Source organism: Streptomyces sp. NPDC020597 (assembly GCF_044335095.1).
Taxonomy (GTDB): domain Bacteria; phylum Actinomycetota; class Actinomycetes; order Streptomycetales; family Streptomycetaceae; genus Streptomyces.
Genome location: NZ_JBIRUL010000011.1, coordinates 228,218 through 273,253 on the forward strand (window position 1 = coordinate 228,218; position 45,036 = coordinate 273,253).

Sequence of the window (45,036 nt, forward strand, 5' to 3'; positions counted from 1 at the left end):
TACGGCCCGTACCGCGACCCGGTCCGCAACGTGTGGGTGGTGGAGTTCGCGATGATCGCCTGCGCCGGGATCGTCCCGCTCGCGCTGATCTGCGGACCGATCCGGGGCATCCCCCTGTGGTGGAGCGTGATCGACATGTCCTTCGGCGTGTTCGGGGTCGTCCCGCTGTGGGTCGTGCGCCGGAAGATCCTGCGGCTGGCGGAGATCGGCCCGAACCCCTGGGCGGCGCCCGCGGTGTGAGCGCTCGGGGGAGAGGGCTCAGCCCTCCTTGCGCAGCGCGGCCAGGAGGTCGATGCGGTTCGTGGTGATCGAGTCGACGCCCAGGCCGATGAGCCGGCGCAGGGAACGGCGGGTGTCAGGGGTCCACACGGAGAGCAGGCGGCCGTCCCGGTGGACGCGCGCGGCGAGCTCCCGGTCCACCAGGGAGAAGCGGTAGTTGAGCCAGCGCGGACCCACCGCCGCGAGCAGCGCGGGGCGCGGGGGCGCCAGGCTCGTACAGGTGAGCGCGATCTCGGCGGACGGGTCGGCGGCGCGCACGGCGAGCATCGCGACGGGGCCCGCGCAGTAGTACACCCGGTCCGCGGCCCCTGCCTCGCGCACGGCGTCGACGATCCGCCGTGCGGCGCCGACTTCGCGGGTGCCGGGCAGGTCGAGCATCACCCGGCTGCCCTCGGTCGCCGCGAGCGCCTCCCCGAGGGTCGGCACCGCGCCGGCCGTGAGCCCGCGCACCTCGGCCGCCGACAGCGAGGCCAGTGGACGGTCCTGCGCCCACAGCCGCTTCAGCGTCGCGTCGTGCAGCAGCACGGGCACGCCGTCCCTGGTGAGCCGTACGTCGCACTCCACGGCGTCCGCGCCCAGGTCGAGCGCGGAGCGCAGCGAAGCGATCGTGTTCTCACGGAGCCGGTAGGGGTCGCCGCGATGGGCCACGGCGGTCACGTTCTGCATGGGTCCATTGTGGCCGGACCCGGACCCGGACCGGGGGCTGTGCGGGACCCGTGCGGGGCCCTGCGCGGGAGTCGGCCCCCGGCCCGGGCCCGCAGGGGCGTGGCGCTCCGGTCAGGGAGCGAGCCACCCGGCGGTGTACGCGTCGATCTCGGTCCGCAGCCGGGCCTTCCCGGCCTCGTCCAGGAAGGCCGCCTCGACGGCGTTCCTCGCGAGATCGGCGACGCCCCGCTCGTCGAGGTCGAGCAGCCGGGCGGCCACCGCGTACTCGTTGTTCAGGTCGGTGCCGAACATCGGCGGGTCGTCGGAGTTGACCGTGACCAGGACGCCGGCCCGCACGAACTCCTTGATCGGGTGCTCGTCGAGGGTGCGGACCGCCCGCGTGGCGATGTTCGAGGTCGGGCACACCTCCAGGGCGATGCGGTGTTCGGCGAGGTGCGCGAGCAGCTTCTCGTCCTGCGCGGAGCTGGTGCCGTGCCCGATGCGCTCGGCGCGCAGATGCGTCAGCGCGTCCCACACCGTCTGCGGCCCGGTGGTCTCGCCGGCGTGCGGCGCGGACCGCAGCCCGGCGGCGATCGCCCGGTCGAAGTACGGCTTGAACTGCGGACGTTCCACACCTACCTCGGGCCCGCCGAGCCCGAAGGAGACCAGCCCCTCGGGGCGGATCCGGTCGTCGGTGGCGAGCCGCGCCGTCTCCTCGGCGGCCTCGAGACCCGCCTCGCCCGGGATGTCGAAGCACCAGCGCAGCACGGTCCCGAACTCCGCCTCCGCCGCCTTGCGGGCGTCCTCGATGGCGTCCATGAAGGCGCGTTCGTCGATGCCGCGCCGGGTCGAGGAGAAGGGGGTGACGGTCAGTTCGGCGTACCGCACCCGCTGACGGGCCAGGTCCCGGGCGACCTCGTAGGTGAGCAGCCGGACGTCCTCGGGGGTGCGGATGAGGTCGACGACGGACAGGTAGACCTCGATGAAGTGGGCGAAGTCCGTGAACGTGAAGTAGTCGGCGAGAGCCTCGGGGTCGGTGGGCACCTTGGAATCGGGGTGCCGGGCGGCCAGCTCTGAGACGATGCGGGGAGACGCGGAGCCGACGTGGTGGACGTGCAGCTCGGCCTTGGGCAGCCCGGCGACGAAGGCGTGCAGATCGCGGGCGCCGGTCGCCGCCGCGGCGGTGGGCCCTGCGGGCGCGCCGGAGGCCGGGGAGCCGGGAGCGGCTGCCGAGTGTGCGTCGAGGCGGTCGGTCATGGGGTCCTCCCCGGGACGGCGCCCCGGGCCCTGCATGGCCGGACGGGACGCGGGTGATCGGCTGATCGATGAGTCCCGGTCATCGTAGGGGGCGGCGCGGCGGCGCGAGGCGCGGAGGTGCGCGGGCGGGAGGTGCGGCCGCACGAGGCGCGGAGGTCGCGCCGGCGCGGGGATTCGGCGGCGCGGAGGTACGGAGGTTGCGGCGGCGTGGAGTGGTGCGAGGCGGCCTTCGGTCCCGCCGCGGGGTGCGGCCCGCTGCCGTCCCCGGCGGCCACGGGCCGTAGCATGACGGAACGTACGCAGGGTGGAACGGCGTACAGGTGACGGAACGCAGGGGCGGCCGCCCGGTCGGGCGGCGACAGAGGGGATCCACGCATGTCCGACGACGCGCCGACTCCGGCCGGTGACGACGCCCGCGACCCGTGGCCCGCCCCAGCCTCCGGCCCGACGGACGAACCGCGGGACGCGGAGCCCGGGGCGACGCCACGGGTGCCGTTGGGCAAAGCCGCCCCGGCCGGCGGTGCTCAGGGCGCTGCCGCGCCGCCCCCGCCGAACCCGTGGGCGGCGCCCGGCGGCGCGGCGCAGAGCGGCCCCGGCCACACCGTCGCCGCGAACGAACCGCAGGTCTCCGGCGCCGGCCCCGCCGGGCAGGGCCAGGCGCCGCCCTCTGTCCACGACCAGCGGACGATGACCTCGCTGCCCGGCGTGACGCCGCAGCCCTGGGCCGATCCCTTCGGGAGGCCGCAGCCGCACGGCACGCTCGGCGGCTTCCCGCCGCCGGATCCCGCCACGGCCGCGGGCGGCCCGCCTCCCGGCCACTACGCCCCTGCGGTCCAGGGCGGCCCGGTGCCTCCGCCGCCCATCGCCCCCGACGGGCCGGGGCAGATCCCGTACGGCTACCCCGGCGGCTACGGCTATCCGTCCCACCCGCACTACGGCGGAGTGCCCGGCCTCTACGGCTGGGCCGGCGGCGGGGTCGGGGACAACAACGGCACGGGCGTGGCCGGACTGGTGCTCGGAATCCTCGCCGCCGTCGTCTTCTGTCTGTGGCCGCTGGCCATCGTCTTCGGCATCCTGGGCATCGTGTTCGGCGCGATCGGGCGCGGGAAGGCCCGCCGGGGTGAGGCCTCGAACCCCGGTCAGGCGCTGGCCGGGATCATCTGCGGCGTGGTGGGCACGGTGCTGGCGATCGGCGTCGGCATCCTGGCGATCGTGGCCCCCTAGAACCCGCGGCAGAACACGCGGTGGAACACGCGGCCGGACCGGTGGACGTCCCCCGCCCGGCCCCGGCGCATTCCGGCCCGGCCCCGACGCCCCCGGTCCGGCGCCGGATTCCGGGCCACGCGTCTGCCGCGCCCTCCCCGGTGTCTCAGGCCCGGGTCAGCAGCCGCTCCCTGGCCTGCATCAGGGCGAAGCCCAGCAGGTTCAGGCCGCGCCAGCGCTCGGGGTCCGACGCGGCCGCGTCGCCCGCGGCCAGGCCGATGCCCCACACCCGGTCCATCGGGCTCGCTTCGACCAGCACCCTCGAGTGGGTGCCCAGCAGGAACGAGCTCAGCGCCGGGTCCGAGGCGAACTTGTGGACGCTGCCCTCGACGACGATCCGGAACCGCTCCCGCTCCCATGTCGCCTCGTCGAAGCCGCGGACCAGCCGCCCCTCCTTCTTCGCCTCGGCGGGCGACGTGGCGGCCAGCACCCGCTCCTTTGCCTCCCGGTCCTCGAAGAGCCGCGCTTTCGCGGCCATCATCCAGTGCTCCGCGGTCGCATAGCCGACGCCGTCGACCACGAACGGTGACGGCCACCACTGGCTGAGGCAGCTCGCGCCGATCCCACCGTCCGGTCGCGGCCGGTGGCCCCAGAAGTGCAGGTACTTGACTCCCACCCCCGACCGGACCGCCCTGACCAGCGACTCCCGGCTGTCGATCATCTCCATGCACCTGAGGATGGCACGCGCCACTGACAGAGCGTCCCGCCTTTTCCGGCGCGACTCGACACCTGGTCTACGCCCCGTCGACAGATTCCGTCGCGTAACCAAAAGGCAACAACGGAATCACTTGTTGGAGTGCCCTTGCTCTGTCAGGATCGGCAATCAAATCAGCCTGGAGCTACGCCACCCGCCCCCGCGCACAGCGGGGCGAAGGCGGAGGAGAGCGACATGCAGGACCGGTTCCCCGCACAGCAGCTGTTCGCGGAGGGCGCCCAGTACATCGACGGCCGCCTCGCCGGCGGCGACTCGGGGCGCGCCCACGCCGTGATCGACCCCGCCACCGGCGAGGAGGTCTACACCTACCACCTTGCGGGCACGGACACCGTCGACGCGGCCGTCGCCGCGGCCCGCGCCGCGTTTCCCAGCTGGGCGGGCGTCACGCCGGGCGAGCGTTCCGACGCGCTGCACCGTCTCGCCGCGGTGCTCGCCGACCGCGCCGACGACTTCGCCCGCGCCGAGTCCCTGCAGTGCGGCAAGCCGCTGAAGCTGACCCGGCAGTTCGACGTCCCCGGAACGATCGACAACACCGCCTTCTTCGCCGGCGCCGCCCGGCATCTCGCGGGCCAGTCCGCCGGCGAGTACTCGGGCGACCACACCTCGTACGTCCGCCGGGAACCCATCGGCGTCGTCGGCTCCATCGCGCCCTGGAACTACCCCCTCCAGATGGCGGCCTGGAAGATCCTCCCGGCGATCGCCGCGGGCAACACGATCGTGCTCAAGCCCGCCGAGCTCACCCCGCTCACCTCGCTGCTGTTCGCCGCGGCGGCGTCGGAGGCCGGAATCCCCGACGGCGTGATCAACATCGTCAACGGGACCGGACGGGAGGCGGGCGAGCGCCTCGTCGGCCACCCCGACGTCGTCATGACCTCCTTCACCGGCTCCACCGCCGTGGGCAGGCGGGTCGCGGAACTCGCCACCGCGACCGTCAAGCGGCTCCACCTGGAGCTCGGCGGCAAGGCGCCCTTCGTCGTCTTCGAGGACGCCGACCTGGAGGCCGCCGTCCACGGCGCGGTCGCCGGCTCGCTCATCAACACCGGGCAGGACTGCACGGCCGCCACGCGCGCGTACGTGCAGCGGCCTCTCTACGAGGCCTTCGTCGAGCGGACGGCCGCCCTGATGGAGACCGTGCGGGTCGGCGACCCGTTCGCCGCGGGCACCGACCTCGGCCCCCTCGTGTCGCACGCCCAGCGCGACCGGGTCGCCGCATTCGTCGACCGGGCGCGCGGCTACGCGCGCGTGGTGACGGGCGGCGAGGCGCCCCAGGGCGAGCTCAAGAACGGCGCCTACTATCTGCCCACCCTGATCGCGGACGCCGCCCAGGACAGCGAGGCGGTCCAGTCGGAGATCTTCGGGCCGGTGCTGGTCGTCCTGCCGTTCGACACCGACGAGGAGGGCATCCGGCTCGCCAACGACACCCCCTACGGGCTCGCGGCCTCCGCGTGGACCCGGGACGTCTTCCGGGCCAACCGTGCGACACGCGAGATCAAGGCCGGATGCGTGTGGATCAACGACCACATCCCGATCATCAGCGAGATGCCGCACGGCGGTTACAAGGCATCCGGCTTCGGCAAGGACATGTCAGCGTACTCGTTCGAGGAGTACACGCAGCTAAAGCACGTTATGTTCGATAACACGGCGGTGGCCCGCAAGCCCTGGCACCGCACGGTCTTCGGGGACTCATAAGCGACGACGAACGGCCGCAGACCACGGCCGGACCTCCCGAAAGGGCACCACGCGCATGCAGCAGTACGAGCCCGACCGCCCGAGCCCGGCCGAAACGGCCGCCGTGCGGCGCAGTCTCCGCAACGGCAGGGCGGCCATGACCCGCCGGTCGGTGTTGCGCACCTCCGCCGGCGGCGCGCTCGCCCTGGGCGGCCTCGGAGCGCTGGCCGGCTGCGGGATCCCCGCGGCTGGCAAGTCACAGGGCGGCGTCTCCGCCGACGACCACTCGGCGAAGGAGAAGGTAGTCAACTTCTCCAACTGGCCGGAGTACATCGACGTCGACGACAGCGGGAAGAACCGCCCCACGCTGGACGCGTTCCGCAAGCGGACCGGCATCACGGTCAAGTACACCGAGGACATCAACGACAACGACGAGTTCTTCGGCAAGATCCAGCCGCAGCTCGCCGCCGGCCAGGACACCGGCCGCGACCTCATCGTCCTCACCGACTGGCTGGCCGCCCGCATGATCAGGCTCGGCTACGTCCAGAAGCTGGACGCGTCGAACCTGCCGCACGCCTTCGCCAACCTGTCGGAGCAGTTCCGCAGCCCCGACTGGGACCCGGGCCGCGCCTACTCGTACCCCTGGCAGGGCATCTCGACGGTCGTCGCCTACAACAAGAAGGCGCTCGACGGCGTCGAGGTGAAGTCGGTCTCCGACCTGCTCGACACCCCGGCGCTCAAGGGCCGCGTCGGCCTGCTGACCGAGATGCGCGACACCGTCGGGATGACCATGCTCGACATGGGCAAGGACCCGGGGAAGTTCACCGACGACGACTACGACGCGGTCATCGCCCGCCTCCAGAAGGCGGTGGACAAGGGACAGATCCGGCGCTTCACCGGCAACGACTACACGTCCGACCTCAGCAAGGGCGACCTCGCAGCCTGCGTGGCCTGGGGCGGCGACATCGTGCAGCTCCAGGCGGACAACCCCGACGTCGCCTACATCATCCCGGACAGCGGCTACATGACGTCGACCGACAACCTGCTGATCCCCAACAAGGCGCGCCACAAGACGAACGCCGAGCGGCTGATCGACTACTACTACGAGCCCGAGCCGGCCGCCGAACTCGCCGCGTACATCAACTACGTGAGTCCGGTCGCGGACGTGAAACCGTACCTCGCCAAGATCGACAAGTCGGCGGCGGACAACCCGCTGATCCTTCCCGACAAGGCCATGCAGGCGAAGTCCCACGCCTTCCGCTCCCTGAGCTCGAAGGAAGAGGCCGCCTACCAGGCCAAGTTCGCAAAGCTCACTGGGGCGTGACGACGATGAAGACGACCGACAGCGGCAGCGGCGACGTCCGCCTCACCGGCATCAGCAAGACCTACGGCTCCTTCACCGCCGTGCACCCGCTGGACCTGACCGTCCCGCAGGGCTCCTTCTTCGCCCTGCTCGGTGCGTCCGGCTGCGGCAAGACCACCACCCTGCGCATGATCGCCGGCCTGGAGGAACCGTCCACCGGGACCGTCCACCTCGGCGACCACGACGTCACGGCGCTCCCGCCCTACAAGCGGCCCGTGAACACCGTGTTCCAGTCCTACGCCCTCTTCCCGCACCTCGACATCTTCGAGAACGTCGCCTTCGGCCTGCGCCGGCGCGGCATCAAGAGCGTGAAGAAGCAGGTCGAGGACATGCTGGAGCTCGTCCAGCTCGGGGAGCAGGCCCGCAAGAAGCCCCACCAGCTCTCCGGCGGCCAGCAGCAGCGCGTCGCGGTCGCCCGCGCCCTGATCAACCACCCCAAGGTGCTGCTGCTCGACGAGCCGCTCGGCGCCCTCGACCTCAAGCTGCGCCGCCAGATGCAGCTGGAGCTCAAGCGCATCCAGACCGAGGTCGGCATCACCTTCGTGCACGTCACGCACGACCAGGAGGAGGCCATGACGATGGCCGACACGGTCGCGGTGATGAACGGGGGCCGCGTCGAACAGCTCGGCTCCCCGGCCGACCTCTACGAGAACCCGCACACCACGTTCGTCGCCAACTTCCTCGGCACCTCCAACCTGATCGAGGCCGAGGTGGACTCCAGGGCCGGTGACGACATCGTGCTCAAGGCGGGCGACGGCAAGCTCGTGCTGCCCGTGGCGCGCTGCTCCGCACCCACCGCGAACGGCGGCCGGGTACTGGTCGGCGTACGCCCCGAGAAGATCTCCCTGACCCACGCCGACGACGCCGGCGAGATCCCCGAGGGCCGCAACCGGATCACCGGGAAGATCGCCGACTCCTCCTTCATCGGCGTGTCCACCCAGTACGTGATCGACAGCTCGGTCTGTCCGGAGTTCGAGGTCTACGCCCAGAACGTCGACCGCGACGCCCGGCTCGTCCCCGGCGCCGACGTGGTCCTGCACTGGAGCCCGGTCCACACCTTCGGCCTGGACGCCGCGCAGGACATCGAGGCCGGCATCCAGGAAGAGACGGCGGTCTGAGATGGCGACGCTCACCGGGGCGCCCCCGCCTCTCTCCCCGACCGCGCCGACGAAGAAGCCGCCCCGCAGACGCGGCCGTCTGACGCCGTACTGGCTGCTGCTGCCCGGCCTGCTCTGGCTGGTCGTGTTCTTCGCCCTGCCGATGATCTACCAGGCCTCCACGTCCGTGCAGACGGGCTCCCTGGAGGAGGGCTACAAGGTCACCTGGCACTTCGCGACCTACTGGGACGCCCTCGGCGCGTACTGGCCGCAGTTCCTGCGCTCGGTCCTCTACGCGGGCGCCGCCACGATCCTGTGCCTGGCGCTCGGCTACCCGCTGGCCTACCTGATCGCCTTCCGGGCCGGCCGCTGGCGCAACCTGATCATGATCCTGGTGATCGCGCCGTTCTTCACCAGCTTCCTGATCCGCACCCTCGCCTGGAAGACCATCCTCGCGGACGGCGGCCCCGTCGTCGGCGCCCTGAACACACTGCACGTCCTCGACGTCACCAGCTGGCTCGGCTGGACGTCGGGCGACCGCGTCCTCGCCACGCCCCTCGCGGTGGTCTGCGGTCTGACGTACAACTTCCTGCCGTTCATGATCCTTCCGCTGTACTCCTCGCTGGAGCGCATCGACGGACGGCTGCACGAGGCGGCGGGCGACCTGTACGCCCGGCCGGCCACCGTCTTCCGCAAGGTCACCTTCCCGCTGTCGATGCCGGGCGTGGTCTCCGGCACCCTGCTCACCTTCATCCCGGCGGCCGGCGACTACGTCAACGCGGAACTCCTCGGCTCGACCGACACCCGCATGATCGGAAACGTCATCCAGACGCAGTTCCTGCGCGTGCTGGACTATCCGACGGCGGCGGCCCTCTCCTTCATCCTCATGGCCGCGATCCTCTTCATGGTCACCTTCTACATCCGCAGGTCGGGGACGGAGGATCTGGTCTAAATGCCCCTCGTCAACTGGCTCAAGCGCCATTTCGTGGTCATCGCGGGACTCCTCACGCTCGGCTATCTCCTCCTGCCGAACGTCGTCGTCACCGTGTTCTCCTTCAACAAGCCGAAAGGCCGCTTCAACTACGAGTGGCAGCAGTTCTCCACCGACGCCTGGCAGGACCCCTGCGGGGTCGCGGGCCTGTGCGGCTCACTGTCGCTCAGCCTCCAGATCGCGATCTGGGCGACCCTCGGCGCCACCCTTCTCGGCACGATGATCGCCTTCGCGCTGGTCCGCTACCGCTTCCGCGCGCGGGGCGCCGTGAACTCGCTGATCTTCCTGCCGATGGCGATGCCCGAGGTCGTCATGGCCGCCTCGCTGCTCACCCTCTTCCTCAACCTGGGCGCGCAGCTGGGGTTCTGGACGATCCTCATCGCGCACATCATGTTCTGCCTGAGCTTCGTCGTGACGGCGGTCAAGGCGCGCGTCATGTCGATGGACCCCCGGCTGGAACAGGCCGCCCAGGACCTCTACGCCGGGCCGGCGCAGACGTTCCTGCGCGTCACCCTGCCCATCGCGGCCCCCGGGATCGCCGCGGGCGCGCTGCTCGCCTTCGCGCTCTCCTTCGACGACTTCATCATCACCAACTTCAACGCGGGCTCGACCGTCACCTTCCCCATGTTCGTGTGGGGCTCGGCGCAGCGCGGAACGCCCGTCCAGATCAACGTCATCGGCACGGCCATGTTCCTGGTCGCCGTCCTGTTGGTGCTGACGTCGATGATCGTCGGCAGCCGCCGCAACAAGCAGAAGGCATAAGGCACAGAGCCCGAAGCCGCCAGGCCCGTAGGGAGTTGACATCATGGCCGCAGGCGCCATGAACCGGTGGATCACTTCTCTTTCCGACGCACAGCCGGTCCCGTACTGGCTGGAAGACCCGGGCAGGCCCCGTCCCGAACCCGCGCTCACCGGCCCCGAGACCTGCGATCTGCTGGTCGTCGGGGGCGGGTACAGCGGACTGTGGACCGCTCTCGTCGCCAAGGAGCGCGACCCGCAGCGGGACGTGGTGCTGCTGGAGGGCCGCGAGGTGGGCTGGGCCGCCTCGGGCCGCAACGGAGGGTTCTGCGCGGCCTCCCTCACCCACGGGCTGCCCAACGGGCTGGCCCGCTGGCCGGACGAGATCCACCGGCTGGAGGACCTGGGGATGCGCAACCTCGACGCGATCGAGACGGCGATCGCCCGGCACGGGATCGACTGCGACTTCGAGCGCACCGGCGAGATCGACGTCGCCACCGAGGAGTACCAGGCCCGGGAACTGCGCGACTGGTACGGGGAACTCGAGAGCAGGGGCCTCGCCGACGGCATCGAGTTCCTCGACGCGGACGCGGTGCGCGAGCAGGTCGCCTCGCCCACCTTCCTCGCGGGCCTGCACGACCGGCGGGGCGTGGCCATGCTGCACCCCGCCAAGCTCGTCTGGGGCCTGAAGCAGGCGTGCGCGCGCCTCGGCGTGCGGGTGTACGAGCACACGCCCGCGCTGGACCTGAAGCCGTACGGGGCGGGGACGGCCGTCCGCACGCCGTACGGCCAGGTCCGCGCCCGGCAGGTGGCCCTGGGCACGAACATCTTCCCGAACCTGGTCAGGCGCGTGCGGGCGTACACCGTCCCGGTCTACGACTACGCGCTGATGACCGAACCGCTGACCCCGGCGCAGCTCGACTCGATCGGCTGGAAGAACCGGCAGGGACTCGGGGACAGCGCCAACCAGTTCCACTACTTCCGGCTGTCCGCCGACAACCGGATCCTGTGGGGCGGGTACGACGCCGTCTACCCCTACGGGGGCCGGGTGCGGGCGGAGTACGACGACCGGCCCGAGACGTACGCCAAGCTCGCCGGGCACTTCTTCACCTGCTTCCCGCAGCTGGAGGGCGTCCGCTTCACCCACGCGTGGGGCGGGGCGATCGACACGTGCTCGCGCTTCTCGGCGTTCTTCGGCACCGCGCACCAGGGGAAGGTGGCCTATGCGGCCGGCTACACCGGCCTGGGCGTCGGCGCGACCCGGTTCGGCGCGGAGGTGATGCTCGACCTGCTGGCGGGGGAGAGCACCGAGCGGACACGGCTGGAGATGGTCCGCAGGAAACCGCTGCCCTTCCCGCCCGAGCCCTTCGCCTGGACCGGCATCGCGCTCACCAAGTGGTCCCTGGCCCGCGCCGACGCGCACGGCGGCCGGCGCAATCTGTGGCTGAGGACCATGGACCGACTGGGCCTCGGCTTCGACAGCTGAGCCTCTCCGTCGCGGCCCGCGGGGGCCGGTTCGCGGGGTGTGGGCCGGTTCACTCGAACGAGTGGTCCGAACCCGCGTAATGCTCGGTGCCGACCCCCCTCTCCCCCTTGTGGACGCGACCGCGTTCCACGAGCGAAAGGGAGGTCCTCACATGGCTGGGGCGAAGACGGCGGTCGACTGGCTGGCATCCGTCGCACCGGATCCCGAGGCATGTCGCTGGGAATGGGAGCGCAACCCGCTCGGGGTGGCGCTGCTGCCCGCGGGCCGGGCCTGGGACGTGCTCATCCTGCCGGGCACGCTCGGCTATCCCACCCTCGACGTGCTGACCCGCATCCTCGACCGGCCGGGCCCGGTGCTCGTCGACTTCGGCGACGACCGCATGGGGTTCTTCGTCGCGCCGGGGACGGCGGCGCGCTGGCTCGGCACCGGCATCCGCACCGCGGGCGCCGGCACCTGGATCGTCGTGCCGCATCCGGGCCGCTCCGCCAGGGGAGTCCGCTGGCTGGTGACGCCGGACGGCTCCGGCACGCTGACCGACGCGGCGCTCCTGGAACTGGCGATGCACGAGGCGGCGGCGGGACTGGCCGCCGGAGAGGACGGCTGACCGGCCGGCCGCCCGGGGGCAGCGCCGCGGCGCACGGGGCCGGGAGCGGCGTCGCCCGCGGCGGAGCGTTCAGTCCGTCGACGTCGCCTTCAGGGCCAGCCACAGCTCCATCCGGACGTCCGGGTCGTCCAGGGAGCGGCCGAGGATCTCCTCCACCCGGCGCATGCGGTAGCGCAGGGTGTGGCGGTGGACGCCCAGGTCGGCCGCCGCCGCGTCCCACTGTCCGTGGCGGGAGAGCCAGGCCCGCAGGGAGGCCACCAGATCGCCGCGGCCGGTCGCGTCGTGCTCGTGCAGGGCGCGCAGCAGACTGTCCGCGAACGCCTTCACCGCGTCGTCCGCGAGCAGCGGCAGCACCGAACCCGCCGCCAGCCGCTCGTGCTCCACGAACACCCGGCCCCGGCGACGCGCCACGGACAGGGCCTGTTCCGACTGTCTGTAGGCGGCCGCCGCCGCGATCGGTCCGGCCGGCGCCGACAGGCCCACCACGAGCTCGCCCCCCGGGCCGGCCTCGGCACCGCCGCCCCCCTCCGCCCGGGCGGCCTCCAGCGCCGTCGCGTACCGCGCGCACGCCGACACGGCCGCGCCGCCGTCCGTGACCAGCGCCACCAGCCGCTCGCCCTCGGGCACCACGAGCACCGCCTCACCGGCCCGGGCGGCCGCCGACTCGAGGGCCTCGACAAGACCGCCGAACGGCTCCCCGGCCGTGTCGGACGCGGCCGGCGACCGGGCAGCGAGCGGGCCGTGCCCCGGCCCCTCCGGATGCGTCCGCGCCACGGGGGCCGGCGCCGACTCGGCGACGATCACGCGGAAGGGGACGTCGAGCAGATCGCCGTACAGGTGCCCGGCGACGGCCCGCGCGTGGTCCGGTTCGCCCGCCAGCAGCATCCGCAGCACCGCCGCGCCGATCCGCTGCTGCGCCGTGTACAGCGAGCGCGAGCGTTCCGTGGTGAGGGTCAGCAGCGCGATGGCCGAGTGGACGGCGTACCGCTCGGCGGTCCCGAGGGCCGCGGCGGTGCCGACGGCGAGCGCCGCGCGAGGGCGGCGCCCGGTGCCCAGCGAGTGCAGTTCGACCCGGTCGTCGAGGCGGCCCCCGGACTCGGCCTGCTCCGGGCCGCCGCCGCCCACCACCGCCGAGGCCGGGGCCGGCCGCTCCCGCAGCCGCTCCACCTCCGCCGTGAGCCGGGCGGCCCGCCGGGCGGCCCACTCGGGTGCGGCCGCCACCACGGCGCCCGACGCGTCGTACAGCGCCGCCCATCCGTCGACCTGGGCGGCGAGCGCGCGGAGCAGTCCCTCGGCGCCGTCCGAGAGGGCCTGCTTCGTCAGCTCGCGCTGAGCCGCGAACCCGGCGGTCACCGCCCGGTACTGGTCGGCCGCGATCGCCGCCGACACCGCCTTGCTGATGGCGAGGAAGGGCGTGCGGCGCGGCACCTCCAGCAGCGGCAGGTTCTCCTCCGTCGCCGCGTCCACCAGCGCCTGCGGGATCTCGTCGTAGTTGACGCCGACGGCGAAGCCGAGCCCGACCACGCCCGCCTTCGACAGCCGCCGCACATAGCGCCGCATCGCCTCCGGGTCCGCCGCGTCCAGCTTGAGCGCGGTGATCAGCAGCAGTTCCCCGCCCTCCATGTACGGCACGGGGTCGGCGAGCTCGCTGACGTGCGCCCAGCGCACCGGCACGTCCAGACGGTCCTCGCCCGCCCGCACGGTGAGCTTCAGCGCGGAATGGTGGACGAGCGACGCGAGGGTGGGAGGCATGGGGCCTTCAGATCGGGGGAGAGGGGCAGCGTTGGCCGCTTCGTATGAAGGATCTGTGTCGATTCTGCCTCACCGTACGGTCCCGGGCCGCCGCTTCAGCCCCGCAGGTCGACCAACAGGGGCGGCGCGTGCTCGCCGTCCGTGCTCGTCAGCGACAGCACCGCGTGGCCCGGCGGGATCTCGTGCGCCAGCTGGGACGCCGACCACCGCTCCCGCTCCACCTGCCGCACGGTCACCGCGTCGGTGGTCACCGCCCTGCCGGTCACCAGCTTGCGCAGGGCGTGGATGGCGCGGGTCATCGGCTGGTCGGCGAAGACGGTGTGCTTGGCGACCTCCGTGGTCTCCACCCACTCGGTGCCCCAGGTCTGCGCGAACCGGTTGCCGTCCCAGGTGGTGATGCCCGAGAACGCCATCCGGCAGCCGACCGCGCCGTACAGCGGCCCGTGCAGCGCCTCGGGGACGTCGCCGACGCTGCGCAGGGCGAGCACCACGCCCGCGTTCTGCGAGCGCAGCCGCTGGAGCCGGCGCACCGACCCCTCGGTGACGGTCCCCGTGGCGTCGTCGAGGACGAGGCACGCGAAGTGGTCGTGCCGCTCGCGCACGACCGTCTGGAACTGGGCGAGGACCAGCCGGGTGATCAGCCGGCCCGCCTCCTCGTGTCCCCGGTCGGGCAGGTCGACGCGGACGCGCAGCGGATGGTGGGCGACGGCGCGCAGCGAGAACGCCCGGTGCGCGTCGCTCGCGCCGCCGAAGAACTCCGCGAACACCGGCCGGTTCAGCAGCGCCAGCCGGTCGGCGAGGGCACGGCCCGCGTCGCCCGGCGTCCCCGTCTGGCGGAGCCGGGCCTCCAGCTCACGGCGCATCACCTCGTCGCCGGCCACCGCCGCGCGCAGCGCGGACACCGCCCCCGGCTCGCCCTCCAGCAGTTCGAGCAGTTCGGGGAGGGAGGGGAAGCGCCCGTGGGCGGCCCGGTAGGGGCCGAGCAACTGGGCCAGCGCCGTCGTCGCGCTCTGGCCGCTCACCGCGTCGAGGTCGCCGGCCAGCGCCTCGGCGAGGATCCCGGCCGCCTCGTCCGGGTCGTCGGAGCCCGCGTACGGGTCCAGATCGTGCACGGACGACGGGTCGCCGATCCGGACGATCACGTCGAACGCCGCGTCCGGGCCGAGCGGTCCGCCGCCCGGCGACGACACGGCGACCACGGCGCACGTCCCGGTGAGCGCCTGCAGCGCGAGCGCCTCGGTCAGCGGTTCGAGCAGGGTCCGCGTCTTGCCGGACCCGGACGGACCGACGGCGAGCAGCGAGGTGCCCAGCACGTCCGGGCCGAGCGCGGCGCCCGCCTCCCGGTAGCCGGCGGGCGTGCGCTCGCCGTCCGCCCAGCGGCCGATGCGCACCTGCCCGGCGAGCAGGTCGTGGCGCGCGGCGCGCCGGGGCAGGTCGCGGGCGCCCGAGGGGTGGGTCCAGGCGGCGCCGCCCTGCCGCAGCACGGTCTCCCGGAAGTCCCCGAGTCCGGCGGTCCACGCCCGCCGCACGCGCACGCAGTCCACGTCGTTCATCCGGCCCGCGGCGACCTCGCCGGTCAGCAGGTCGGCCGCTTCGTACTGCCCGGCGTCCCGCAGCTCGGGCCACTGGGAACGGGGCCGCTCCGCCGCGGGCGCGGCCTGGCCCGGATCGGCCCGGCGGGCGGCGAGCAGCTGCTTCGCGTACGGCCACCAGCCGCCGAGCCGGGCGAACGGCCACGCCACCAGCAGCGTGATGGCGGCGTACAGGGCGTTCGTGAACAGGGGGGAGGCGAACAGCTCGTAACCGCCGGAGACGAGCACGATGAGCGAGAACAGCGGGTCGACGACCGGCAGCGCGTCCCAGCCGACGCCGAAGGCGCCGGGGAAGACGAAGCTCAGCGCGGCGAGCGCGCCGAGCAGGGCGATCAGGGCCCGCCCGGGCTGCGGCCGGCGGCCGACGAAGTGCCGCGCCGCGTGCGGCCAGCTGCCCAGCCGTCCCATGGCGTAGACGAGCACGGCGAAGAAGACGCCGTCGTAGACGACCCGGGCCTCGGCGCCGTCCATGTTCTTGGGGGAGGCGATCGTGCCGCCCCACCACCAGTCGTCCGGGGTGAACAGCCGCAGCAGGGTGAACTGGTAGGGCATGGCGCCCCGCCGCCACAGCGACCACAGGACCAGCGCGATCACCAGCGGCACCAGCATGCCGACGACGGTCACCGGCGCGAGCCGCTCCGGCGTCCGCGCCGTCCTCGGCGGCCGGTGACCGTGCCGCCAGACGCCCGGCCGGGTCGCGGGGCGCGCCTCGTCGAGCCAGTCGGCCACGGCGGACGCGGCCCGCGGGGAGTGCTCGGAGGCGGGCGGCACGCCCGGCGCACGGTCCGGCCGCGGAGGCGCGGCGGGCGTCCGCGGCGGTGTGGCGGGCGGCCGCGGAGGCCCCGCCGGGCGCGGCACAGGATTCGCCTGCGCACGCCGCGCGTCCTGCGTCCCGTCGCTGTCCATCGCCCCTGCCCCCTGACCAGCCGTTCCGTCTGCCATCAGCGAGTCAATCTAACGCGCCCGCAAGGGGAGTTCACCGCTTACGCGGCCGGGCCTGCGACGTTCCCCGCCCGTGTGCACTGTCCACGACGGACAAGCCGCCCCGCCGACACCGCCCACATGGAGCATGCCGACCCCTCGCTCCCCGTCCTAGCCTGCGAGAAAGGAACGGAAAGCGTCCGCAGAACCCCAGGAGCCCCTCATGACCGCCCTTCCGCAGGAGCGCCGCGTCGTCACCGCCATCCCCGGCCCCAAGTCGCAGGAACTCCAGGCCCGCCGGACCGCCGCGGTCGCGGCCGGGGTGGGCTCGGTGCTGCCCGTGTTCACCGCGCGCGCGGGCGGCGGCATCATCGAGGACGTCGACGGCAACCGCCTGATCGACTTCGGCTCCGGCATCGCGGTCACCTCCGTCGGCGCGTCCGCCGAGGCCGTGGTGCGCCGGGCCTCCGCCCAGCTCGCCGACTTCACCCACACCTGCTTCATGGTCACCCCCTACGAGGGCTACGTGGAGGTCGCCGAGGCGCTCGCCGAGCTGACCCCGGGCGACCACGCCAAGAAGTCCGCGCTGTTCAACTCCGGCGCCGAGGCCGTCGAGAACGCCGTCAAGATCGCGCGGGCGTACACCAAGCGCCAGGCCGTCGTCGTCTTCGACCACGGCTACCACGGCCGGACCAACCTCACCATGGCGCTGACGGCGAAGAACATGCCGTACAAGCACGGCTTCGGGCCGTTCGCGCCCGAGGTCTACCGGGTGCCGGTCGCCTACGGCTACCGCTGGCCGACGGGCGCCGAGAACGCCGGTCCCGAGGCCGCCGCCCAGGCCGTCGACCAGATCAGCAAGCAGGTCGGCGCGGAGAACGTCGCCGCGATCATCATCGAGCCGGTGCTGGGCGAGGGCGGCTTCATCGAGCCCGCCGCGGGCTTCCTGCCGGCCATCCGCAAGTTCGCGTCCGACAACGGCATCGTCTTCGTCGCCGACGAGATCCAGTCCGGCTTCTGCCGCACCGGCCAGTGGTTCGCCTGCGAGGACGAGGGGATCGTCCCTGACCTGATCACCACCGCCAAGGGCATCGCCGGCGGTCTGCCGTTGGCCGCCGTCACCGGCCGCGCCGAGATCATGGACGCGGCGCACCCGGGCGGCCTGGGCGGCACCTACGGCGGCAACCCGGTCGCCTGCGCGGGCGCGCTCGGCTCCATCGAGACGATGAAGGAGCTGGACCTCAACGCCCGGGCGAAGAACATCGAGGCGATCATGAAGGGCCGCCTCACCGCCATGGCCGAGAAGTTCGACATCATCGGCGACGTCCGCGGACGCGGCGCGATGATCGCCATCGAGCTGGTCAAGGACCGCACGACGAAGGAGCCGGACGCCGAGGCGACCGCCGCGCTCGCGAAGGCCTGCCACCAGGAGGGTCTGCTGGTGCTCACCTGCGGCACCTACGGCAACGTCCTGCGCTTCCTGCCCCCGCTGGTCATCGGCGAGGACCTGCTCGGCGAGGGTCTCGACATCATCGAGCAGGCGTTCGCGCGCATCTGAAGCGGTCGCCGCACAGGTGATCGCCCTTGCCCGCACAGCGTGTGAAGAAGGTGTGCGAGGAGGATGGCGGGACGGCAGACGGTCTGTCGTACCGCCCCGGCCCTGTCGTAGGTTCTACCCGGATGAGAGATACACCCCGTCCACGGGAGACCGTGGACGGATTCCAGGCCGGGGCCTCCCCAGCTTCGACCTGGTCGTGCCCTCGCGCACACAACCGGAGCTCCGGCTTCGGATCTCCACCGATCGGACGGTCGCCCGCCCCAAACCCCCCGGGGCGGCCGGCGTCTCCGGTCCGGACGGCCACCCCGGAACAATCCCCCCTGTTCCGGGGCGGCCGACCTCCTTCTTCAGGCGCCGACCACGCGGAAAGACCCCGGATGCGCTCCGGGGTCTTTTTTTCGGTCTTTCTCCGGCCCGCGGCCGCTCCGACAAGCTGACAAGCTGTGGCTCATGTCGTCCCGTCCGAGCCGCGCCCTCCTCGGCCCCCTCGCCGGCCCTCTTCCCGCCCTTCTGCTCGGCCTGCCCGCCGTCCTGTTCGCGCTGATCACCTGGCAGGTCGCCGTCGGCGGACCGCTGCTGCGCGCGGACGCGCGCCTCAGCCGTGCCCTCGTCCACCCCGACCGGGCCTCCGAGCTGCTGGCCGACCTCGGCGAGGTGCAGATCGCGGTGCCCGTGCTGGTGCTGGCCGCCGGGTACGCGGCCTGGCGGGGCAGCACGGCGGGTGCGGCGCGGTGGTGGGCGCCGCCGGCCGCGGCGCTCGGCCCGATGCTGCTGGTGCCGCTGATCGTCGTCCCCCTCAAGGAGTGGACCGACCGGCCCGGAACGCCCGCCGTGCCGCCCGCCACCGGTTACTTCCCCTCCGGGCACACGGCGACGGCGGCCGTCGCCTACGGCTCCGCGGTGCTGGTCCTGCTGCCGTGGCTGCGGACGGCGCTCGCGCGGCGGACGGCCGTGGCCACGAGCGTCCTCCTCGTCCTCGGCGTCTCCTTCGGACTGGTCCGACGCGGCTACCACTGGCCGCTGGACGTGGTGGCCAGCTGGTGTCTGTGCACGGTGCTGCTCGGGGCGCTGTGGCTCCTGTCGGCTCGGGAACGCGACCCGGCACGGGAACGCGGCTTGCCGCAGGAGCGCGACCCGGCGCGGGAACGCGGCCCGGCAGGGGAGCGCGGCCGATCACGCCAAACCGTCGCGTCCGAGCCGCCCACCCGTACGACTCGGACAAGCGCCCCCTCGGCCTCGCGCCCCTACCGTGGACCACGAAAACCACAGGACACCCCCTAAGCGGAAGGGCCGGGACTCGACCATGCCCCAGGAAACGAACGTGGGGGCCACCCACGCCTTCTGGCTCGCCGGACGCCAGGTCACCGGCGAGGACGCGTTCGACGTGGCCTCCCCGTGGGACGGCCGGCTCGTCGGCAGGGTCAGCGTGCCGACGGACGCACAGGTCGAGGAGGCCGTCGCCGCCGCCCACGCCGTGCGGGACGAGTTCGCCGGCACTCCGGCCCACGTGCGCGCCGCCGCCCTCGACCACGTCAGCAAGCGGCTCGCCGAGCGCACCGAGGAGATCGCCCGGCTGATCTCCGCCGAGAACGGCAAGCCGGTCAAGTGGGCGCGCGGCGAGGTCGGCCGCGCCGTGTCCGTCTTCCGCTTCGCGGCCGAGGAGGCCCGGCGGTTCAACGGCGGCGAGGCCCAGCGGCTCGACACCGACGCCGGCGGCCAGGGGCGGCTCGCGCTGACCCGGCGCTTCCCCAAGGGCGTGGTGCTGGGCATCGCGCCGTTCAACTTCCCGCTGAACCTGTGCGCGCACAAGGTCGCCCCGGCGATCGCGGCGGGCGCGCCGATCATCCTCAAGCCCGCCCCGGCGACCCCGCTGTCCGGTCTGGTCATCGGCGAGCTGCTCGCCGAGACCGAGCTGCCGGCCGGCTCCTGGTCGATCCTGCCGGTCTCCAACGACCGCATGCCGGCCCTCGTGCAGGACGAGCGGCTGCCCGTGATCTCCTTCACCGGCTCCGAGAAGGTCGGCTACGCGATCATGGACTCGGTGCCGCGCAAGCACTGCACCCTGGAGCTGGGCGGCAACGGCGCGGCCGTCGTCCTCGGCGACTACGCGAGCGACGCGGACCTCGACTGGGCCGCCACCCGCATCGCGACCTTCTCCAACTACCAGGGCGGTCAGTCCTGCATCTCGGTGCAGCGGGTCATCGCGGACGCCTCCGTGTACGACCGGCTGCTGCCGCGCATCGTCGCCGCCGTCGAGGCGCAGGTCACCGGTGACCCGTCGGACGCCGCGACCGACGTCGGCCCGCTGGTCAGCGAGGACGCGGCCCGGCGGGTCGAGACGTGGGTCGACGAGGCGGTGGCGGCCGGCGCGAAGCTCCTGACCGGCGGCGAGCGCGACGGCGCGACCTATGCGCCGACCGTCCTCGTCGACGTCCCGGCCGACACCGAGGTCGCGTGCGAGGAGATCTTCGGACCGGTCCTCACCGTGCAGCGCACCGAGGGCGAGGCCGAGGCCTTCGCCGCCGTCAACGCCTCCAAGTACGGCCTGCAGGCGGGCGTGTTCACGCACGACGTGCAGGCGGCCTTCCGTGCCCACCGCGCGCTCGAGGTCGGCGGCGTCGTCATCGGCGACGTGCCCTCCTACCGTGCGGACCAGATGCCGTACGGCGGCGTCAAGCAGTCCGGCGTGGGCCGCGAGGGCGTCCGGTTCGCGATGGAGGACTACACCTACGAGCGGGTGCTGGTGCTCACGGGGCTCGCGCTCTGAGCCGGCCGGCCCCCGAACGGTTCGGGGGCCTCTGGCTAATGGGAACCATTTTCATATAGTCTTCGGATCGGCGCTCACGCGCCGTCCTCGAAGGGGCCCGGCGCCGATGCCTTCCGGCGCCGGGCCCCTTCTCGGTGTCGGCCTCGTCCGGACCCTCAACCGGAGAAGCCGACATGCGCGAGCCGCAGCGGGCCGCGCAGTCCGAGGCGCAGGTCGTGCACGCCGTCCGCCGCGAAGGGCGCGTCCACGGTGACGTAGGAGTACGGGCCCGGCGTGGGCGTTTCGAGGGTCACCGTGGCCAGCACCGGACCGCCGTCCAGGGAGAGTTCCACCGAGCCCTCGCCGGACGCCGTCACCGTCACGGCCGTCACCCCCGGTGCGCCGCCGCCCGAGCCCGATCCCGCGCCCGTCTCCGTGCTCGCGCCGAAGTCGCAGGCGCGGTAGAGCAGTTCGCCCGTCCCGCCGCCGGCCGGCGTCACCGCGTCGCCGGACTCCTTCGCACGGTCGACGATCTCGGTCCCGCCCTGCTCGTCGAAGTCGGCCGCCCGGAGTCCGTCCGCGCGCACCGCGCGCGGCGCCGACGGCTCGCCGTCGAGGACGGCGGTGGTGCGCAGGCGGACGTCCTCGCTGGACGCGCCGACCAGGAACTCGTACGGGCCGGGCTCCAGTCGCCGTCGGCCCCGCGCCACGTCCCAGAACGCGAAGGCGGACAGCGGCGCCTCGAAGGCGACGTCCGCGCACGCGCCGGGCGCCAGGGTGATCCGGCGGCAGTCGAGCAGCTCCCGGCGAGGGCGGACGACCGACGGGTCCGCGGCGCGGGTGTACAGCTGGACGACCTCGTCGGCCGTCGTGTCGCCGGTGTTGGTCACCGTGCAGGCGACGTGCGCCCTGCCGTCCGTCACGCGTACCGAGAGACCGGCGTACGAGAACGACGCGTAGGACAGGCCGTGCCCGAACGGGAACAGCGCGGCGCCCTCGAAGTAGAGGTAGGTCTGCCGGGCGCCGATCACGTCGTAGTCCAGCAGGTCGGGCAGGTCCGCGTCGTCGGCGTACCAGGTCTGCGGCAGGCGGCCGGCGGGGGAGACGTCGCCGGCCAGGACGCGCGCCAGGGCGGCTCCCGCGGCCTGGCCGCCGTGTGCCGTCCACAGCGCCGCGGACAGCGGGTCCGGGTCGAACGCGTACGGGTACGCCGACACCAGCACCAGCACCGTGCGCGCGCCCGCCGCCCGGGCGGCCGCCAGCAGCCTCTCCTGGTGGGCCGGCAGGCGCAGCGTGGTGCGGTCCTCGGTCTCCCGGCCGTTGATGTGCGGGTCGTTGCCGGCCACCACCACGACCACGTCCGCCCCGGCAGTGACCCGGGTCACTGCGCTCTCGCCGGATTCGACGACGATGAGCTCGAAGACCTCGGGACTCCCCCCGGTCTCCGCGTCGGGCCCGGCAACCCGCACACCGTCGGCGGCGACACACACGTGACGACCCGTGCCCAGGTGCAGCAGGAGGTGACCGTTCCCGTGGGGTTCGAGGCGGAACGTCTCCTGCACGATCCATCCGCCCGGCTGGTCGGCGGAGGCGCGCAGCAGACCGTCCTCGGCGACCGAGAGGTAGCGCCCGTCGGGGGCGCGCAGCGTCAGCACGTCCCCGCCCCAGTCCACCAGCGCCAGCTCGGTGCCCTCGGCGTCCGCGGTCAGCGGCGGCAGGTCGGTGCGGCCGGCCAGCAGCGCAGGGTCGAGGGCGCCCTCGGCGCCGCGCACCTCGTCGCGGGCCTCGGGCGCGGCGGGGACCTTCAGGAAGGTCCCCGCAGAGGTCCTCAGCAGGACCCGGTCCACGCCCTCGGCGAACTCGACCCGTTCGGCGCCGAACCGCTCGTACAGCCCTTCCAGCGGGGTGCAGCGGTGGATCGGCGTGCCGCTGTACCAGTCCGTCTTGCTCTCGTCGGCGAGCAGTCCGACCACCGCGATCCGGGTGTCGGCGGCCAGCGGCAGCACGCCGTCGTTGCGCAGCAGCACGACCGCCTGCTCGGCCGCCTCGGCGGCGAGCGCGCGGTGCCGCGGGGTGTCGAACTCGCCGGTTTGGGCGTGCGGGTCGTCCTGCGGGTCGAACTCGCCGAGCCGGAAGCGGACCGAAAGCTGGCGGCGGACCGCCGCGTCGACGTCGGCCTCCGTCAGCAGGCCCTGCTCCAGGGCGCCCCGGAGCCGGGCGACGATCTTCGAGCCGTCGGCGCCGTGGTCGGTGAAGCTGTCCACGCCGGCGAGCAGCGAGGCCGCCGTCGCCTCCTCGTGGGTGTCGAAGTAGTGCTCGGAGTCGACCAGGTTGGACGGCGCGCCCGCATCCGAGCAGACCATCAGCTCCTCGTCGGTCCAGGTCCGCAGTTGCTCGCGCAGATACGGCGAGACGTGGTTGGGACGGCCGTTGACCAGGTTGTACGCGGGCATCACGCCCGCCACCGCGCCCGCCTCCACGGTGTCGCGGAAAGCGCGCAGATCGTACTCGTGCAGCACCCGGGGGCGGACCGAGGAGGAGGTGACGTCCCGGCCCGTCTCGTTGTTGTGCGCCAGCCAGTGCTTGAGGACGGGAGCCGTGCGCCAGTACGTCGGGTGGTCCCCGCGCAGGCCGTGCGTGTAGGCGGTGGCGATGGCCGAGGTCAGCTTCGGATCCTCCGAGTAGCCCTCCTCGTTACGGCCCCACAGCGGGTGGCGCAGCAGGTTGACGGTGGGGGCCCAGACGTTCAGGCCGACGCGCTCGTCGAGGGCGCGCATCGCCCGGACCTCCTTGGACACCGCCTCGCCGACCCGGCGCACCAGGTCGGTGTTCCAGGTCGCGCCCAACCCCACGGCCTGCGGGAACACCGTCGCCGGCCCCATCCACGCGACGCCGTGCAGCGCCTCCTGGCCGGTGCGGAACGCCTCGACGCCGAGCCGCTCGACGGCCGGGGCGAACTGGTGCAGGAAGGAGACCTTCTCGTCCAGGGTCAGCCGGGACAACAGGTCGTCGATGCGCTTCGCGAACGGCAGCTGCGGATCGCGGAAAGGCGGCGTGGGCGGCGTGTGTGCGGTCACGTGGGGTTCCCTTTGCGGTGGACCGAGCTGGCTCTTTCGAAGCGCTTCGATGCTCTTTGGACGCACCGGTGGGTGTCAAGGGGACCTCACGCTTATTTCAAGCGGGGCATACGAACAGGTCACCCCGGATGTCGCTGAGGAAACTTGGGGACGACCCTTGTGCACCCCCGGGTGTTCACTTAACCTCGCAGCAACATCGAAGCGCTTCGACTGGAAAGGTCCAGCACAGGGGGCCGCCGGAACCGCTTCGGCTCAGTCAGTTCCACTCGAGACACCGCAGCCGCCGGCCACCGCCGGGTGTCCTGGTGCGCCATGAAGGGTTGACGCAATGACGCCGAACGCCGCTTCCGCCTCCTCCGGGCCGAGTCGGAGAAGCTTCCTCGCCTCCACGGCGGTCGCCACCGCAGCCGTGGCCGGCGGGATGCCGCTGCTAGCCGGCTGCGGAGGGTCGGACGGCGGGTCGCGTGACGGGACGACGTCCGGAAAGGACGCCGAGAAGATCCTTCCCGCCTTCGTGGCCAGCAACGTGGTGACGCCGGACATCCCGGCCAAGAACGGCTCGGCGATGGGGTTCACCGGCAAGCTGGACCTGGCGACGCTGAAGGACTCGGTGCCCAAGAAGCTGGGCAAGGGCGGCAAGGTCACGATCATGTCGCCGTTCTGGGGCTCCCCGCCCAAGGGCACGAACGCCTACTACAAGGGGATGAACGACCTCATCGGCGTCGACGTCGTCTGGCAGAACCAGGACGGCAACACCTACGACCAGAAGCTCGGCGCGGTCCTCGCCTCCAGCGAGGTGCCGGACGTGGTGGTCGTCCCCGGCTGGAACATGGGCGGCAAGATACCCAGCGCCATCCTCAGCAAGTTCGCCGACCTCGGCCCCTACCTGTCCGGCGACAAGGTCAAGGAGTACCCGAACCTCGCGGCGATCCCGACGGACGCCTGGCGGCGCTCCATCTTCGGCGGCAAGCTGCGCGGCCTGCCGATGCCCGCACCGTACGTCCCCAGCATCGTGCCCCTCTACCGCAAGGACATCTTCGACAAGGAGGGCTACGAAATCCCGCGCTCGGCGGACGAGTTCATGGCCCTGGCCAAGGAGATCACCAACGCCAAGGCCAAGCGGTGGGCCTGCCTGGACATGAAGTGGACCGCCTGGCAGATGTTCGGAGTGCTCTCCGGCAGCGAGAAGCCGCTCGGCTGGAACCTCGTCGACGGCAAGCTCGTCAACCGCATCGAGACCGACGAGTACCTCGAGGCGCTGGAGTGGACCCGCAAGCTGTTCGCCGCCAAAGTGGTGCACCCCGACGGCGAACTGGGCAAGACGGCCCCCGACCCCGGCCCCAAGTTCGCGGCGGGCGAGTTCCTGATCTACTCCAACAACATCAGCCAGTGGTGGGGCCGCACCGCCGAACAGGCCACCCAGAACCCCCGGTTCAAGATCTGGGGGATGGACGTCTACGGACACGACGGCGGCGACCCCAGCCTCTGGGCCGAACAGCCGGCCGGCATCTTCGCCTTCGTCAACAAGAAGGCGTCCGAGTCGGTCGTCCGTGACGTCCTGGCCGTGGCCAACGTCACCGCCGCGCCGTACGGCACCAAGGAGTACATGATGACCAACTACGGCGTGGAGGGAACCCACTACACCGTCAAGGACGGCGTCCCGGTCAAGACCGACCAGGGCAACAACGAGGTGTCGAACGCGTACGTCATGGTCGCGAGCCCCGCCGCCACCATCGCGCACCCCGACTTCCCCGAGGTCGCCAAGGCGCAGGTCGAGTGGCAGCAGCGCGCGGGCGGCTTCACCAGGAAGTCCTCCTTCTACGGCATGCAGATCACCGAGCCGGCCCGTTACACCAACCTCTCCAACGACTTCGAGCAGCTGGAGGACGACATCACCCGCGGCCGCAAGAAGATCAGCGACATGCAGCAGGCCGTCTCCGACTGGAAGAGCAAGGGCGGCGACAAGCTGCGCGACTGGTACCAGAAGCTGCTCGACGACAACGGTCCGGCGGCGAGCTGACCGGCAGCGAGGCGAGGAGAACGGCCGTGTCCCACAGCACGGTGCCTCGACGCGGGGCCAAGACGACGACAGCCCGACCGCCGCAGATCCCGGCGCCGGCCGGCGGCGACACCGGTGCGCGCAAGGACGGACCCACCGGGAAGCAGAGCCTGCGGCTGCGGTTCCGCCGCGACCGGACCCTGCTCCTCATGACCCTGCCGGCACTGGTGCTGCTCCTGGTCTTCAACTACCTGCCGATCCTGGGCAACATCGTCGCGTTCCAGGACTACGACCCGTACATCAGCGACAACGGCATCGTCTCGATGCTGCACAGTCCCTGGGTGGGCCTGGAGAACTTCCAGCGCATCTTCGAGGACTCGGCGTTCTGGAACGCCGTGCAGAACACGCTCGTTCTGTTCTTCCTCCAGCTCGTGCTGTACTTCCCCATCCCCATCGTCCTCGCCCTGGTGATCAACAGCGTGGTCAGGCCGAGGGTGCGGGCGCTCTCGCAGGCGATCCTCTACCTGCCGCACTTCTTCTCCTGGGTGCTGGTCATCGCGGTGTTCCAGCAGCTGTTCGGCGGCGCCGGCATCCTGTCGCAGCTCCTGCGCCAGCACGGCTACGACGGCCTCGACATCATGACCGACCCGGACACCTTCAAGTTCCTCGTCACGGCGGAGAGCGTGTGGAAGGACGCGGGCTGGGGGATCATCGTCTTCCTCGCCGCGCTCTCCTCCGTCCCGACGGACCTGTACGAGGCCGCCGCGATGGACGGCGCCGGGCGCTGGCGCCGTGTCTGGCACGTGACGCTCCCCGCGCTGCGGCCGGTGATCGCGCTGCTCCTGGTGCTGCGGGTGGGAGACGCGCTGACGGTCGGCTTCGAACAGATCCTGCTGCAACGTGACGCGGTCGGACCAGGGGCCTCGGAGGTGCTCGACACCTTCGTCTGGTGGAACGGCGTACGCAACCAGGACTTCGGATACGCGGCCGCCGCAGGGCTGATCAAGGGCGTCGTCAGTCTCGGACTGGTCCTCGCCGCGAACAAGGCGGCCCATCTCATGGGCGAGCAGGGGGTGTACAAGAAATGAGCACGGTCCTCGACAAGACGGCGGCGGTCCTCGACAGGGCGACGGCGGAACGGCCCGGCCGGTGGGCGGCCCCGCCCCGTCCGGCCTGGGAGGAGGAGCCCGGCAAGGCGGGCCTCGCGGGCAAGGGAATCGTCCTCGCGCTCGCCTGCTTCGGCATCGTCTTCCCCATCTGGATCGTCGTCGTCACCAGCCTCTCCTCCCGCAGGACGATCGACGAGGCCGGCGGTCTGGTGATGATCCCCAAGGGCATCACCTTCGTCGCCTACCAGGAGCTGCTCAGCGGCGGACAGGTGACGAGGGCGGCGGTGATCAGCGTGCTGATCACCCTCGTCGGCACCCTCTTCTCGATGAGCGTCTCCGTGCTGTGCGCCTACGGGCTCTCCCGCTCGGGCTCGCTCGCCCACCGCTGGATCCTGATGATCCTGCTGGCGACGATGTTCTTCAGCGCCGGCCTGATCCCGACCTACCTGCTGGTGCAGTCGCTCGGCCTGACGGACACCTATCTCGCGCTGATCCTGCCGAGCGCGCTCAGCGTGTTCAACATCCTGGTCCTGCGGGGCTTCTTCACGGGAATCTCGCAGGAACTCATCGACAGCGCGCGGATCGACGGGGCCGGGGACTTCCGGATCCTGTGGCAGATCGTCATGCCTCTGTCGAGGGCCGTGCTGGCGGTGATCACGCTCTTCTACGCCGTCGGCTACTGGAGCGCCTGGTTCAACGCGTCGCTGTACCTCAACGACCAGGACATGATGCCGCTGCAGAACGTCATGATCCAGCTGGTCCAGAAGCAGGAGGCGCCGGTCGGCCTCGGCCAGGCCATCAAGACCGGTCAGCTGTCGGGTCTCGCCGTGCAGATGGCGGTCATGGTGATGGCGCTGCTGCCGGTCGCCGTGCTGTCCCCGTTCGTCCAGAAGCACTTCAAGAAGGGCATGCTCACCGGCGCGGTGAAGGGGTGACCCGCGCCTGATCGCCGGGGCCTTCGACCGTCACGGCGGCTGCCGGTCCGTCGGGGCCCCCCGCGCAGTTCCCCGCGCCCCCGAAGGGCGTTCACCATTCCCTTAGCGCAGAGCGAGGTCTGTCATGCTGACGTCCGGGCCCAGCCGTCGTGCCGTTCTCGCAGCGACCGCGGCCGCCGCCGCGATCACCGCCGTTGCGTCCTTCCCGGGCGCCGCCGAGGCCGCCGCCTCCGCCGCCCCCTCCTACCGCTGGCGCCAAGCCGTCATCGGCGGCACCGGGTTCGTCACCGGCGTCCTCTTCCATCCCGCCGTCCGCGGACTCGCCTACGCCCGCACCGACATCGGCGGCGCCTACCGCTGGGACGACCGGACCGCCCGCTGGACGCCCCTCACCGACCACCTCGGCTGGGACGACTGGAACCTGCTCGGCGTGGAGGCCCTCGCCGTCGACCCCGCGCACCCCGACCGTGTCTACCTGGCCCTCGGCACCTACACCCAGGCCTGGGCCGGCAACGGCGCCGTCCTGCGCTCCGAGGACCGCGGCGCCACCTGGGCCCGCACCGACCTGACCGTGAAGCTCGGCGGAAACGAGGACGGCCGGGGCGCCGGCGAGCGGCTGCTGGTCGATCCGCGCGACAGCGACACCCTGTGGCTGGGCACCCGCCACGACGGCCTGCTGAAGTCGACCGACCGGGGCGCGACCTGGGCGGCCGCGGCCGGCTTCCCCGCGACGCCGTCCGCCGCCGGGCAGGGCGTCACGCTCCTCGTCGCCGCCGGGCGGGTCGTCTACGCCGGCTGGGGCGACTCCGACGGGACCGCCCCCAACCTGTATCGCACCGCGGACGGCGCCACCTGGGAGGCCGTCCCCGGCCAGCCCTCCGGCACCAGCGCCAGGGTGCCGATCCGGGCCGCGTACGACCGCCACACCCGTCAGCTGTACGTGACGTACGCCGACGCGCCCGGACCCAACGGGCAGTCCGACGGCAGCGTGCACAAGCTCGCCACGGCGAACGGCAGATGGACCGACGTCACCCCGGTCCGCCCCGCGAGCGGCGACGCCTTCGGCTACGGCGGGGCCGCCGTCGACGCGCGCCGACCCGGCACGGTCGTCGTCTCCACGAACAACCGCTGGTCGGCCGTGGACACCCTGTACCGGACCACGAACGGCGGCCGTACCTGGACCTCCCTCAAGGACTCCGCGGTCCTCGACGTGTCCGAGACCCCCTTCCTCACCTTCGGCGCCGGCGAGCCCAAGTTCGGCTGGTGGATCCAGGCCGTCGCCGTCGACCCGTACGACTCGCGGCACGTCGTGTACGGCACCGGCGCCACCCTCTACGGCACCCGGGACCTGAAGCACTGGGCCCCGCAGGTCCGGGGCCTGGAGGAGACCTCCGTACGCCTGCTGATCTCGCCCCCGACCGGCCGGGCGCACCTGATCAGCGGCCTCGGGGACGTCGGAGTGATGTACCACGAGCGGCTCACGGCCTCACCCTCCCGCGGCATGGCGGCCGACCCCGTGTTCGGCACGGCGACCGGACTCGCCCAGGCCGCGGCGAAGCCCTCGTACGTCGTGCGCACCGGCTGGGGCGACCACGGCAACGGCGCGTACTCCGACGACGGCGGGAAGACCTGGGCGCCCTTCGCGGCCCAGCCCGCGATCGCCAAGGACGCCCCGGGGCCCATCGCGACCAACAGCGACGGCAGCGTGCTGCTGTGGTCCTTCGTGCACTGGGACGGGACCAGGTACCCCGCGCAGCGCTCCGCCGACAACGGCGCGACCTGGTCCGAGGTCGCCTCCTTCCCCAAGGGCGCCACCCCGCTCGCCGACCCGGCCGACCCCACGCGCTTCTACGCCTACGACACCGACACCGGCACCCTGTTCGCCAGCACGGACCGCGGCCTCACCTTCACCGGGCGGGCGGGCGGACTGCCCTCCGGGGACACCCAGTTCCAGCTGGCCGCGGCCCCGGGCCGGTCCGGCGACCTGTGGCTGAGCACCAAGTGGAACGGGCTCTACCGGTCCACCGACGGCGGGGCCGCCTTCACCAAGCTGACCAGCTGCTGGGCCTCCTACACCGTGGCCTTCGGCAAGGCCGCCGCCGGCGCCGCCTACCCTGCCGTCTACCAGGTCGGCTCCACGGATACGATCACCGCCGTGTACCGCTCCGACGACGGCGCGCGGACCTGGGCGCGCATCAACGACGACCGGCGCCAGTGGGGCTGGATCGGCGCGACCATCGCCGCCGACCCGCGCGTGTACGGCCGCGTCTACATCGCCACCAACGGCCGCGGCATCCAGTACGGGGAGCCCGTCTGATGCCGAACCTGGGCGACGCCACCCGCGGCCGGATCCTCTTCGGCGGCGACTACAACCCCGAACAGTGGCCCGAGAAGACCTGGCACGAGGACGTCCGGCTCATGCGGGACGCCGGCGTCAACTCCGTCACGCTCGGCGTCTTCTCCTGGTCGCGACTCGAACCCGAGCCCGGGGCGAGGGAGTTCGGCTGGCTCGACACCCTGATGGACCTGATGCACACGGCCGGCGTCGGCGTCGTCCTGGCCACCCCGACCTCCTCGCCCCCGCCCTGGATGGGCCGGCTGCACCCGGAGACCCTGCCCCGCACCGAGGACGGCCGAGTCGAGTGGTGGGGCGGCCGCCAGCACTTCTCGCACTCCAGCGCCGCCTACCGCCGCTACGCCGCCGCCATCACCGAGGACCTGGCCGCCCGCTACGCCGACCACCCCGCCCTCACCATGTGGCACATCAACAACGAGTACTGCACCTTCGACCACGGCGACGAGGCCGCCGCCGCCTTCCGGCGCTGGCTGCGCGAGAAGTACCGCACCCTGGACGCCCTCAACACCGCCTGGGGCACCGCGTTCTGGTCCCAGGGCTACGACACCTGGGACGGCATCCTCCCCCCGCGCACCCCGCACTACCTGAAGAACCCGACCCAGGTGCTGGACTTCCGGCGCTTCACCTCCGACATGCTCCTGGAGTGCTACCGGGCCGAACGCGACATCGTCGCCCGGCACACCCCCCACCTGCCGGTCACCACCAACTTCATGCCGCTGTGGATCGGCCAGGACGCCTGGCGGTGGGCCGAGGAGGAGGACGTCGTCTCCGTCGACCTGTACCCCGACCCCCGCGACCCCTCGGCCGCCCAGTACGCCGCCATGGTCCAGGACCTGACCCGCTCCCAGGCGCGCGGACCCTGGATGCTGATGGAGCAGGCGGCCGGCCCGGTCAACTGGCGCGGCGTCAACCACCCCAAGCCGCGCGGCATGAACCGGCTGTGGTCCCTGCAGGCGGTCGCCCGCGGCGCGGACGCCGTCTGCTTCTTCCAGTGGCGGCAGTCCCGGCAGGGCGCGGAGAAGTTCCATTCCGGAATGGTCAGCCACGCCGGCGAGGAAGGCCGCACCTTCCAGGAGGTCAAGCAGCTCGGCGCCGACCTCGCGGCCCTCGGCCCGCACACGGCGGACCGGCGCATCGTCGCCGACGTCGCCGTACTGCACGACTGGCACTCCTGGTGGGCCGGCGCCCAGGACGCCCGTCCGTCCACCGAGGTCGACCTGCCGGCCGTCCTCACCGCCTGGCACCGCGCCCTCTGGGAGAACGGCCTCACCACCGACTTCGCCCACCCCGAGCACGACCTGTCCGGCTACCGGATGATCCTCGTCCCGCAGCTGTACGCCCTCACGGACGCCGCGATCGACAACCTCCTGCGGTACGTCCGCGCCGGCGGAGTCCTGGTCTGCGGGTTCCTCACCGGCGTCGCCGACGAGGACGACCGGGTACGGGACGGCGGCATGGACGCCCGGCTGCGAGAGCTGTTCGGCATCCGCGTCCTGCACGAGTGGTGGCCGCTGGACGCGGGGGAGACGGTGGCGGCCGACGGCTTCCACGGCGCCCTGTGGTCCGAGGAGCTGGAGCCGGCCGCGGACGCCCGCGTCGAAGCGGTCTACCGGCAGGGCGAGCTCGAGGGGATGCCCGCCGTCCTGCGCCGGGACCGCGCCTGGTACCTGTCCACCCTCCCCGAGCCCGACGCCTTCCGCACGCTCATCGCCCGGATCGCCGCCGAGGCGGGCGTCCGGCCCGTCGTCGAGGGCCTGCCGCCCGGCGTCGAGGCCGTGCGCCGGGGCGACCTGCTCTTCCTCCTCCACCACGGCCGCGAACCCGTGACCGTCGCCCTCGCGGGCTCGCACCGCGACCTGCTGACCGGCGCGAGGGTCACGGACGAGATCGAGCTGGGTCGCTACGGCGTGGCGGTGCTGCGCCCATGACCCGCCCGCCCGCCCCGCCCGCCCTCGGCGGCGCCGACGGCCCGGTCCACGGAACGTGGGAGCGCCGGGCCGCGGCCCGCTGGGAGGACGCGTTCCTCACCGGCAACGGCCGGCACGGCGCCCTCGTGTTCGGCGACCCCCACGACGAACACGTCGTCGTCACCCATCACCGCCTGGTCCGCCCCAACGGCTCCGAACACGCAAGGCCCCCCGAGCTGGCCGACGGACTCCGGGCGCTGCAGGACAGGCTGCTCGCCGGTGAGACCACAGCCGCCGAGAGCTACACCGACCACCGCCCGCTGCAATGGGTCCAGCCCTTCCACCCGGCCTTCCGGATGGACGTGCGCCGCACGCCCTCGGACGAGCCGCGCCGCGACGGCCGGCACCTGCGGTCGGTCGACTTCACCACCGGCGAGACCGTCGCGACCCGTGCGGGCGCCGCCGGCCGGGTGTTCGTCTCCCGCGCCGACGACGTGATCGTCCACCAGGTCACCGGACTCGACCTGGACATCGCCCTGGACCACCGGCTCCCCGGCGTCCCCGCCGGCCTCGCCGTCGGACACGGCGCCGTGCGCACGACGACCGGCGCCTGGCTCACGCTGCGCGCCCGCTACCCGGACAGCGACCGCGCGTACACCGGCGTGACCCTCGTCGTGGCCGCCGGCGGCCGCACCGAGCTCACCCTTCCCGGGGTGCGGGTCACCGGCGCGGCGACGGTGCTGCTGCTGACCCGGGTGCTCCGGCACACCGGCGAACCGGACGTCTTCGCGGAGCAGCGCGCCCTGGCCGGGCTGCCGCACTCCTACGACGAGCTGCTCGAGCGACACCTCGCCCTGCACCGCACCGCCTACCGCCGCGTCACCCTCGACCTGCGCGCCGACCCCGCCGAGCGCGCCCTGACCGGGTCCGACCTGCTCCGCCGCCCGCACAGCACAGCCCTCCTCGAGCGCCTGTTCGCCGCGGGCCGCTACCACCTCCTGTCCTCCTCCGGTCTGAACCCGCCGCGCCTGCCGGGCCTGTGGACCGGCGACTGGGACACCGCGTGGTCCGGTGCGTTCACCAACGACGCCAACGTCAACCTCCAGACCGCCTCGGCCGCGGCCGCCGCGCTGCCCGAAGTCACCGAAGCGCTCGCCTCGCTGATCGACCGTCAGCTCGACGACTGGAGGGCGAACGCCCGCGCGGTGTTCGGCGCCCGGGGCGTGGTCGCGCCCGCACACACCGACGGCGAGTCCGGGCTGGCGTACCACTTCGACCGCGAATACCCGCTCCACCTGTGGACCGCAGGCGCCGACTGGCTGCTCAAGCCCCTCGTCGACCACGACGAGACCCGCGGCGCCCGCGACCCGCGCACCGCCGCCGCCCTCGCCGAGGTCGCCCGGTTCTACGAGGACTTCCTCACCCGCACCGGCCCGGACGGCCGCCTCGTCGTCGTCCCCTCGTACTCGCCGGAGAACCGGCCCGCGGGCGGCAGCTGGGGCGCGCTGAACGCGGCCATGGACCTCTCCGCCGCCCGGCACGCGCTGCTCACCGCGGCCGACTACCACCCGCACGCCCCGGAGGCGGCCGCCCGCTGGCGCGCCCTCGCCGACCGCCTCCCGCCTCACCGCACCAACGCCGACGGAGCACTCGCCGAATGGGCCTGGCCCGGCCTCGACGACTCCTACGACCACCGCCACCTCAGCCATCTGTACGGCGTCTGGCCCCTCGACGAGATCAACCCCTACGACACCCCGCGCACGGCCGCCGCCGCCCACCGAGCCCTGGAGCTGCGCGGCGCCGAGAACGACTCCGCGCACGGCCACCTGCACCACGCGCTGATCGCCGCCCGCCTCCGGGACGGCCGAAGGGTCGCGAACGCCCTGGGGGCGGTCCTCGACGGCGACTTCTTCCACGACTCCCTGATGAGCGCCCACTACCCCCGCCGCGACGTCTACAACGCCGACGCCGCGCACACCCTGCCCGCCGTGCTGATCGAGGCGCTCGTCCAGTCCACCCCCGAGCGGCTGGTGCTGCTGCCCGCGGTGCCCACCGCGCTCCCCGCGGGCCGACTGCGCGGCGTGCGCACCCGGTTCGGCGCCGAGATCGACCTGACCTGGGGCCCCGAGGGCGCCCGGGCGGTCGTCACACCGCACCGCACGCACCGTGTCGAAGTCCGGACTTCCACCGGCGATCCCCGAACGCTGGACCTGGTCGCCGGAGAAGACCACGTCCTCACCCTGAGGACGTGGTGACTCCCCCCTGAAGAACCGCAGTTCCCCCCACCCATGGAAGGGACACCATGGCAATACGGACCCGAACCCCCCGCAGGGTCGTCCAGGCCCTCCTCGCTCCCGCCCTCGCGCTCGGCGCCACCGTGGGCCTCGCCTCCGCCCCCGCCTCGGCCGCCGTCTGGAACTCCTGCGACCAGTGGGGCAACACCAGCCTCAACGGCTACACGCTCTACAACAACATCTGGGGCTCCGGCGCGGGCAGCCAGTGCGTCTGGGCCAATTCCGGCACCAACTGGGGCGTCTGGGCCAACCACCCCAACACCGGCGGCATCAAGTCGTACCCCGACTCCAAGAAGGTGATCAACAAGTCGATCACCTCGCTGGGCTCGCTCTCCAGCACCTACAACGTCACCGTCCCGTCGTCCGGCGCGTACAACACGTCGTACGACATCTGGGACACCGCGCACCGCTACGAGATCATGCTCTGGGTCAACAGGACCGGACCCGTCGGCCCCCTCGGATCCTCGCAGGGCAACGTCACGCTCGGCGGTCACTCCTGGACCGTCTACAAGGGCAGCAACGGCTCCAATGCGGTGTTCTCCTTCATCCGCACCTCCAACTCGACGTCCGGCACCGTGAACATCCTGCCGATCCTCAAGTGGATCAAGGACACCAAGGGCTGGTTCGGCAACGAGACCATCGGCGACCTCCAGTTCGGCTACGAGATCACCTCGTCCTCCGGCGGCCTGAACTTCACCACCAACAACCTGACCGTCAGCAGCAGCTGACCGGCTTGCGGGGCCGGCTCCGCGCACTCCGCGGGGCCGGTCCCCGCCGTGCGTCAGGCCCGGTCGACGGCGGCGCGCAGCGCGTCGTAGTCGGCGAACGCGGCGTCGACGTCGGCCCGGGTGAGACCGTAACGGGCCAGGTCGTAACTGTGCGGCCGGCTGCCCTTGGGGCGGGCGGCGATCCGGGGGAGGCGTGCGGCGTCGGCGTCGGTCCAGCGGGCGCCCACGGCGTCGTAGAGCTTGGGCGCTCCGGTGGCCGGGTCGGAGCCCAGCCAGGAGTACGGGACGTCCACCAGGGCCTCGCGCGGGACGGCGGCACGGGACGCGAGACCGCGGTCCACGGACCGGCTCAGCAGCCCGAGCCAGGTGGCGCCCAGCTCGTGCAGGTCGAGCGGGCGCGCGGTGATCGCCATGCCGTGCTCGATCAGACTGCAGAACGAGGCCACGACGGCGGCCGGATCCCGGTGCGTCCACACCAGCGTGGCGTCGGGGAAGACGGAGAGCAGCGCGTCGAGGTTCCCGGTGTGCAGGGGTGACTTCAGCACCCAGCGGCGGCGGGGGCGGCCGTACTGGAGCACCTGGTAGACCTGCTTGAGGTAGGCGTAGTCGGGGGCGAAGTCCCGCTCCTCCAGCGCCGCCCGGTAGGCGGGGACACGGGCCTGGGACAGCGGCATGACGGTGTGCGGGAGGGCGAACGTGCACTCCTCGGGCCCCTCGGCCTCCAGCGGGTGGATGTCGCGGTAGCGCGGCGCGAACAGATCGAAGGCGCCGACCATGAGGCGCGCCGCGGTGACCGCCCTGCGGCGCGTGCGGGGGGAGCCCTCCAGGTCCGGTGTCAGCAGCTCCCACAGCAGGGGACATCGGTGCTGCCCGGACAGGGAGAGCACACCGTGGGTGAGCGTCGTCGCGGTGCGCGGCAGGCCCACCACGAACACCGGCCGCTCGATCGGCTCCCGCTCGATCGCGGGGTGCTCGGCGATCAGCCTCCGGATGCGGGCGCGGTTGGCCAGATGCCGCCGGACGTGGCCCTGCGCCGACCACCAGCCCACCGGCGTGAGGTTCTCGTCCTCGGCCCAGTGGCGCAGCAGGAGCCGGAACTCCTCCGTGAACTCCTCGTCCCCGTCCGCCGGGCGGGCCGTGCCCGAGAGCCGGTCGAAGACACGGTCGGGCGTGCGACGGGAGGCGAAGCCGGGCCGCAACAGCAGGTCGGCCACCGTGAGGGCGAGCGGGGATGAGGACACGGGGGAACACCCTTTCGTGGGGCAGCGGGAGGCGCGGGGCAGCGGACGCCAGCCCCCTACCCCACCAACCTCCTTTTGCCACAAGGGAGTTCGGACGTACCGGTGCTACTCGGCCACCGGCAGCCGGGCCCCGTCCCGCAGAAACAGGGGGAGGCGGTCCAGCGGGGCGTCGACCGTCACCGTCGCCCCGCCCTCGTACGTCCCGCCCGTCCACGCGTCCGTCCAGACCGCGCCGGCCGGGAGGTGGACCGTGCGGGTCGTCGCGCCCGCCTCCAGCACCGGCGCGACGAGCAGGTCCCGGCCGAAGAGGTAGGCGTCGTCCACCGACCAGGCCGCCCGGTCGTCGGGGAACTCCAGGAACAGCGGCCGCATGGGCGGCAGGCCCTCCTCGTGCGCCTCCCGCATGACCTGGAGCACGTACGGCCTGAGCCGCTCGCGCAGGCGCAGGTAGGCCTCCAGGATCGCGCCCGCCTCCTCGCCGTACGACCACACCTCGTTCGGGCCGCCGGTCATGTCGGGGCCGAGCGGCGTCCCCGGGTCGCGGAAGCCGTGCAGGCGCATCAGCGGGGACACCGCGCCGAACTGGAACCAGCGGACCATCACCTCCCGGTACGCCGGGTCGTCCGGGTCGCCGCCGTGGAAGCCGCCGATGTCGGTGTTCCACCACGGGATGCCCGACAGCGCGGTGTTGAGGCCGGCCGCGATCTGCCGGCGCAGCGTCGGGAAGTCGGTCCCGATGTCACCGGACCACAGGGCTGCGCCGTAGCGCTGACTGCCGGCCCAGGCTGAGCGGTTGAGGGTGACGATCTCCTCCTCGCCGGCCGCGCGCAGCCCCTCGTAGAACGTGCGGGAGTTCTCGGCCGGGTACATGTTGCCCACCTCCAGACCCGGACCCGCCCAGTAGCGCAGGTTCTCCGGGAAACCGGGCTTCAGCTCCGGCTCGCAGGCGTCCAGCCAGAAGGCCGTGATGCCGTAGGGGGCGAGGTAGTTGTCCCGGATCCTCGACCACAGGAAGTCCCGGGCGCCGGGGTTGGTCGCGTCGTAGAACGCCACCTGGACCGTCGACGCGACCCCCTTGTCGGGCCAGTCCGCGTGCGCCATCGGACCGTACTGGGTGCCGATGAAGTAGCCGCGCTGCTCCAGCACCTGGTGGTTCTCGCTCAGCGGCGACACCGACGGCCACACGCTCACCACCAGCTTGACCCCCAGCTCCTCGAGCTCGCGGACCATCGCCGCCGGGTCGGGCCACTCGGCCGGGTCGAACTTCCAGTCGCCGAGGTGCGTCCAGTGGAAGAAGTCGCAGACGATGGCGTCGAGCGGCAGCCCCCGGCGCTTGTACTCCCGGGCCACCTCGAGGAGTTCGTCCTGCGTGCGATAGCGCAGCTTGCACTGCCAGAAGCCCGCCGCCCACTCCGGCAGCATCGGGGTGCGGCCGGTGACCGCGCTGTAGCGGCGCTGGCCGTCCGCAGGGGCGCCGGCCGTGATCCAGTAGTCGATCTGCCGGGCGGAGTCCGCGACCCAGCGGGTGCCGTTGCCGGCCAGTTCGACGCGGCCGATCGCCGGGTTGTTCCACAACAGCGTGTAACCGCGGTTCGAGGTGAGCACCGGGATGCCCACCTCGGCGTTGCGCTGGACGAGGTCCAGGACCAGGCCCTTCTGGTCGAGGCGGCCGTGCTGGTGCTGGCCGAGGCCGTACAGACGCTCGTCGTCGTAGGCGGCGAACCGCTGCTCGAGACGGTGGTGGCCGTTGCCGACGGCCGTGTAGAGGCGCGAGCCCGGCCACCAGAAGTGGGCGCGCTCCTCGGCCAGGATCTCGCTGCGGTCGTCGGTGCGCAGGAAGCGGATCAGACCCTCGCCGCTCACCTCGACGGTGAGCGCGCCGACCGTCAGCAGCCCCTCCCCGGCGACGGTCTTGACGCTGCTCTCGGCGGCGGGCGGCTCGTCCAGCAGGGCGCCCGGCAGCCCCTCGAGGATCGGTCCGCCGAGCCGGGCGCGCACCCGGACGGCGTCCGGGCCCCACGGCTCGATCCGCAGGGTCTCCTGGCGGCCGCTCCACTCCAGCGCGCCGTCGCGCTCCCGGAAGGTGCCGACCGTGGGCGACGACTGCGCGAGGCTGACCTGGGGCTGGTTTTCGGCAGGCTGGTTCACGTGGAGTGCTCCTTGAAGGAGTGCAGACAGGAGTGAAACAGGGGATGCGGGCACGGGGGCGCCCCGGCGGGACGCCGAGGGACGCCGGGCGGAGGCCGAGGGACGGCGGGCGAGGACAGGGACGGCGGGCGAGGACCGGGCGGGGGCGGGGGCCGGCAGGGGTGCGGGGTCAGGCCCCGGAGGGCGCCGGTCCGGTGCTCGCCCGGACCGTCAGCTCGGGCGCGATGAGCACGACTTCGTCGCCCCCGCGCCCCTCCAACTTGGCGACGAGGCGTTCCACGGCGTGCCGGCCCATCTCCTGGGCGGGGATGGCGACCGAGGTCAGCCGCACGGACGCCTGCACGGCGACCTGGTCGGGGCAGATCGCCACCACCGACACGTCCTCCGGGACGGCCCGGCCCTGCTGCCGCAGCAGCGCGAGCAGCGGCTCGACCGCCGACTCGTTCTGCACGACGAAGCCGGTGGTGCCCGGCCGCTCGTCGAGGACCCGGGCCAGCGTCACGGCCATCGCGTCGTACCCGCCCTCGCACGGGCGGTGCAGCAGCCGCCGGCCCAGCTCGCCGGCCCGGCGCCGGAGGCCGTCGAGGGTGCGTTCGGCGAAGCCGGTGTGCCGTTCGTAGACCGCGGGCGCCTCGCCGATGACCGCGATGTCGCGGTGCCCCAGCGTCGCCAGGTGCTCCACGCACAGCGCGCCGGTCGCCGCGAAGTCCAGGTCGACGCAGGTCAGGCCGGAGGTGTCGGCGGGCAGCCCGATCAGCACGGAGGGCTGGTCGGTGGAGCGCAGCAGCGGCAGCCGCTCGTCGTCCAGCTCGACGTCCATCAGGATCATCGCGTCGGCGAGCCCGCTGCCGGTGACGCGGCGGACGGCGTCGGGCCCCTCCTCGCCGGTCAGCAGCAGGACGTCGTAGCCGTACGTGCGCGCCGTGGTGGCCACCGCGATGGCGATCTCCATCATCACCGGCACGTAGATGTCGGTGCGCAGCGGGATCATCAGCGCGATGATGTTGGACCGGCTGCTGGCCAGTGCGCGGGCGCCCGCGTTCGGGTGGTAGCCCAGTTCGCGGATGCTCTGTTCGACGCGCTGCCTGGTCGTCGTCGAGATGGACCGCTTGCCACTGAGGACATAGCTCACCGTGCTCGCCGAGACTCCGGCGTGCTGGGCGACCTCGGCGAGGGTGACCATCCAGCTCTCCAAGCTTTGTGAAGCGCTTCGACAGTGCGCATTGCGAACAAGGGCGGGTGAGAGTGGTTCGACAGTAGCCCCACAGGGGATGGGTGTCCATAGGTTGTCGAAGCGCTTCGACACGGAGTTGCGCCGGAATGGGAAGGAACAGTACGGGAACCCCTCGCGGGATTCGGGCACACCCGTTCGGCGCACGCCGCCCGACGCGGTGGACGGTGCTCGGGGATGACCTGTGGGGCGCACCCGTGGACCGTGACGGGCCGGGCCCCGCCGGGGTGCGGGCCGCTCGCGACCGGCGGGCGCCCGGGGGCTGAAGCCGGCCGGACGCGCGCACGCGGGGTGGCCACCTCGGCCCGGATCGGGTACCAACGATCGGGTAGCACCGATCGGTAACCAATGTGGTCCGAGATCCCGATTCGCGGCGAGGTGAGCCTCATGTCCGCACCACCCCTCAAGAAACCCACCGTCACCGAACGTGAGGCCCGCCAGGTCGCCGAGGCCGCGCGGGAACAGGACTGGCGCAAGCCCAGCTTCGCCAAGGAACTGTTCCTGGGCCGCTTCCGGCTCGACCTCATCCACCCTCACCCGGTGCCCTCCGCCGAGGCCGTCCGGCGCGGGGAGGCGTTCCTGGCCAAGCTCCGTGCCTTCTGCGACACGCAGGTGGACGCGGCCCGCATCGAGCGCGAGGCCCGGATCCCCGACGAGGTGATCGCCGGACTCAAGGAGCTCGGCGCCCTCGGCATGAAGATCGACCCCAAGTACGGCGGCCTCGGCCTGACCCAGGTCTACTACAACAAAGCGCTGGCCCTGATCGGTTCGGCCAGCCCCGCGATCGGCGTGCTCCTGTCGGCGCACCAGTCGATCGGCGTACCGCAGCCGCTGAAGATGTTCGGCACCCCCGAGCAGAAGCAGAAGTTCCTGCCCCGCTGCGCCACCACCGACATCAGCGCCTTCCTCCTCACCGAGCCGGACGTCGGCTCCGACCCGGCGCGCCTGGCCACGAGCGCGGTGCCCGACGACGGGGGAGACTATGTCCTCGACGGCGTGAAGCTGTGGACGACCAACGGCGTGGTCGCCGACCTGCTGGTGGTGATGGCCCGGGTGCCCAGGAGCGAGGGCCACAAGGGCGGCATCACCGCCTTCGTGGTGGAGAGCGACTCACCCGGCATCACCGTCGAGAACCGCAACTCCTTCATGGGCCTGCGCGGCATCGAGAACGGCGTCACCCGCTTCCACCAGGTCCGCGTCCCGGCCGCGAACCGCATCGGCCCCGAGGGCGCGGGCCTCAAGATCGCCCTGACCACCCTCAACACCGGCCGTCTCTCGCTGCCCGCGTCCTGTGTGGCCGCCGGCAAGTGGAGCCTGAAGATCGCCCGTGAGTGGTCGGCCGCCCGCGAGCAGTGGGGCAAGCCCATCGCCCAGCACGAGGCGGTCGGCGCGAAGATCAGCTTCATCGCGGCGACGACCTTCGCCCTGGAGGCCGTCCTCGACCTGTCCTCTCAGATGGCCGACGAGGACCGCAACGACATCCGCATCGAGGGCGCGCTGGCCAAGCTCATCGCCTCCGAGATGGGCTGGCGGATGGCCGACGAGCTGGTTCAGATCCGCGGCGGCCGCGGTTTCGAGACGGCCGCGTCCCTCGCCGCCCGCGGCGAGCGGGCGGTCCCCGCCGAACAGGTCCTGCGGGACCTGCGGATCAACCGCATCTTCGAGGGCTCGACGGAGATCATGCACCTCCTCATCGCCCGCGAGGCCGTCGACGCCCACCTCACGGTCGCCGGCGACCTCATCGACCCCGACAAGTCCCTCCAGGAGAAGGCGAAGGCGGGCGCGGGCGCCGGCGTCTTCTACGCCAAGTGGCTGCCCAAGCTGGTCGCGGGACCGGGGCAGCTGCCGTCCTCGTACGGCGAGTTCAAGCACGCGGGCGTCGACCTCGCCCCGCATCTGCGGCACGTGGAGCGGCACGCCCGCAAGCTCGCCCGCTCCACGTTCTACGCCATGTCCCGCTGGCAGGGCCGGATGGAGACCAAGCAGGGCTTCCTCGGCCGGATCGTGGACATCGGCGCGGAGCTCTTCGCGATGAGCGCGGCCTGCGTGCGCGCCGAGCTGCTGCGCTCGCGCGGTGAGCACGGCCGCGAGGCCTACCAGCTCGCCGACGCCTTCTGCCGCCAGTCCCGGCTGCGCGTCGACGAGCTCTTCGGCCGCCTGTGGAGCAACACCGACGACCTGGACCGCAAGGTCGTCAAGGGCGTCATGGCGGGCTCCTACGAGTGGCTGGAGCAGGGCATCGTCGACCCGTCCGGGGACGGCCCGTGGATCGCCGAGGCGGCCCCGGGACCGAGCGAACGGGAGAACGTCCACCGCTCGATCGGGTGAGTCGTCGTACACCGGTGCGCAGGGTGTCCTCCTTGGGGGGACACCCTGTCCTGGCGCGCGCACGGTGCGGCGACAATGGGGGGATGAGCGACAGTCCAAGCCCTCTCGCCGACCCGCACCTCGTCTACGACCCCGTCGTGGGCGACGGTCCCAAGGACGTGGTGGTCCTCGGCTCCACCGGCTCGATCGGCACCCAGGCCATCGACCTCGTGCTGCGCAACCCGGACCGGTTCCGGGTGACGGGCCTGTCCGCCAACGGCGGCCGGGTCGCCCTCCTCGCCGAACAGGCCCGGCTGCTGCGGGTGCGGACCGTCGCGGTGGCCCGCGAGGACGTCGTGCCGGCCCTGCGCGAGGCGCTCACCGCCGAGTACGGCGCGGGAGAGCCGCTGCCCGAGATCCTGGCCGGACCCGACGCGGCCACCCGGCTCGCCGCCTCCGACTGCCACACCGTCCTCAACGGCATCACGGGCTCCATCGGTCTCGCGCCCACCCTCGCCGCCCTGGAGGCGGGCCGCACCCTCGCGCTCGCCAACAAGGAGTCGCTCATCGTCGGCGGCCCACTGGTCAAGGCGCTCGCGAAGCCCGGCCAGATCATCCCGGTGGACTCCGAGCACGCGGCCCTCTTCCAGGCCCTGGCCGGCGGCGCCCGGGCCGACGTCCGCAAACTGGTCGTCACCGCCTCCGGAGGGCCCTTCCGCGGCCGCACCAAGGCGCAGCTGGCGAACGTCACGGTCGAGGACGCCCTCGCCCACCCCACCTGGTCCATGGGCCCGGTGATCACGATCAACTCCGCGACCCTCGTCAACAAGGGCCTGGAAGTCATCGAGGCGCACCTCCTCTACGACATTCCCTTCTCCCGCATTGAGGTGGTCGTGCACCCGCAGTCGTATGTCCACTCGATGGTTGAGTTCACGGACGGATCGACACTGGCCCAGGCGACGCCCCCCGACATGCGCGGGCCCATCGCCATCGGCCTCGGCTGGCCGCAGCGCGTCCCCGACGCGGCACCGGCCTTCGACTGGAGCACCGCGTCGACCTGGGAGTTCTTCCCGCTCGACGACGAGGCGTTCCCCTCGGTGAACCTGGCCCGGCACGTGGGCGAGCTCGCGGGCACGGCTCCGGCGGTGTTCAATGCCGCAAACGAGGAGTGCGTGGAGGCCTTCCGCAAGGGCGCGCTCCCGTTCAACGGGATCATGGAGACCGTCACCCGGGTCGTGGAGGAGCACGGCACGCCGGCGACGGGAACTTCCCTCACCGTGTCGGACGTCCTCGAGGCGGAGACCTGGGCCCGGGCCCGGACACAAGAACTGACGGCTACCGCGGAGGCGCGTGCATGACAGCCCTGATGATGATCCTCGGCATAGTCGTCTTCGCGGTCGGCCTGCTGTTCTCGATCGCCTGGCACGAGCTGGGCCACCTCTCCACGGCCAAACTCTTCGGCATCCGGGTGCCGCAGTACATGGTCGGCTTCGGCCCCACCCTGTTCTCCCGCAGAAAGGGCGAGACCGAGTACGGATTCAAGGCCATCCCGTTCGGCGGCTACATCCGCATGATCGGCATGTTCCCGCCCGGTGAGGACGGCCGGGTGACCGCCCGCTCCACCTCCCCCTGGCGCGGCATGATCGAGGACGCCCGCTCGGCCGCGTACGAGGAACTGCAGCCGGGCGACGAGACGCGCATGTTCTACACGCGCAAGCCCTGGAAACGCGTCATCGTGATGTTCGCGGGCCCCTTCATGAACCTGGTGCTCGCGGTGGGTCTCTTCCTCACCGTTCTGATGGGCTTCGGCATCCAGCAGCAGACCACCACCGTCAGCTCGGTCTCCCCGTGCGTCATCTCGCAGAGCGAGAACCGCGACGCGTGCAAGCCGACCGACCCGGCCTCCCCGGCCGCGGCCGCCGGAATGAAGCCGGGGGACAAGATCGTCTCCTTCGCAGGACAGAGGACGGACGACTGGGACAAGCTGTCCGACCTCATCCGGGTCAGCGCCGGCAAGGACGTGGCCATCGTCGTCGACCGCAAGGGCCAGGAGCTGACCCTGCACACGAAGATCGCCACCAACCAGGTCGCCAAGAAGGACTCCAGCGGGGCCTACGTCCAGGGCGAGTACGTCAAGGCCGGCTTCCTCGGCTTCAGCGCGGCCACCGGCGTCGTCCAGCAGGACTTCGGCGACTCGGTGTCCTGGATGACCGACCGCGTGGGCGAGGCCGTCGACTCCATCGCCGCCCTCCCCGGCAAGATCCCCGCCCTGTGGAACGCGGCCTTCGACGGCGCGCCCCGCGAGCCCGACTCGCCCATGGGCGTGGTCGGCGCGGCCCGGGTCGGCGGCGAGATCTTCACCCTCGACATCCCGGCCTCGCAGCAGCTCGCGATGGCCGTGATGCTGGTCGCCGGCTTCAACCTCTCCCTGTTCCTGTTCAACATGCTCCCCCTGCTGCCCCTGGACGGCGGGCACATCGCGGGCGCCCTGTGGGAGTCGCTGCGCCGCAACCTGGCGAAGCTGCTGCGCAGGCCCGACCCGGGCCCCTTCGACGTGGCGAAGCTGATGCCGGTGGCCTACGTCGTGGCGGGCGTCTTCATCTGCTTCACGATCCTGGTCCTGATCGCAGACGTCGTGAACCCGGTGAAGATCTCCTAGCGCGGGCCCGGGCCACCTCCCTCGTCCGCGGTTCGACACGGCCCGGCGCCACTTCGGCGCCGGGCCTCCTCCATCGAGTGGGTTTGACGGCCATGGAGGCCCCCCGCCGAGTGGATTCGAGGTGGGTGAGTGCTCCCGCCCCGGGCAGTGCCGTAATCTCGAAGCCTGGAACCCGCCTGAAGACGGGACCTGAGCCTTGATCCACGACTTGGGGTTGCACAGCAGATGACTGCGATTTCTCTCGGCATGCCGTCCGTCCCGACCAAGATCGCCGAGCGCCGCAGGAGCCGGCAGATCCAGGTCGGCTCCGTGGCGGTGGGCGGAGACGCCCCGGTGTCGGTGCAGTCGATGACGACGACGCGTACGTCGG

The 45,036-nt window shown here is 72.4% G+C and carries 30 protein-coding genes and 2 pseudogenes (1 of these 32 running past the window's edge); 23 read left to right on the forward strand and 9 right to left on the reverse strand.

Annotation, left to right across the window (positions count from 1 at the left end; translation table 11 throughout):
- On the forward strand, positions 1–240 hold the 3' end of the coding sequence (locus tag ACH4ZA_RS21480) for a hypothetical protein (protein WP_319280353.1). Its footprint begins 282 nt before the window's first position; the window shows 240 of its 522 coding nt (coding positions 283–522); the start codon falls outside the window, past its left edge; the stop codon is at positions 238–240.
- Between the two features lie 18 nt (positions 241–258).
- On the opposite strand, the gene ACH4ZA_RS21485 is transcribed toward ACH4ZA_RS21480, so the two are convergent.
- Complete coding sequence (locus tag ACH4ZA_RS21485) at positions 259–945, reverse strand: glycerophosphodiester phosphodiesterase (RefSeq protein ID WP_319280355.1); 687 nt, start codon at positions 943–945, stop codon at positions 259–261.
- Between the two features lie 111 nt (positions 946–1,056).
- Positions 1,057–2,251: pseudogene (locus ACH4ZA_RS21490) on the reverse strand (adenosine deaminase).
- 305 nt (positions 2,252–2,556) lie between these two features.
- Between ACH4ZA_RS21490 and ACH4ZA_RS21495 the strand changes: the two are divergent.
- Complete coding sequence (locus tag ACH4ZA_RS21495) at positions 2,557–3,405, forward strand: DUF4190 domain-containing protein (protein WP_319280360.1); 849 nt, start codon at positions 2,557–2,559, stop codon at positions 3,403–3,405.
- A gap of 145 nt (positions 3,406–3,550) precedes the next feature.
- On the opposite strand, the gene ACH4ZA_RS21500 is transcribed toward ACH4ZA_RS21495, so the two are convergent.
- Entirely contained in the window at positions 3,551–4,111 is a 561-nt protein-coding gene (locus ACH4ZA_RS21500) for an NADAR family protein (RefSeq protein ID WP_319280363.1), read from the reverse strand.
- Between the two features lie 222 nt (positions 4,112–4,333).
- Between ACH4ZA_RS21500 and ACH4ZA_RS21505 the strand changes: the two genes are divergently transcribed.
- The 7 genes from ACH4ZA_RS21505 to ACH4ZA_RS21535 all read left to right on the forward strand — a co-directional run bounded on the left by ACH4ZA_RS21505 (position 4,334) and on the right by ACH4ZA_RS21535 (position 12,106).
- Positions 4,334–5,848 carry a gamma-aminobutyraldehyde dehydrogenase gene (locus ACH4ZA_RS21505; RefSeq protein ID WP_398430972.1) on the forward strand — a complete coding sequence of 505 codons (1,515 nt, stop codon included), beginning with the start codon at positions 4,334–4,336 and terminating at the stop codon, positions 5,846–5,848.
- A 55-nt stretch (positions 5,849–5,903) separates the two neighbouring features.
- Entirely contained in the window at positions 5,904–7,151 is a 1,248-nt protein-coding gene (locus tag ACH4ZA_RS21510; RefSeq protein WP_398430974.1) for a PotD/PotF family extracellular solute-binding protein, read from the forward strand.
- Entirely contained in the window at positions 7,148–8,308 is a 1,161-nt protein-coding gene (locus ACH4ZA_RS21515) for an ABC transporter ATP-binding protein (RefSeq protein WP_319280369.1), read from the forward strand. Before ACH4ZA_RS21510 ends, ACH4ZA_RS21515 begins: the two co-directional genes overlap by 4 nt.
- Position 8,309: 1 nt before the next feature.
- Positions 8,310–9,239 carry an ABC transporter permease gene (locus ACH4ZA_RS21520; protein ID WP_319280372.1) on the forward strand — a complete coding sequence of 310 codons (930 nt, stop codon included), beginning with the start codon at positions 8,310–8,312 and terminating at the stop codon, positions 9,237–9,239.
- On the forward strand, positions 9,240–10,040 hold the full coding sequence (locus tag ACH4ZA_RS21525) for an ABC transporter permease (RefSeq protein ID WP_319280374.1): 801 nt from the start codon (positions 9,240–9,242) through the stop codon (positions 10,038–10,040).
- Between the two features lie 43 nt (positions 10,041–10,083).
- A complete protein-coding gene (locus tag ACH4ZA_RS21530) occupies positions 10,084–11,502 on the forward strand; it encodes an NAD(P)/FAD-dependent oxidoreductase (RefSeq protein WP_398430977.1) in 1,419 nt (472 codons plus the stop codon).
- A gap of 151 nt (positions 11,503–11,653) precedes the next feature.
- On the forward strand, positions 11,654–12,106 hold the full coding sequence (locus ACH4ZA_RS21535) for a hypothetical protein (RefSeq protein ID WP_319280379.1): 453 nt from the start codon (positions 11,654–11,656) through the stop codon (positions 12,104–12,106).
- 69 nt (positions 12,107–12,175) lie between these two features.
- Here ACH4ZA_RS21535 and ACH4ZA_RS21540 read toward each other — a convergent pair whose 3' ends face one another.
- Positions 12,176–13,858, reverse strand: coding sequence for a PucR family transcriptional regulator (locus ACH4ZA_RS21540; protein WP_398430979.1), 1,683 nt, complete (start codon positions 13,856–13,858; stop codon positions 12,176–12,178).
- 95 nt (positions 13,859–13,953) lie between these two features.
- Positions 13,954–16,356 carry an ATP/GTP-binding protein gene (locus ACH4ZA_RS21545; RefSeq protein ID WP_398430996.1) on the reverse strand — a complete coding sequence of 801 codons (2,403 nt, stop codon included), beginning with the start codon at positions 16,354–16,356 and terminating at the stop codon, positions 13,954–13,956.
- A gap of 238 nt (positions 16,357–16,594) precedes the next feature.
- Here ACH4ZA_RS21545 and gabT point away from each other — a divergent pair, with 238 nt between their 5' ends.
- The 3 genes from gabT to ACH4ZA_RS21560 all read left to right on the forward strand — a co-directional run bounded on the left by gabT (position 16,595) and on the right by ACH4ZA_RS21560 (position 20,696).
- Entirely contained in the window at positions 16,595–17,929 is a 1,335-nt protein-coding gene (gene gabT / locus ACH4ZA_RS21550) for a 4-aminobutyrate--2-oxoglutarate transaminase (protein WP_398430981.1), read from the forward strand.
- A gap of 450 nt (positions 17,930–18,379) precedes the next feature.
- Positions 18,380–19,210: a phosphatase PAP2 family protein gene (locus ACH4ZA_RS21555; RefSeq protein ID WP_319280385.1), complete on the forward strand. Its 831-nt coding sequence runs from the start codon at positions 18,380–18,382 to the stop codon at positions 19,208–19,210.
- A gap of 40 nt (positions 19,211–19,250) precedes the next feature.
- Positions 19,251–20,696 (forward strand): aldehyde dehydrogenase family protein, encoded by a 1,446-nt coding sequence (locus tag ACH4ZA_RS21560; protein ID WP_398430998.1) that lies wholly within the window; start codon positions 19,251–19,253, stop codon positions 20,694–20,696.
- 155 nt (positions 20,697–20,851) lie between these two features.
- Here ACH4ZA_RS21560 and ACH4ZA_RS21565 read toward each other — a convergent pair whose 3' ends face one another.
- Positions 20,852–23,752, reverse strand: a complete 2,901-nt coding sequence (locus tag ACH4ZA_RS21565; RefSeq protein WP_319280389.1) for a glycoside hydrolase family 3 C-terminal domain-containing protein — start codon at positions 23,750–23,752, stop codon at positions 20,852–20,854.
- A 328-nt stretch (positions 23,753–24,080) separates the two neighbouring features.
- Here ACH4ZA_RS21565 and ACH4ZA_RS21570 point away from each other — a divergent pair, with 328 nt between their 5' ends.
- From ACH4ZA_RS21570 to ACH4ZA_RS21600, 7 genes are all read left to right on the forward strand, one after another.
- Positions 24,081–25,772, forward strand: a complete 1,692-nt coding sequence (locus ACH4ZA_RS21570; RefSeq protein ID WP_319280392.1) for an extracellular solute-binding protein — start codon at positions 24,081–24,083, stop codon at positions 25,770–25,772.
- Between the two features lie 26 nt (positions 25,773–25,798).
- Positions 25,799–26,839, forward strand: a complete 1,041-nt coding sequence (locus ACH4ZA_RS21575) for an ABC transporter permease subunit (RefSeq protein ID WP_319280394.1) — start codon at positions 25,799–25,801, stop codon at positions 26,837–26,839.
- On the forward strand, positions 26,836–27,795 hold the full coding sequence (locus ACH4ZA_RS21580; protein WP_319280396.1) for a carbohydrate ABC transporter permease: 960 nt from the start codon (positions 26,836–26,838) through the stop codon (positions 27,793–27,795). Before ACH4ZA_RS21575 ends, ACH4ZA_RS21580 begins: the two co-directional genes overlap by 4 nt.
- A gap of 124 nt (positions 27,796–27,919) precedes the next feature.
- Positions 27,920–30,112, forward strand: a complete 2,193-nt coding sequence (locus ACH4ZA_RS21585) for a 1,4-beta-glucanase (protein ID WP_319280398.1) — start codon at positions 27,920–27,922, stop codon at positions 30,110–30,112.
- On the forward strand, positions 30,112–32,079 hold the full coding sequence (locus ACH4ZA_RS21590) for a beta-galactosidase (RefSeq protein ID WP_319280400.1): 1,968 nt from the start codon (positions 30,112–30,114) through the stop codon (positions 32,077–32,079). Before ACH4ZA_RS21585 ends, ACH4ZA_RS21590 begins: the two co-directional genes overlap by 1 nt.
- Complete coding sequence (locus ACH4ZA_RS21595) at positions 32,076–34,313, forward strand: glycosyl hydrolase family 95 catalytic domain-containing protein (RefSeq protein ID WP_398430986.1); 2,238 nt, start codon at positions 32,076–32,078, stop codon at positions 34,311–34,313. Before ACH4ZA_RS21590 ends, ACH4ZA_RS21595 begins: the two co-directional genes overlap by 4 nt.
- Positions 34,314–34,360: 47 nt before the next feature.
- Positions 34,361–35,080 (forward strand): hypothetical protein, encoded by a 720-nt coding sequence (locus ACH4ZA_RS21600; RefSeq protein ID WP_319280405.1) that lies wholly within the window; start codon positions 34,361–34,363, stop codon positions 35,078–35,080.
- Positions 35,081–35,133: 53 nt separating this feature from the next.
- Here ACH4ZA_RS21600 and ACH4ZA_RS21605 read toward each other — a convergent pair whose 3' ends face one another.
- The 3 genes from ACH4ZA_RS21605 to ACH4ZA_RS21615 all read right to left on the reverse strand — a co-directional run bounded on the left by ACH4ZA_RS21605 (position 35,134) and on the right by ACH4ZA_RS21615 (position 39,652).
- Positions 35,134–36,321: a sulfotransferase family protein gene (locus ACH4ZA_RS21605; protein WP_398430988.1), complete on the reverse strand. Its 1,188-nt coding sequence runs from the start codon at positions 36,319–36,321 to the stop codon at positions 35,134–35,136.
- A 105-nt stretch (positions 36,322–36,426) separates the two neighbouring features.
- Positions 36,427–38,469: a TIM-barrel domain-containing protein gene (locus tag ACH4ZA_RS21610; protein WP_398430990.1), complete on the reverse strand. Its 2,043-nt coding sequence runs from the start codon at positions 38,467–38,469 to the stop codon at positions 36,427–36,429.
- A 169-nt stretch (positions 38,470–38,638) separates the two neighbouring features.
- Complete coding sequence (locus ACH4ZA_RS21615; RefSeq protein WP_319280411.1) at positions 38,639–39,652, reverse strand: LacI family DNA-binding transcriptional regulator; 1,014 nt, start codon at positions 39,650–39,652, stop codon at positions 38,639–38,641.
- Positions 39,653–40,087: 435 nt separating this feature from the next.
- Here ACH4ZA_RS21615 and ACH4ZA_RS21620 point away from each other — a divergent pair, with 435 nt between their 5' ends.
- The 4 genes and pseudogenes from ACH4ZA_RS21620 to ACH4ZA_RS21635 form a co-directional block, all read left to right on the forward strand.
- Positions 40,088–42,028, forward strand: a complete 1,941-nt coding sequence (locus tag ACH4ZA_RS21620; protein WP_319280413.1) for an acyl-CoA dehydrogenase family protein — start codon at positions 40,088–40,090, stop codon at positions 42,026–42,028.
- A gap of 83 nt (positions 42,029–42,111) precedes the next feature.
- Complete coding sequence (gene dxr, locus ACH4ZA_RS21625; protein WP_319280416.1) at positions 42,112–43,365, forward strand: 1-deoxy-D-xylulose-5-phosphate reductoisomerase; 1,254 nt, start codon at positions 42,112–42,114, stop codon at positions 43,363–43,365.
- Positions 43,362–44,666 (forward strand): site-2 protease family protein, encoded by a 1,305-nt coding sequence (locus tag ACH4ZA_RS21630; RefSeq protein ID WP_319280418.1) that lies wholly within the window; start codon positions 43,362–43,364, stop codon positions 44,664–44,666. The genes dxr and ACH4ZA_RS21630 overlap by 4 nt, the downstream gene beginning before the upstream one ends.
- A gap of 225 nt (positions 44,667–44,891) precedes the next feature.
- Positions 44,892–45,036: pseudogene (locus ACH4ZA_RS21635) on the forward strand (4-hydroxy-3-methylbut-2-en-1-yl diphosphate synthase); the annotation flags it as partial.

Bases quoted from the DNA above. Each gene is read 5' to 3' on its own strand.
- ACH4ZA_RS21485 (WP_319280355.1), bottom strand. From the start codon at position 945: ATGCAGAACGTGACCGCCGTGGCCCATCGCGGCGACCCCTACCGGCTC.
- ACH4ZA_RS21495 (WP_319280360.1), top strand. From the start codon at position 2,557: ATGTCCGACGACGCGCCGACTCCGGCCGGTGACGACGCCCGCGACCCG.
- ACH4ZA_RS21500 (WP_319280363.1), bottom strand. From the start codon at position 4,111: ATGGAGATGATCGACAGCCGGGAGTCGCTGGTCAGGGCGGTCCGGTCG.
- ACH4ZA_RS21505 (WP_398430972.1), top strand. From the start codon at position 4,334: ATGCAGGACCGGTTCCCCGCACAGCAGCTGTTCGCGGAGGGCGCCCAG.
- ACH4ZA_RS21510 (WP_398430974.1), top strand. From the start codon at position 5,904: ATGCAGCAGTACGAGCCCGACCGCCCGAGCCCGGCCGAAACGGCCGCC.
- ACH4ZA_RS21520 (WP_319280372.1), top strand. From the start codon at position 8,310: ATGGCGACGCTCACCGGGGCGCCCCCGCCTCTCTCCCCGACCGCGCCG.
- ACH4ZA_RS21525 (WP_319280374.1), top strand. From the start codon at position 9,240: ATGCCCCTCGTCAACTGGCTCAAGCGCCATTTCGTGGTCATCGCGGGA.
- ACH4ZA_RS21530 (WP_398430977.1), top strand. From the start codon at position 10,084: ATGGCCGCAGGCGCCATGAACCGGTGGATCACTTCTCTTTCCGACGCA.
- ACH4ZA_RS21535 (WP_319280379.1), top strand. From the start codon at position 11,654: ATGGCTGGGGCGAAGACGGCGGTCGACTGGCTGGCATCCGTCGCACCG.
- ACH4ZA_RS21540 (WP_398430979.1), bottom strand. From the start codon at position 13,858: ATGCCTCCCACCCTCGCGTCGCTCGTCCACCATTCCGCGCTGAAGCTC.
- ACH4ZA_RS21545 (WP_398430996.1), bottom strand. From the start codon at position 16,356: ATGGACAGCGACGGGACGCAGGACGCGCGGCGTGCGCAGGCGAATCCT.
- gabT (WP_398430981.1), top strand. From the start codon at position 16,595: ATGACCGCCCTTCCGCAGGAGCGCCGCGTCGTCACCGCCATCCCCGGC.
- ACH4ZA_RS21555 (WP_319280385.1), top strand. From the start codon at position 18,380: ATGTCGTCCCGTCCGAGCCGCGCCCTCCTCGGCCCCCTCGCCGGCCCT.
- ACH4ZA_RS21570 (WP_319280392.1), top strand. From the start codon at position 24,081: ATGACGCCGAACGCCGCTTCCGCCTCCTCCGGGCCGAGTCGGAGAAGC.
- ACH4ZA_RS21580 (WP_319280396.1), top strand. From the start codon at position 26,836: ATGAGCACGGTCCTCGACAAGACGGCGGCGGTCCTCGACAGGGCGACG.
- ACH4ZA_RS21585 (WP_319280398.1), top strand. From the start codon at position 27,920: ATGCTGACGTCCGGGCCCAGCCGTCGTGCCGTTCTCGCAGCGACCGCG.
- ACH4ZA_RS21590 (WP_319280400.1), top strand. From the start codon at position 30,112: ATGCCGAACCTGGGCGACGCCACCCGCGGCCGGATCCTCTTCGGCGGC.
- ACH4ZA_RS21595 (WP_398430986.1), top strand. From the start codon at position 32,076: ATGACCCGCCCGCCCGCCCCGCCCGCCCTCGGCGGCGCCGACGGCCCG.
- ACH4ZA_RS21600 (WP_319280405.1), top strand. From the start codon at position 34,361: ATGGCAATACGGACCCGAACCCCCCGCAGGGTCGTCCAGGCCCTCCTC.
- ACH4ZA_RS21615 (WP_319280411.1), bottom strand. From the start codon at position 39,652: ATGGTCACCCTCGCCGAGGTCGCCCAGCACGCCGGAGTCTCGGCGAGC.
- ACH4ZA_RS21620 (WP_319280413.1), top strand. From the start codon at position 40,088: ATGTCCGCACCACCCCTCAAGAAACCCACCGTCACCGAACGTGAGGCC.
- dxr (WP_319280416.1), top strand. From the start codon at position 42,112: ATGAGCGACAGTCCAAGCCCTCTCGCCGACCCGCACCTCGTCTACGAC.
- ACH4ZA_RS21630 (WP_319280418.1), top strand. From the start codon at position 43,362: ATGACAGCCCTGATGATGATCCTCGGCATAGTCGTCTTCGCGGTCGGC.